This window comes from Sphingobacterium sp., from assembly GCF_032065005.1.
Taxonomy (GTDB): domain Bacteria; phylum Bacteroidota; class Bacteroidia; order Sphingobacteriales; family Sphingobacteriaceae; genus Sphingobacterium.
The window spans coordinates 173,015-230,685 of sequence record NZ_DAMBMM010000004.1; the positions used below are offsets into that span (position 1 = coordinate 173,015).

Below are 57,671 nucleotides of genomic sequence, written 5' to 3' on the forward strand. Positions count from 1 at the left end.
GTATGTCTGCCTGGCTGAGGACCGCAAGAAAATCAGTTTGATGAAGATGTTTGCGGTTCGTCAAATTGGCGAAACCGTCGGTCAGTATAATCCAACGAGCATAGTCGGAGGCGATTTACTGAAAGCTGAAATGCTCAAACCTTATGGAATCTCCACCGAAGTAGCTTTAAGTTCTGTTGCGACGTCCAGGATCACAGTGGTACTTTCACAGATCCTCTTGTTCCTGATTGCCTGCCTATGGCTGAGTGGCATGGAAGCTGGGCAAGCTGCATTGAAGAGCATAGGAGTTGCTTTCTATGTCTTTATTTCATTCTTGATCCTGTTGAACTTAGTTTTTTTCTATTGGCTCATCTTTAGCAGATCCTCTTCAAAACCTGAGAACAGTGAAGATATCGATGGTTTTTGGAAAAAACTCAGATCAAAGGTCTTACAATTGATATTCAATATCCGAAAGTCCTATCGGTTTAACCCAAGGTTATTTTGGTACTCTTACCTCTTGGCTGGTATCCATTGGATTATCGGCAGCTTGGAATTCTATCTCATCCTTCTTTTTTTAGGCTTTGATGTAGAGCCTATGCATGGTTTGCTGCTGGATATGGGCGTCATTGTATTTAAAAGTGCGGGAGCCTTTGTTCCCGGACAATTGGGAGTGGAAGAGCTTGGAAACAAGATGATGCTGCAGATCATAGGCATCAGTGCCTCTAGTATCTGGATATCGGCCTCCATCCTTCGCCGCGCAAGACAGCTTTTCTGGATAGCTGTCGGGTTTATTTTATACCTATTTGTCAAAAAGGACAGTACACAATCATCTACGCTGAAAAATGGAAATATTATTTGTTAGTCATAAATATCCACCTGCAACAGGAGGAATGGAAAAACAAAGTTTTGAACTGATCAACGCCCTTAGCAAGCATCCACAGGTTCAGGTCCATATGCTGGTTTACCGAAAAGGGGAAGAGAGCCTGTTGAAGTTTTTCTGGAACCTCAATAGCAATATCCTAAGGACATTGGAACTCCATCCCAATATTCAACTGATCCATTTTAATGACGGACTCATTGCATCGCTTGCGCTCTTTCATTCCGGCTATAAACATTTGAAAAGAGTGGTTACCTTGCATGGGCTGGATGTGGTGTTCCCTTTGAGATACTTTCAGAAGAGAATCCTGCCACGTTTCAATGAATATGACCACATCATTACCGTTAGCTCAGCCACTGCAAAAGCTGCCATCCGTCGTGGCATTTCCGAAGATAAAATAACCGTCATCAAAAATGGCGTTGACCATGATATTGCCAAATCTAGACCGGTTCCATTGGAGCAGATCAAACATTATTACCCACAGATTGATCTCAACAAGAAATACATGGTTACCCTGGGCCGTCCCGTTAAACGAAAAGGCTTCGCTTGGTTATTGAGGGAAGTTGTCCCTCAAATGCCTTCCGACTTTCAGCTGCTGATGATTGGCCCTTTCAATCAAAAAGCTAGTTTTACGGAAAAAATCCTTCGTATACTTCCTAAAAAAACATATCACTTGGTTACTCTTTTTTTGGGATACCCTTCAGATGAAAGCGAGATCCGAAAGCTTTTGCAAGACCCCATCGTCAACTCTCGGGTAAAACATCTTGGCAAGGTTCCTTTTCTGCATCTTCAATCGCTTTTAGGGCATGCATCGGCTTTTTTGATGCCCAACATTCAGGTATCTGGTGATATGGAAGGTTTTGGATTGGTCTGCTTAGAAGCTTCATTGGCTGGCACCCTGGTCCTTGCTTCTTCTCTGGAAGGAATAACCGACGCTATTCAACATCAGAAAAATGGGATCCTTCTGCCTTCCAATGATTCAGACCGCTGGATCGACCAATTAAATGCAGTCCTAGATAATACAGAAGGATATCAGGCCTTGGCAAAATCGTATCAAACCTTTACTTTAGAGCACTACGGTTGGGAAATCATGGCTTCATCTTATCTGCAGACCTTTCGACAGTTGACCTATAAGAAATCTTCCTTAAAGCTGCTGCAATCCAAGGAATGTTAAAAATGGGGGCTCCGATCCTTTGTATTAATTTCTTTTAAGGATATCGCCCGTTTGATTGCCTCATCGCCATATCGAGCTCGCATGGCATCCATGGCTTGGTATAAGCGCACAGCCTCTTCAGTGTCTTCAAATAGATTGATCTGTTGTGATCCCTGTACCAGATGGCTGAACCGAACCCCGATCAACCGAACCAGCATCCGGCGGTCGTAGAGCTTAGCAAAAAGTTCTTTGACCTTCTTCAGCAATACGGTATCAGAGGCGGTATAGGAAATCACCATCTGTTTACTGACGGTATCAAAATTGGCATACCTCAATTTCACCGTAACACAACCGGTCAATCGTTCCTGCTTGCGCAATTGAAAAGTCAACCGTTCTGTCATCCGGATCAATTCACTGTTCAGGAACTGCATGTTGATGGTATCTTGCACAAAGGTTTCTTCCGTCCCGATGCTCTTTTGTTCAGAATAGGGAATAATGGGTGAAGGATCAATGCCATTGGCTTTTCTGGAAAGGTCAATCCCGTTTTTCCCTAAAAGGTTATGCATCATTGGAAGGGGGATCTCACTCAATATCTTGATCGTTTTGACGCCCATCTGCAGCAGGAGCATGCTGGTCTTATCCCCTATCCCCGGCATCCGTTGGATTTTCAGAGGAGCCAGGTAATCTTTTTCTAGGCCATGCAATATCTCCTTGCGTCCATCGGGTTTCGCATCATCGGTCGCCACTTTGCTGATCAGCTTATTGGATGCTAAAGCATAACTAATTGGCAGACCACTCTCCTTTTGGATCTTCCCTTTCAGCTCTATCATAAACTGGCTACAACCGAAAAAACGGTCAACTCCGGTCAGATCCACATAAAACTCATCCACACTCGCCTTTTCCATTACCGGAACAGTCTCCCGAACCACATCGGTCACCACCCTCGAATAATAGCTATAACTGTCCATATCGCCCCGTACCACAATAGCATGCGGACATAAACGCAAAGCCAGTTTCATCGGCATCGCACTATGGACTCCAAATTTCCGGGTCTCATAACTGCAGGCCGAAACTACCGCACGGTCACTCATCCCTCCCACAATCAAAGGTTTACCAATGAACTTACTGTTCTTCAGACGTTCTACGCTTACAAAAAACGTATCCAAGTCCAAATGAGCCACAAAACGCTTATTATCAACCAAATTCATAGTAATTCCGAATATGAAACAACTCAAAATTACTAAAAATATTAGTAAAATAAACTTTTATTTATTTATTCAACCGTTCGATTTCTTTCAATAAAAGCGGGAAAGCGGGATAGGCCATTCCATGATCATACCCATCCAATTCTAATAATTTAACTTGAGTGTGGCCTACTATCTTAAACATCCTGGCCAAGTAGGCATTCTCTTCATATCGACCGACCATCTCAAGCTCCCGGTCCCCTGTGATCAAGGTCATCGGCACATCGTTTTTCCGGACCCAAAAGAGAGGTGCAAATTCATCAACAACAGGCTGATTAATATGGATCCCTTTTTCGGCACGGGCCGTAAAATGACTGATGCATTGAGCACTGAAGGGAACTACAGCAAATAGATCGTCCGCATTGATACCTTCATCAGCTAAATAGCGGGAATTTAATGCAAGCATCAGGTTCAAATACCCTCCAGCAGAATGGCCGGAAAGAACAATCTTTTTGTTGCTGCCACCAAATTCGGCAATATGATCGAAAGTCCAGTGAACCGCTTTTGCAGCATCCTTGATGATATCTTCAACCTTGACATTGGGCGACAGTCGATAACCGACCCCAACTACAGCAACACCTTTTTCTTTCAGGTAAGCCGGGATCTCTTTTCTTCCTTCCGTCAATCCACCACCGTGGAACCACACGATGGTAGCAAAATCTTTCTTATCCTTCGGGTAGTACACATCCACTTGACAGCGTTCCTTGCTATACGGATCCGCATTGGAAGGCACATAAGAAATATTCTCCTTTAAGCCATAATTTGCACTTTGGGCAAAAAGAAAATTCAGGAAGGAACAAAATAACAAGAGGGTCAAAAGTCTTTTCATCTGATAGGGTTTTGATAGATTGTAGAATAATCCTAAAAATAAGACAAATAAAATGAATTTTGTATTTTTACGAGGTTTGCGGAAATCAATCCTGTAAACCCATCAAAATCTTACGAAAATTTCATGAGTGACGAAATCAACGATATAGAAGAGAATAACGACTCAAACCCAAATCAAGACCAACAAAGCAATACCATCCCCTTGTCGGGACTATATGAAAATTGGTTTCTGGATTACGCTTCTTATGTCATATTGGACCGCGCGGTACCTCATATCAATGATGGTTTCAAGCCCGTTCAACGTCGTATCCTCCATTCCCTGAAGGAAATGGACGATGGACGGTACAATAAAGCGGCAAATGTCATCGGTAATACCATGAAGTACCACCCACATGGGGATGCTTCCATTGGGGATGCGATGGTTCAAATAGGACAAAAAGATTTACTGATCGATTGTCAGGGTAACTGGGGAGATCCGATTACCGGAGACTCTGCTGCAGCCCCTCGTTATATCGAAGGCCGACTGTCTAAGTTTGCCAATGAAGTGGTCTTCAATCCTGATACCACCGATTGGCAATTGAGTTATGATGGGCGGAATAAAGAACCGATCACCCTACCTGTTAAATTTCCATTGTTATTGGCTCAAGGAGCAGAAGGAATTGCCGTAGGTTTGGCGACCAAGATCATGCCGCATAACTTTATTGAGCTGATCGATGGATCCATCCAAGTTTTAAAAGGTGAAAGACCGGCAATCTATCCGGACTTCCCAACTGGAGGGATGGCCGATGTAACGGGATATAATGAAGGACAGCGTGGTGGAAAAATCCGTGTCCGCGCGAAGATCGAGGAGCGGGACAAGAAAACATTGGCCATCACCGAAATCCCATTCGGCACTACAACCGGCTCATTGATCGATAGTATCGTTTCGGCCAATGAAAAGGGAAAAATCAAGATCAAGAAAATTGAGGACAATACCGCTGAGTTCGTTGAGATCATTGTGCATCTTGCCCCTGGTATTTCTCCAGATGTAACCATTGATGCATTGTATGCTTTCACCGGCTGCGAAACTTCCATTTCACCAAATACCTGTGTGATCAAGAACAACAAGCCTCATTTTATGAGCGTCAATGATATCTTGATCGAAAATACGAAGCAGACCAAGAACTTGTTGAAACAAGAACTTGAAATCAGGCTGCATGAACTCCAGGAAAAGATTTTCTTTAGCTCCTTGCTGAAGATATTTATCCAAGAAGGCATGTATAAGCATTCTGATTATGAAAATGCTGGCGATTTCGACACCGTGGTAGCCGTGTTGAACCAATTATTTGAGCCATTCTTTGATCAGTTCTACCGTACGATCACACCTGAAGATTTCAAGAGGTTGATCGACAAGCCCATGAGTAGCATCACGCGCTTTGACGTCAAAAAGGCAGATGAGCAAATGAAAGCCCTTGAGGATGAAATCAAAGAGGTTAAAAAGAACTTAAGAAATCTTACAGAATACACCATTAAGTGGTTTGAATATATCCGTGGAAAATACAGTAAAGGAAGAGAAAGGAAGACTGAACTTCGTGTATTTGATAAGGTAGAAGCAACCCAGGTTGCCCTAGCCAATGCAAAACTTTATGTGAACCGCGAAGAAGGATTTATTGGAACCAATATGCGTAAGGATGAATTGGTTTCGGATTGTTCGGATATCGATGATATCATCGTTTTCCGCGCAGACGGTAAATATTCTGTTGTCAAAGTACAGGACAAGGTGTTCGTGGGTAAAGATATTATCCATGTTGCAGTCTTCAAAAAAGGCGATGACCGGACCGTATATAACGCCATTTATAAAGATGGGGCTACCGGTACCAGTTACATCAAGCGGTTCTCCGTGACAGCAGTCACAAGGGATAAGGATTATGATATAGGTAAAGCTAGTAAAGGCACTAAGATCCTTTACTTCACAGCCAATCCAAATGGAGAAGCCGAAATCGTAAATATCCAGCTCAAACCTCATTCAAAACTGCGTAAGCTGAACTTTGATATGGATTTTGCTGAGATCGCAATCAAGGGACGTGCTTCCCAAGGAAACATTGTCAGCAAATACCCCGTTAAAAAGGTTGCCTTTAAAAGCGCAGGGGTGTCAACTCTTGCCGGAAGAAAGATCTGGTATGACGATATCCTAAAACGCTTGAATGCCGATAATCGAGGTAAGTTCTTGGGCGAATTCGATGGTGATGACAAAATCTTAATGGTTGTCAACGATGGAACTTATGAGTTGAGCAACTTTGACCTGAACAATCACTTCGACGAGAAAATGATCCGTCTGGAGAAATTCATTCCTGAACAAATCTATACGGCCATCCATCAGGACAGTAAATCTGGAACCTACTTTGTCAAGAGATTCAACTTTGATGATAATCCAGTAGGAAAACGAGTTCGTTTCATTCCTGAGGAAAGCAAATTGGTTCTGTTGACCAACAATGATACTCCAGTCGTTTCCTTGGATATCCTGAAAGGAAAATCTCAGACCCACGAACATCTAGAACAGGAATTAAATGAAATCGTAGATGTAAAAGGAATGAAAGCGCAAGGTAATAGGTTATCTTTCCATACGGTACAAAAGATTAAGCTTCTTTCTGAAGAGAAAGACCTTTCAACCTTACAAGAAACTGAGGTAGGTGAGATTGCAGTAACTGAAACACCGAATGTGGTTGAGAAGGAGGTCAAGGCTGAAAAAACAACAGTAGAACCAGAAAAGCCTAAAGAAACAAAATCTGCTGAACCAGACGATATCCCTTTTGAAATCACCAACCCTGATGATATCCAAATCGACACCAATGGGCAGCTGGGATTGTTTGGAGGCAACGAAGAAGAAGAAAATTAAGATAAAAGGGGACTTGGTCCCCTTTTTTATTTATGAATTACAAAATTTTTGGCCATCTCGTAATCGCAATATTTACTATTTTGGAAACAATGAAAAAAGGAGCCATAGTATCCTATGAACTCCTTTAAAAAAACAAGTAGTAATTATGTGATATTTATGATATCCAGTAAAAAAATTTAGAATAAGCTGAGGCTGAATTCCATGCTAATCCCTGATAATATTTAGCAAATTCATTCTCAGATTGCACAGGAATATAACAGGAAAGCCCAGAAAAAGAATTAATTGCTGTTCCTAAAAATTGAGGGGTTGCAACCTTAAAGAGGACAGTTCGATCGATTTGACTCTTAATCATGGCTACATGTTCCTTCGAATAATTTTTCTCGCAGAAATCCAAAAGATCAAATGCAGGTACGGTAGAAACCATATTCGGATCAAGATCCAACCTCTGCACATCATTCCTGGAAACTTGCCTATATTTTCCAGTTTGGATAACACTTTCCATGGTCTTAGCCAAATTGGCCATCTCTTTCATATTTATTAAGGAATAACTAGCTGAACGGAACAATTCCTTCTGGTTATTGTAAAAATCAAAGTAAAGCTGTGCTGCTTTTACGAGTCCTTTTTCCACATTCTTATCAAAAAAATGTCCAATGATCTTGTCATATGGCAGACCAACACTGATGACCTCTGTTGGGGAAGCTAATACATAGGGAACAATATCTTTTAATTCATACAGAACCTCCACAGAACCCATGGAGCAGGCATCAAAAATCAAATATTCTAAATTCCTTGGCAAAGCTCTTTTTAGGTCCATTACATCCATGGTCTCCCCATTATCGTCTCCAAATGATTTGACTTTTGCCATTTTCGAGTTCCCAGGATACCAATTGGTAGCATGGGACCATAGTATGGCCGCATAACTTTCTGCCTTTCCGAGTTGCTCCATATCTTCAAATATCATTCTCATGATATTTGGATCGGAGGAATTGTGTTCAGGATAATCTTTTAAAACCTTACTGACAATCTGTGGGGTATCATCATGAACGATTTCGTAAATCTTGGGATTTTGGCCAAAGACCTTGGCATAAACCAATAATTTCCCTCCAAAATCTGCATAGCCTGCCTCCATCTGATTGATATTTGCGTAAGCTTCCGGTGCTAAGTTGTTGTTTGCTGACATATAGACCATAACAGTCTTGGAAACTATTTTCCTTCCTTCAAGGTCCGTTTTGCTACATGAGGCGAATAAAACACTAATTAACAGGACAAATCCTATTGTTATACTATCCTGAAAACATTTTCTCCTGTTGTTCATTTTTTCAATCAATCTAACTCTTTTAACAAATAAATTAATACGGGAAAGTGATCGGAATAACCATTCTGGAATAGATTCCCAGAAAAGGTCCTTAGGGGATAACCTTTGTACCGACCGTCCTTTGTGATTAGATAATCGGGATTATAGATTTCAGATTTCCAGAATTTTAAACTGCTCCGATCATCTCCCAATAATGGCTCTGAAATAATAATCTGATCAAAAAGGCTCCATTTGGCAAGATATCCCAATGTTCCAATACCTTGTGTATAATGCTTATACATAGTATTGTACAACTCCCCAGGCCTTACATTTTCACTATGCCGTTTTGCCCCTAAAACCTCCTTTACGCTGATATCAACAGGATCGTCATTGAGGTCACCCATGATGATGATCTTTGCATTAGGTTTTTTCTGGTAAATGGAATCCACTGCGTTTCTGACTATACCAGCAGCATGCTCGCGCAATTCAGAGGATTTAGAACCAAACCTGGAAGGCCAATGATTAATGAATACGTGGACCATCTCGTTGGCAATTACTCCCTTGACCATTAAAATATCGCGCGTAACATAATCCGGCTTACTTTTCAGATGGTAAGGTAATATCTGGGCATGAACTAAACGAAAAAGCTTGGGATTGTAGAGCATCGCCACATCGATTCCTCGACGGTCTGGAGATTCGTAATGCACAACTTCATAACCATTTTCTTTAATAGCACTCTGTTTGATGAGGTCATTTATTACCCTCCTGTTCTCAATTTCAGATAGTCCAATAATTACAGGCCCAGATTTACCATATTTCCTTCCTATACTGCTCAACACAGAGGCAATTTTCTCCTGCTTCTTCCAGTATTTGTCCTCGGTCCAATTCATCCCGCCTTTTGGTGTAAATTCCTCATCTTGGATACTAGTATCCCTTTGTGTATCAAATAAGTTTTCCACGTTATAGAATGCAATGGGATATACAGAATATTTCCTGTGCTGACTGATGCTGTTCAACCATATTGCTGCAAAAAGAAATAACAGAAGGTATTTTTTATTTTGAATATTAAACATGCCTGCTATTTCAATTGAGGAATAATGATTTCTTGCTTGCCGCCTTTTCCTGAATCCGCTCCTACCAATTCAATATTATCTAATCTAAAACCAATTTTGTTGTTAGCAGAGTTGGAAACAAACTCAATCCTTAGATTATTGGCTGGCGGAATCTTAGGGATACTGATTGTAAACCACTTATTGTTGTCCCCTGCAGCATTCGATATGGGCTTACTTGGGACAGGCATCAATTGTCCATTGACCTTGACCTGGATTTGGTTAAGGTCTGCTGACGCCGATGCATCAAACAGGTTTGCTGTCAGTTGATAGCTTAAGGTCACTTCGCCTTTTCCTTGGGAATTGATTCCGGAAATCTCCACCGTAGCATCTCTATTGGCTGGCAGCCAGATGTGGGCACCATTTCCTCCCGATATACTTCTAACATCGGCAATACTCGCATCTTCTTTATATTGAACCGGGGGCTTCATATCAAAATCTTTAAAATCATTGATTTTTGGGCGATTCCCCGAAGGATAGGTTCCCTGTCCAAAGGTTTCTTTGAAAAAACTGCCGGCAGTAGGTTTGACTTCTTCCGGATCTTCCCCATCAAAATTCAGAACATCGGCCTTTGTCCGCAACAATAGCTGCCAGGTACCATTGAACCTTCCTAATATCCCAATAAGGCTACCTGTCCCCCTAGGCAACAGATCCTGGGAAAAATTCGAATAATTACTTGTCCGAACTACCAGGACTTTCCCATCCTGATCCCTTATTTCCTCATTGCTGGTGGCATTTTTTTCCGAAAAGGTCCTTTTTCCGCCATTGACAAAACGTATGTCCCTAACTTCCACGATTTGATGGACCAGATCGTCCGTCAATTTATCAAATGATATTACTTTATATTTTACATTTGCTGGGTTTGGCCATGAATTCATCTTGACCTTCTCCTGAAAACTCTGCCAGGAAATCCTATTGGCATTGGTCGTCCCCAAACCTATCTGCAATTCACCACCATACTTTAATATATATAAGTCCTTAAGGTTCACATAAACCTCCTGACCTACCTGATAGGTCACATAGACCGAATTTTGTTCAACACCTAAATAAATGCCTGCCGTCCCATCCTGAACATAGATTTGCTTGTAGATGTTGCCAGATTCATCATTTGCAGTCACAATCCCTTTAATGATTAATTCCTCCTCCAAAAATACCGGATCCTTAATGTCCTTATATCGCTCCTTTAACTGTTTTATACTGATGTTATCCGGCTTACCCTTATAGACCGGTTCAATCAAAGGTGGTGGGGTATACTCGCGTTCACATGCCAGGAAAAGCATGCTGAACAAGAAAAAATAGATTAACCTAATATTTTTCATCTAATAACTTTATTAAAACCTATAACTTGTATTAAAAAACACATTGAAACCCTGCATATAGAAATATCGAGAATTGAACCTATCTGGATATACTAAATCCAACCTGCCCTGTTCATAACCGCCAGTCCCAACATTCTTTTGGTTCAGCAAGTTCATAATTGACAGATTAAAGTTCAAGGCACGTCGGTTCCGAAGGTAGATCAACTTCCCAACCGAGGCATCCAAGGTAAAATTTCCCCTTAGCCTCTCTTGGCTTGTCAATTTCCTATATGATTCATAACTATCTTGATAGGGGTTCACCGTGGAATATACGGAAGCCATTCTCCTCAAAGCAGCAGAGGACATGTAGTTCCAGCTGACAAGATTCCCACTCATCTCCAGGAACCAGTAATCGTAGAAATACCTGGCAGCAAAGATTCCTGCTGCCTGTGGCGTTCCAGAGACAAAGAGGTTCTTCATGTAAACTTTCTCCTCCAAATTCACCATAAGGCCATTTTCTGAGTTCATGGTCCCCATGGGATTGTTGCTGTAATAATATTCAGCTAGGGTACCAATAAAATCGAAATTCCAGTTTTGGTTCAGACTGTAGGTTACACTTGCCTCAATTCCTCGATGTTTCCGATCAACTCCACTTAGGTTGTGAAAGACAAAGGTCCGCTGGGAATCATGGTAATAATTCATCCGTTCCAAATGATCATAGAAATTAGTCTGGAAGAGTGACAGCCGCCCAGATAGATGCGGCAAGGAAAAAACATAATTGATATCATTATGGAGGATCCTGCTACTAGATAGTCCTTTAACGACTCGGTCTGTAACCCGCGGCATCACATATGATCGATCGGGAGCTGGTGGCTCCGTGATATAGGCAGAATTGGCAGAAAGGAAATTCCGGCCATCAAACTTATAGGTTAGGCCAGCTTTTACCGTAAAATCCACAAAGTCATATTTAGGACCTTTCCCATACGAATGGTCAGGGAACCGGCCGTTCCTCATATTTCCAACCCGACGAAAATCGGTATAGCTGATTTTTGTACCGTAATAAAACTCTAAATTTCTGGATTGAAAACCATTGCTTAACCATGCATTCACAGCCTGAATATCTATATCGTAATCATAGCCGAAAATATCGCCCTCATAAACCTTTCGGTTAGGAAAAAGAAGGTCATTTTGCTTGACATTTTCATTACCCGGATTCTCCCGTTCGGCAAACTTGTCTAGATCTACGACATGGTCGGCTCCCAGCAGATCATCTATGGTCTTATACTGGTAAGATCTCGTCTTCCTAGCCTCAATACCTGCTGTTAGATTAAAATTGTTTTGGTAAAGCTTATTGAATGTTAGGTTCACTGTCCCTTCCATCAGGTCAGAATGCCTGCGTTCCAAAGTATACAAAGCAGCACCGTTCGTTTTTCTAATATTCTCTGGATTCAGATTCTGACGGTACATTTCTTCCCAGTTCAACTGGGTGACCTTAGGATCCCTAGATTTCCAAAGCTGTGTATACTGTTCGATAGTTCTCATGTCAAGTCTGGGTGTAAACCTTGAAAAATTGGAGGGCAAATATCGGTAGTAATCAGGTCGTGGATCCATGGCGTTATACCAGTTCAATGCCGAATTACTGTATCGCCCATAGTGTAAAATACCTCCAGAAGTCAAGCTGCTCCTGTCATCAATTTTCCAGCGATGGGAAATGACTATGGTCGGATCATAGGCATGGACCATTCTTGAATTACGGATCTTGCCATTTTGATAGCCCCAATTTGGATTGTAAAGGTTATCTCCTACCAAGTCATATACCTCTTGAAAAGAAGATCCTTGCTGACCTCGGACCACTGGTGAACCGAAGCTGAGCACAGAAAGTGAATGATTGCCGCCCTGCCATTGTTTTTCTATCGACAATGCATAAGACAGGTTTCTATAAGATGTCCCTGGAATAAATCCCTTATCCGAAAACCTACCGCCAATAGCTCCCGTAAATGCCCAACCTTTTTCATTCAGCCCAGTTGAATAACTGAACATGGAGCGTGCATAATAGTTCCTATTAGTATAGGACAGCGTGAGCTTCCCCCCCTTTGCATAGGAGCTTGCTCGCATATTGATATTTTCAGAACCTCCAATGGTTCCGAATGTGTATGTTCCTATTTGATTGTAGTTGACCACATCCCCATTTCGGGTCAGGTCATTTAATGCTCCGATTGAAGCATAATTAAAAACACGGCGGTATTGGTCGTTCGCCAAAATACCGTTGATATAGATCTGTTCGTAATGTGGGTCGTATCCTCGAACCCTAAAACGGTAAGGAAAGAGTTTAAACCCAACCTTATTCAGGTAAAGGTCATTGGAAAGAATAACAGATGCCTGAATATCTTGTGAACTCATGTCCCCTTCCGAGGAAATGATATCATCATCTATTACACCCAGAACGGTCTGCACATCGATCTGATTTTCAGCAACCAATTCTATATCCTCTAACCGCATGAAACTAGAATCCTTTATTTCAAATTCCATTTCATAATTTCTAAATCCAGCTGACTGAATGATTAATTTTTCAGGTCCGGATTTCAAGTTGACAAAGACAAACTCCCCTTCCTCATTGCTGCTGCTGTTCATCTTGTTCTGTTCTAGGTAAACCGAAACACCCACCAATGGGATCTTCGTTCGGCTGTGGACCACCTTACCTGATAGTTGAATTCCTTCCTGTCCCAACACGGCCACACAAAAGCAAGTCAACAAAAAGATTATGGAAAAAATCCTTTGCATATTCTTTAATATTCGAAAGGTTTCATCAAACAAGGAAGGGGAATTTTATCCCCCAACCTCGCTTAAAATGATTATTTTGTTCCTACTAATTTGATATTATCGATACGATAACCTCCCTCATTTAATGCTGCAACCGCATCAAATTCAATAGTGATCGGAGCTGCAGGAATACCTGTGTTAATAGTTTGCATTGAGAAGGAATTTTGTCCACCCAATACGCCAGGTTGTTGCAATTCTTGACCATTGATTTTGACTTTCACATTCTCCACCTTTTGTCCAGGGCGATTTGAAGCCATTGAATAGGTCAGTCTTAAATTAGTAAAGCCTGTTGTATTAATGTTTTGGATCTTTAAGCCTGTTGTTCTATTTGCTGGCAACCAAACATGTGCATCCATAGTCGTTGTTCTACGGATGTCGGCATATTCTGCTGTATACAGATCTGAATAACTTGCAGTCTTATTATAAAATCCTGTATACTGAGCTATTCTAAACCTTTTTGATCTATCGTCTATCGAGATATCACCAAAAGTTTCTTCATAAATAGTCTGTTCAACACCAGGATTGGGAGGATTAACCGTTCCACCATCTTTGCCAATAGTATGTGTTCCACCAGTAACTGAGGTCCAATCTGTAATAATCGCATTTCCAGTTACTGCAACTAATCCACCTACCTGAAGAGTGATATTATAGGTGTATTTCTTGCCGTTTTCATAGTTAAGGTTTGCTGGTAAAGTCCATTTATAATTATCAGACCCAACAGTAAACACCACTTCTTTAGCACTATAATCGCCTGGAATTAAAATAGCTTCAACAAATTGATCCGCATTTTGAGCAGTAACCTTTGCGTCGACATTTGCATTGGTAGAACCAGCTGAAATAGCTCCTGACGGAAGATCCATACTCGAAACGGTAGGTACGTTATTATACGCAGTTCTTAAACCTGTTAAATTGTTCACACCAGTTCCAGCCTTAACAATCAACTCGATTTTTGCCAATTTATGCGTAAATTCCAAACTTGCAGGTCCTGAGTTTTTGTCCAAATTCTTAGCATTGTCTGAATACATGACATCGATCTTCGCTAAATTGCTCTGATCCGAAACATTAAAATCTAATCTTGTCCCTGACAAATCAGCTGAATAAGGATAGTAAGCAATAAAATCTACCTGTCCTGTTTCAGGATAATTGATGATATCACCTCCGGTTGCCGTAAAGTTCCCGTTTCCGTTGGTTGAGTATTTTTTGTTTGCAGCCAGGATATTGGACAATCCAGTTCCCTGCTTCATAAATACACCAATTTCATCATTTGCATCCCATGCATTTCCATTTGCTTTTGTTGCAGTTGTACCTAGAATCCTAGAAGTGAACTTAACTTCCGATGGATTGGTCTTCTCCAACTTCCTGTAATCATCTTTTTTACAAGAAGATACCAAGGCGATAAACGCCAGGGTTGCAGCTAATAATTGTTTTGTTTTCATTGTAATTTATTTATTTGATTTATAGTAAGTCTTATCTCCAGATCGCATTATTGATCATGCTTTTTGTTCCTTCGGGAAGCCCCGGAAAAAAGCGATGTCCAGTCCTCTTTTCCAGTTCAGCCACAGTCATGCGATAACTGTTAAAGTGGGCACTAGCTGGTGTAACCTTATTTTCCATAAAAAATCCAATCGTATAATATTCCTTTCCCCTTTTTACAGCTAAGGCCTTATAGTAATACTTGGGTTTTGCAACGTCTTTATTTCCATTATCCTTCACATATTCTATGGGAGCATTGCCATCCCTTATTCCTGCACCTGTTACCACATACATTGTGTCCACCCCTGAATTCCTGGTCCAGGAACGGATCTGATTTTCCAACCTGGCCCACACTCCCTGATTCAAGGAACTGGTCTGAGCCGTCATATTGGTATAATAAAATGTCGTGGAGTTTTCGGCATAATTCTTTGTCCTATCAGCACTCGGAATCTGATGACCTCGGTCTATCCCTCCGATTCCAAAACCTCTTGATAACAAAGGTTGATTAAAGCTGGAAAAGTTTGGGTCATAGGCCCAATTGTCCGTACGGGACTGCCCCCCTAAATAGTCTCCACTCAATGGATAGGCCACCCAGTGAGCAATCCTGTTCTTCTTGTCGTAAAGCATTGAAAAATTTCGTTTGGAACGATCAGGAGTCATCTTAAAATTATATTCAAGGTCTGCTGAGTTTGAAATGATAGGCAATTCCATATAGGAAACAGATGGATTCGGATCCACCGTTCCATCATCGGTCAAATTGATACTATACTGGTATCTATTTCCCCGCACATAATCTATTGCCAACTTGCCAATTTCCCAGGTATAACTATTCCCTTTATTGCTAATGAAGACCATTTTGGATTGATCACTCAATCTTCCCGGAAAAATCACCCATTCAATTACCGTTTCCTGTCCTGCAGATAGGACCTTACCCTCCACTTCCTTGAATACCTGACGGGGAATTAACTGAGACTGATCTATTTGAAAAACAGCTTCCGTCTGTAAAGGGCTTATTTTTGCAGTAACCGCATTGATACCCGATCCTTTTACTCGAACCTGAATCTTGGCCATCAGTCTTTCGAAATTCAATTGTACTGGTCCCTGCTGATAGCCCATGGAATTAGCACTGTGCCCAATCATATAATCAATAGGAGCTTGTATCTGCTGATTGGATATATTCAATTCCCTCTGCAGATCAGATCTTCGTTGAAAAGGATAAAATGCAACAAACTTAACTTGCTTGTCTTTTGGAAAATCTAAGGCATCTGCCGATGTTTTGGGCGAGAAATTCCCGTTCCTTTGCGTTATAAACTGCTTATTGAACCCAGAAGGCACCACATTACCTGCTGTAAGAGACTGACCCTGATACATAAAAATTGAAATGGAATCCTGATCATCCCATTGCGTACCTGACATACGGGTCTGAACTTGGCCAGTAATCTTACTGGTAAACAAAACCGATTGATCTTGCTTAACTTGGATATTACTGAAGTCCTTCCGACAAGAACCCAAAAACAACAGCATAACTGCGAGAACAAAGAATAATCTCTTAATCATTAACTTAATATTTATTATATAAAAACCAATTATTTCGTATCATAATAAGTTTAGTTCAAAATAAAGACTCGGTTAGAGTTTTTAATTTTGAATTCACTAACAAATTTACCTTTGAATTAATATAGTTTAATTAAAAAGATATTAAGAATGTATTACCAATGCGCTTATGGTTAAACTCTATGTTAAGCAACATGATAAAAACCAATGAATTGGAAGATTGAACAAGCTTTTCCAAGCCTTTATTCAGAGGGCACAAAAAAAGGCAGAAACAAATAATGCTTCTGCCTTCCAGCTTTTATAAAAATTTCTTATTTCCGTTGGTAATGGAACTTACCTTTTTCTATCAAATCTTGTTGTTTTTCATCACAGATGGCAAAAGTAAATCCATCTTGCAAAGCGTAGGAACCAAATTCTCCATTCTTATTTAAGGCTAAAAATCCTACCTGAATATCTTTGGCAATCTCCGGTTTTTTCTTGACGATCCTCATGACCGCTTCCTTGCAGGCATCTTCAGGGGAATAACCTTGACGCATTAATTCCACCACTAAAAAACTACCTACATTCCTGATCACTTCCTCTCCTACACCGGTCGAAGTAGCGCCTCCAACCTCATTATCTACATACAGTCCTGCTCCGATAATTGGACTGTCGCCTACTCGGCCATGCATTTTAAAAGCCATGCCACTGGTGGTGCAAGCTCCAGAAAGATTACCGTCTGCATCTAGGGCCAACATGCCTATGGTATCATGGTTATATTTGTTTCCCGGCAGTCTTTCCGTGGCGAATGATTTATTTTCAATGTTCATGACCGGTTTGTAGTTCTTTTCCTTTAACCATTCTTTCCAAGCTTCCTCAGAACTAGGAGTCAATAAATTCTCAGCCTGGAATCCATTCTCCAATGCAAATTGTCTTGCCCCGGCGCCAACCAACATCACATGTGGCGTTTTTTCCATCACCAATCTCGCGACCGAGATTGGATGGGCAATATCTTCCATCGCCGCGACTGAACCACAATTACCATGCTCGTCCATAATACATGCATCCAAGGTCACATGTCCATCACGGTCCGGATAACCGCCTTTGCCCACTGTTACATTCTTCAGATCGGCCTCGGGGATTTTCACACCTGCTTCGACCGCATCAAGGGCCCGACCATTTTTCTTCAGGATTTCCCAAGCAGCTTGATTGGCTGCAACACCAAAATCCCAAGTGGAAATCACAATAGGCTTACGAACCGATTTCGTGGCTTTCTCTGTCGCTTGACAGGAAATAGCAGAAGCTACTGTACCTATACTGGCAGCCCCTATGATACCTTGTTTTATAAATTTTCTTCTTGAATGCATAGTATTTACAATATTAGGAATACAATTTACAAAGAACAAGGATTAAACGATTGTAAATTATGCGTTATTTCCAGTTAATTATTTGGAAAAAACGTAAAAATACGCTTAATTACAGGCAATTTTTCGCATATTTATGCGGTTTTACCAAGATAACAATTATTAAAGACTAGAATGATGATACGTATCACAGCGCTATTCTGCACATTTTTCTGTTTGAACAATATTTCTTTCGCACAAACAGACTCTACGATCTATAAAAAAGTAGATCAGATCGTTCAAGATGCCAAACAACAATTTGCTCCGGATAAACGAACCAAAATCGTTGCCCTTACGGAAGCTAATGCGATCAATAATCAGTATGTCATTGAGTCGAGTGTTGCTGAAGCCAGCGACTTCATCAAGGCTCAAACAGCTAATATTCCCGCAACAATCCGAATCAATGCCCTTCCGGATTCTACGGTAGGTCAAAAAGTCCATGGGGTTGTCAATCTATCGGTGGCAAACTTTAGAACAAAACCAGGAAATGCCTCTGAAATGGCAACACAGGCCATTCTTGGAACAGAGGTTGACCTGTTGCAAAAAGTAGATGGAGAATATAGAGCTAGAACCCCTGAAGGCTATATTTCATATGTACCTGCCTCCTCTATTGCAGCAATGGATCATGCCGATTTAGAAAAATGGAGAAAGCTTCCCAAATTAATCTACACAGCTGAATTTGGAAAATCACTCTCTCAAGCTGACCCAAAAAGTGTCCGGGTTTCTGACCTGGTTTATGGAAATATCCTAGGTTTATTAGCTGAAGAAGGAAATTATTATAAAGTAACCTATCCTGACCATCGTATTGCCTTTATCCCAAAAGATGAAGCATTAACTTTCGACAAATGGTTAGGCTCAAGAGAACTGACAGCAGACAATGTGATCAGCAGTGCCAAAACCATGATGGGCCTACCTTATCTTTGGGGCGGTACATCTGTTAAAGGTGTAGATTGCAGTGGTTTTACCAAAACTGCTTATTACATGAATGGCTACATCATCCCGAGAGATGCATCTCAGCAGGTATTAGCTGGCCAAAACATTGACATCCTAGATAAAGATGGGCATTTCGATGCTAAAAAAGCACTTAAAAACTTGAAACCAGCTGATTTATTGTTCTTTGCTTCTGGCAAAAACAGCAATCCAAATGCGCGTGTTACCCACGTCGCCTTATATATTGGAAATGGGGAATTCATACATTCGGCAGGAACCGTTCGTATCAACTCCATGTTGAAAGATGCCGCAAACTATGATGACTTCCAGACCAGGACCGTCGTTGCAGCAAAAAGATATATAGGCGTGAAAGATCAGCAAGTGCAAAAAATACAGGAAAACCCTTACTATAACCAAAAATAACCATGAACAGCAACGAGTGGCAAAGCAAAAAAATGGGAAAATTCACCCTGCGTTTCAAGCCTTATACACTTGAACTACGCCATGTATTTACCGTAGCTTCTTTTAGTCGATCAACAACCCCTGTTGTCCTGACTGAACTCGAATATGATGGTATTATTGGCTATGGCGAGGCAAGCATGCCTCCATACCTTGGGGAATCCCAGGAATCGGTCATGAATTTTTTGAACAAGATCGATCTTTCAAGCTTCAACTCCCCATTCCAGACCGAAGAGATCCTACGATACATCGATCAGGTCGATGCAAAGAATACCGCTGCTAAAGCTGCTGTCGATATCGCATTACACGATGTTTTAGGCAAAATAATGGGCCAGCCGTTTTATAAAATCTGGGGATTAAACCCTGATCTTATTCCGCCAACATCCTATACCATTGGAATTGACACGGAGGAAATGATCCGCAAAAAAGTAGCTGAGGCTGAGCAATTCAAGATCTTGAAAGTAAAACTTGGTCTGGACACAGACAAAATGATCATTGATACGATCCGTTCAGTAACGGATGTTCCTTTATGTGCGGATGTTAATCAAGGCTGGAAAAACAAAGAGGAAGCTTTGGAAATGTCCCATTGGTTAAATGAAAGAAACGTTGTTTTCCTGGAACAACCGATGCCAAAGGAAATGATCGATGAAAATGCTTGGCTAACTGAACGTTCTCCAATCCCTACGATTGCGGACGAAGGTTGCCAGCGCCTTGCCGATGTGCCGGCTCTAAAAGATGTTTATACAGGCATCAACATCAAATTGATGAAGTGTACAGGGATGCGTGAAGCTAAGAGAATGGCTGAATTGGCCCGCTCTTTAGATATGAAAGTGATGTTGGGCTGTATGACTGAAACCTCCTGTGCCATTACCGCAGCAGCTCAATTAGCTCCATTAGTGGATTGGGCAGATTTGGATGGGGCCTTATTGATTGCAAATGATATCTACGACGGTATGCAGGTAAAAGATGGTTTATGCCACTTACCTGACCGACCTGGAATTGGAATATTGAAAATATAAATTGGACAAAAAAACCAAAAAACACATTACCTAGAAAAACAGATTACCTAAGAATAACAAATTACCAAAATTATGAAACATCACTTGCTCACAACTTTGTGCGTAGTGGCTTGCACGTCTATGCAGGTCGTTAATGCGCAACAAATCGCTGTGGCTGGGAAAGTTTCTGGATCAGATGGCACTCCGCTTGTTGGAGTAACTGTATCTGTGAAAGGAACAACAATCAGTACCAGTACCAACGAGAATGGCTTGTTTTCGCTCAATGCAGATCACAATGCCATCTTGGTTGTATCTTATATAGGATACACAAGCCAAGAAATCCCACTGAACGGAAGAAAAGCCATCAACATCACCTTAAATCAGGATGACCAAGCCATCGATGAAGTTATGGTTGTTGCTTATGGTACTGCCAAGAAAAGCTCCTTTACAGGATCCGCAGCAACCGTAAATTATGAAAAAGAGGCAAAGGACATTCCCGTTACCTCATTTGAACAAGCTTTAACGGGTCGCGTACCGGGTGTTCAGATCAATACGACTTCAGGCCAGGCTGGATCAACCTCCAGTATCCGGGTCAGGGGAATCGGTTCCATGAACGCTTCCAACGAACCATTATATGTAGTAGATGGAGTACCGGTAGTTTCTGGAAATGTGGGCCAAATGAGTGGGGCTCTTTCCGGAAGTAGCAACAACATCATGGCCACCATTAATCCAAATGACATCGAATCCATTTCAATTCTGAAAGATGCCGCAGCAGCTTCTTTATATGGTTCGCGTGCAGCAAATGGGGTAGTGATCATTACGACCAAATCAGGAAAGGCAGGAAAACCGAAAATCGATTTCCGTACCTCCTACGCCGTAACACCAAATTGGGCGACTGACAACTACAAACCTGGGAATCCTCAAGAACAGATCCAGTACTTCTACCAAATCTTCCACGATTACAGAACCTCCAACGGATACACCCAAGAACAGGCAAATCAATATGCCTTAAACCGTATGGATACAAGATTCGGCATCCATGGCTATGAATTCTCTAGCGAAGGAACCGGCTTGTATGATAAAATTATCATCAAGGGAAAAACCGACGGAGTTGAAAATAGAGACGGTCAATATTTTGATTGGAATGACGCTCTTTTCCGCACTGGAAAATATCAGACAAATGACCTTGCGGTTAGTGGTGCTAGCGATAAAACTAAATATTATTCCTCTTTGTCTTATACTACCGACAAAGGTAGAGCCTATACCAATGAGTTTGAAAGAATCGGCGGCCGATTGAATTTTTCCCAAAAACTTTCTGAAAAAGTTGAATTTGCCACCAACTTCAATTTAAACCATAACAACAAGGAAGGTTACAACGACACACGTAACACAGGGACAAACTATATGTACCTTGCAAACAACCTCTTGTTCCCTTTCTATTGGCCTACAGATTATAAAACAGGCAAAGAATACACAACACGCTATAATTCTTTAGGTTACAACCCATTGTACTATGATAAACAATGGGAGAATAATTCAAAGACTCTTCGCATTGTTGCTGCTCCATCGTTGACCGTAAAATTCCTTCCGGAGTTGACCGGTAAAACCATCTTCTCCTACGATAATGCCGAAGTAAAGGATCATTTATATTATAGCCCACTGCATTACCACACTACTTATGGTGCTACTGCTAACGGAACTGTATTTGAATACAGCACAAATTACAAGAAGTTGATTTCTTCTTCAACTTTGAATTATAACAAAACCTTTGCTACGGAACATACCCTAGATTTATTGGTAGGATTTGAAGCTGAAAAGAATGAAACGAACTATCAATTCGCAAGTGGCTCCAACCTTCCTTCCAGCTCGCTGCATACCGTAGCTACTGCCGGTATCAAAGATGCGGACGCATACATGTGGGGAAATAATATGATGTCGGTATTCTCTAGAGCTGAATACAATTTTAAAAACACTTATTTCCTTTCAGGATCCTTGAGAAGGGACGGTAACTCCAGATTAGGACCTGATACCCGTTGGGGTAATTTCTGGTCTTTGTCAGCGGCTTGGAACTTAAAAAATGAGAGCTTCATTTCAGACATCGAAGAAATCAATCTCCTAAAACTAAAAGCTTCCTATGGTACCAATGGTACTCTTCCTACCTCGAATTTCGGCTGGAGATCCTTGGCTTCGTATGGATATAACTACATGGATCAACCAGGTGGAATCTTGACTACCATTGCAGACAAGGATTTAAAATGGGAAAAGAGCCATACATTCAACGTAGGTGCTGAATTCGGTTTATTCAACAATAGATTATATGGTACTGTTGAATATTTCAATAGAGATTCGAAAGACCTATTGCAGGATGTAAACATCTCTCTAGTAACCGGATTTAACTCTACTCTTCTGAATGTTGGGGAAATCAACAATAAAGGGCTTGAAATTTCAGTAGGTGGAGACCTGATCAAGAAAGAGGATTTCCGTTGGTCTGCTAATGTCAATACTTCTTTCCTGAAATCAAAAGTTTCAAAACTTTATGGAGGTAAGGATATCACTTGGTGGGACCCAACAGGTGGAGATTCAAGAGTGCAATTTATGTATAAAGAAGGGGAAGATGTGTACTCGTACTACATGGCTGAATGGGCAGGTGTAGATCCGAGCAATGGTAAACCAATGTGGTATACCAATGACGGTACAGAAGGAGAATTCTTGCACAACGGACGTGGTGCTACCAATAAGGTAAGTGATGCAAAACAAGTCATCGTTGGCTCTCCGATCCCTAAAGCCTACGGAGGTTTCAATACCGATATTGAATACAAAGGTTTCTCATTGGGATTAAACTTCACTTATAAAATCGGTGGAAAATTATTTGATGCGGGCTCAAGAGATGTTGCAGAAGATGGTTATTACTGGGAAAGGATCCGTTCATATTACGCCATACAGAACGTATGGACACCAGACAACACCGATGCACTTTATCCTTTTGTCAGCGGAAATGACCCAGAAGATGGTATCACACGCTCAACACGTCACCTATACGATGCCTCATTCCTACGCTTGAAAAACGTGAATGTATCTTATCGTTTGCCAAGTGCAGTAGTCAACAAAATTGGATTTAGCAATGCTAGGATCTTCTTCAATGGTACTAATTTATTAACCGCTTCTAAATTTAAATGGGCTGACCCTGAGGTTAACCAGTTTGGAACAAGAGGTTGGGAAACTCCTTTCGGAAAAACCTACACCTTCGGATTAGAAGTTAGTCTATAACCTTCAATTATTATCATCATGAAAAAGAATTCATTATATATCATAGCACTTGCAAGTTTATCGTTGTTTTCTTGTAAGGATTTCTTGGATGTAAAACCAACCAACTCCACCGATTCCAGTGTAACCATTCAAACGGTTGCCGATGCGAAGGTGATGATCAATGGTTTGACAAGACAGATTGTAAAATCAAGCTTATTTGGCCGAAACTTAATGCTCTACGGAGATGCAAAAGGGGGTGATCTAACCATTGTTTCCCAAGGCCGCGGGCTGGATGCATTATATGTATTCAACCATTCCATCAATAACAACAATTATTCTGATTTCTGGGCAGATGGATATAATGCCATTATGCAAGCAAACAATATTATCAAAAGTATCGATGACCTCCAAGCAGCCGGAACTGAACTGGACTTCAATAACTTTGAAGGTCAAGCTTTAACCATTCGTGCCTTATTGCATTTTGAGCTAGTGAAGCTTTATGGAAAAACATATACCCAAGATCCAAATGCATTAGGGGTTCCTATTGTTACCGAAGCATTAAGTACCTCTGCCCAACCCTTGCGTAATAAAGTTTCTGAAGTGTATGGTCAGATCGTAAAGGACCTAACTGCGGCGGCAGAGTTGCTTCCTAAAACGAAGGCGAATGGCTACATAAATTACTACGCTAATAGAGTTATCCTTTCAAGGGTCTACATGACCATGGGAGATTTTGACAAAGCATTGGCTGCAGCTGAAGAAGTCATTGACTCCAAGGTTTATTCCTTATACTCCAACAGCGAATGGGTGCCTTCTTGGGCAAATCAATTTGGCAAAGAGTCGATTTTTGAAATCACCCTAGCTAAAGATCAAGGAGATTTAGGTTCCGCATCCTTAGGTTTCTATTATTTGAAGAATAAGGATAACAATGCACTTGGTAATTTCACAGCTTCAGACTATTTCTTATCACGTTTAGGACAAGATGAGGAAGATGTACGTTGGGGAATTTTCACCAAAGATGAATTGGACCGTCAAGCAGCTTGCTATAAGTATGTGGGCTCAGTTGAAAAAGATGGCGATGGCAAGGATACTTATACCGCTGTCAATATTAAAGTAGCCCGTTTATCTGAAGTCTATTTAAATGCGGCCGAATCAGCTTTGAAAAAACCATCTCCTGACAAAGTTAAAGCAGCAAACTACCTGAACGAAATCCGCAAGCGTGCTCCTGAATTGGCGCCGGCAACGGCTGCAACTGTTACAGAAGCCATGATCTTGGATGAAAAGAGCAAGGAACTTTACGGCGAAGGTCAACGTTATTGGGATATGATCCGCACAAATAAAACGATCACCTTCAATGATGAACATGTTGGAGTTACCATGTCACATAGACAAAAATCCATCAACAGGACTTTCTTCAAAACCATTCTCCCTATTCCACAAGTGGAAATCAATGCAAACCCAGGTCTTGAAGCACAGCAAAACCCAGGTTATTAAACTTAATTATAATATTACAACATCAGGCGGTCAGATTGACCGCCTTTTTTTGACCCAAAATGAATGAGCAATGTCATTAAGCATAGTATTTTTATTGATATTAAGGAACAAAGCATCACGGAGAAATGTGAACTTTCAAAATTTAAGACAACTAATATTGAATTGACGTACAGACTCTTCACTGATCGTTCAGAATCAAAATGTGCTAAAGAGGGATTCAGAGTGAAACGAAGAATCTATTTCTTTTTTTTAGGAGGATTGGGTCATTCCGAAATCGTAAGATGAGGAAACCATTTCAATTGTTTGTGGATGTTCCGAGACCCTTCGGCGGTGCCCTCAGGGTGACACAAAAAAGGTATAGAAAAATATTTCACCCACGCTGTGGGTTGGCCAAAGAACAAATCACCCTTCTACAAAGATTTCACCCACGCTGTGGGTTTTAAAATTCTAAAAGCATTCATCTCTCCTTCCGAAGGAAGTTCCTTTTGCCCCCGGCTCATTTCCAATGGCGGAAAAATGGAAAGAATGCCGTTGCCCTGTGCGATGGGATTGGCCTTGGAATGCTTTCTCTAGATCATCCTCCCAAAAGGGATGATCTTGAGAAAGATATTCCCGACATCAAGGCATTCTTTTCATGTGTAGTGGATGGTGCGAAAAGCCATCTTAAATGAGCCGAAGCGGTTTGGTTACTTTTCCGCGAAAAAAGTAACGGAAGGACCTATCAAGCAAAAGGGATCGGAGGGATTATCTCTTTTTCAGCCCTTTACAAAAAAAATCCTATCCTCTTTCCACATCCCATAAATATTCATTATTTACTTCTCTTTTTTAGCAAAATCTTCACAAAAACGCAAGGTTTTTAACAAATTCCTCAAATTTTCACAAATAGAGTAACTTAACAATAATATCCTTTGCATTTTTTTGCAATTTTTTCATTGTTTTTAACATGAATCCGTTATATTCGTTTATCTAATAACCAATAACTCTAAAGATGAATTTACCAACTTGCTTATCAATTGCGGTTGCATCATTATGTTCCATACAGATGCTCTCCGCGCAACAATTGTCCATAGCTGGAAAGGTGACCAACGCCGAAGGTGAACCCATTGTTGGAGCCTCCATTTTTGTAAAAGGCACACAGCAGGGTACTTCCAGTAATGAGAGCGGATTGTTTACTTTGAATGCACCAAGCAGCGGAACGCTGTTAATCCGTGCTGTAGGATACGCTCCTTTGGAAGTCCCTATCAGCGGAAGAACGAACATTTCCATTCAACTTCAACATGATGACAGTGAAATCGATGAAGTTGTAGTGACAGCTTTAGGTATCCAAAGAAGTGAAAAATCGCTAGGATATGGTGCCCAAAGCGTGAACAGTGCCACTTTAAACTCCAACAAACAACCCAACTTGGTCAATGCATTACAAGGTAAAATAGCCGGTGCGACCATCAGCTCGACCGGTGGTGCCCCTGGTCAAGGTGCAAATATCCAAATCCGTGGTATCAACTCCATCGACCCTACCCGTGATAACCAACCACTTTTCGTAATCGACGGTATCCTAATGGATAACTCGACTTCTACACAAGGTGGTGCTGAAGTACGTGGTATGAGTAACCGTTCAGTGGATATCAACCCTGATGACATTGAAACCATCAATATCCTTAAAGGTGGAGCGGCAACCGCACTGTATGGACTTCGTGGTGCAAATGGTGTTGTCATCATTACCACTAAGAGCGGCAAAGCTGGCTCTTTGAAAATTGATTATCAAGGAACAGTTGGTTTTGAAAATGTCAACAAATTCCCTAAAATGCAGGACACCTATACCCAAGGATGGAAAGGTGTTTATGATAAAGATGATTTCTGGCCTGCTTGGGGACCTACCGTAGCTGAAGCTATTAAAGTAGACCCTACGCATCCAACCACACTATACAAACCTTTTGAAGAAGCCTTCGAAACCGGAAACCAATTCCGGAACTCCCTAAGTTTCTCCGGAGGATCTGAAAAATTCAGTTTCTTGACTTCTGTATCCCAATTGAAACATAATGGGGTACTACCGGCAACAGATTTCAAAAATTACCAAGCTCGATTGAACACCAATTTCACCTTAAGTGAAAAATTAAAAGGTGGTTCTTCCCTTGCAGTGACCAACTCTGGAGGTTACCGTGGAAACGCCAACCGTTATGCCGAGCAATTGATCTATTGGACCCCAAGATACAATGTGAGGGATTACCTTATGGAAAATGGCACCATGAAATCTTATGGTGAAACCGACAACCCGATCTATGTCGCTCATACCAACAGATTTAAAGACGATGTATTGCGCGTAATCGGAGGTTTTGACTTAACCTATTCCCCAGCAAAATGGGTGGACTTGATGTACCGCGTAGGTATTGATGCCTATAGGGATAATCGCGAAGGAACAGCTATCGGATATCAAGGACTTGCTGATGAAAGATTGGTCTATGATAATGGTGTTGAAGGTGCTGATGGTCGCGGATTTTATAATGTCTACAACAATAATTTCAGGGCATTGACCAGTACCTTCATCGCAACCTTCAAACATGATTTCAATGATGACCTAAACGCTACATTACGTGTTGGGCAGGATGTTTACGACCGATTCATTAAAAGAACAGCCACCGAAGGTGGAGATTTAACGGTATATAACTGGTTTGATCTAGGCAATGCCAACATCATCAAAGCGGCCACATACAATGAAAAATATAGATTGATGGGCTTCTTCGGTGAGTTGAACTTAGCTTACAAAGATTATCTATTCTTAACCTTGACAGGCAGAAATGACATCACCTCTACCTTGAGCAAGAATAACCGTTCTTTCTTCTACCCTTCTGCAACATTAAGCTATGTGCTTTCAGACCAATTCAGTATGCCTGAAGCTATTAACTTTGCCAAATTGCGCTTGTCGTATGCACAGATCGGTAAAGATGCTGCACCTTATTCAACAAGTGCTGGTTTCGCTCCTTATACCAACCTGCCAACAGGTTATATTGGTTTTACAAGACCTTCCTTATTGGGTGACCCGCAATTAAAACCTGAATTTACTGACACCTATGAGGTGGGGATGGAAATGAAGTTCTTACAATCTCGATTAGGATTAGATGTCAACTTCTATAACTCAGTGAGTAAGGACCAAATTATCCAAGTCCCTGTATCTTCAACAACAGGATTCGTTACTGCTTCGATTAACGCAGGTAGTATCCGTAACAGAGGTCTGGAGATCACTTTAAATACCACACCTGTTAAGAAAGACAACTTCTCATGGAATTCAGACATCAATTTTTCATTCAACAGGAACAAGATCCTGTACATCCGCGAGGATTTAGATGATGAAATTGTAGTTTCTTCTGAATATGGCTACTTGAACTCAACCGTTTCCATGCGTATCCGCCCAGGAGAGTCCTATGGTACACTTTATGGAAGAACTTACAAGCGTTATTATACTCCTGATGAGATCGCTCAGGGCTTGGACAAAACCCGTGAATACGATGAGAGCCGTCCATTATTGATCGGTGCCAATGGTTTCCCTGTATTGGAATCGACCTCAGTTCCTAAGAAATTAGGCAATGTTCAACCAAGCTGGGTAGGCGGTTGGAACAACACCTTCAATTACAAGAGCCTATCTTTAAATGTATTGGTCGATGCACGTGTGGGTCAATACCGTTACAACCAATTAGGAAACTTTATGGCTGCATTCGGCGAGGCTGATTATACAGAAGACCGTAATGACTACAAAGTATTTGATGGTGTATTGGCTGACGGCTCAAAGAATACAAAAGAGGTATGGTTAGGCCAAGGAAAAGACCCTAAAAATGGTGTGGATTATGGAAATGGTTATTACAGAGATAACTTCCGTGGAAACTCCCAATTCTTTGTGGAAGACGCTTCATGGTTAAGATTACGTTCTGTATCCATTGGCTATAGCTTACCACAACAATGGTTAGAAAACAAGTTTGTTAAGAACGCTAGAGTTTCTTTGATTGGAAACAACCTTGCCCTTTGGACAAAGTATTCAGGATATGACCCTGAAAACTCAACCACGGCAAGTGGATCGAATATCGAAGGCTTTGCAGGGATGACTTACCCTGCTGTCAGAAGCTTCTTATTCAGCTTAAATGTTGGCTTTTAATTCTTAAGATCATGAACAAATTCATCAAAATAGGTAAAATTTCCTTACTGGCCCTAGCCCTGTTCTCCTTGAACAGTTGCAAGGACTATTTCGAAATGACCGATAACCCTAACTTGGTTCAAACTCCGCCTTTGAACGCCCTATTGACTACAGCTACACATAAGGCTGCATTCAACAACTATAGGATTGCATATTTCAACAATCAGTACTCGCAATATTTCGCGAGCCCCTCTGGTGGTTCGGATACAGATACTTACCAGATCACCAATAATTCATCAACGTGGAACAACCTTTTTTATTCTTTAGCCGATCTGTATGACTTTATGGTCAAATCGGAAGAAGCTGGAGCTTCTCATCACCTTGCTGTCGCACAAGCTTTGACAGCGTATCAATTGGCCTTGGTCGCTGATACTTGGGGCTCTGTTCCTTTCAGCAAGGCCTTTGGAAAAGAAGAAACCCTTACCGTTCCTTTTGACTCCGAAGAAGACTTATATAAAGCGCAGGTAGACCTCATCAATAAAGCTTTGGAGAATTTCAAAAAAACGGATGCTACCCAGGAGCTGAGTGCCAAGGATGATCTTTTATGTGGCGCTGACCTAAACAAATGGATCAAACTGACCAACGGATTAAAAGCCCGTGTCCTGAACAAGATAAGCAAGAAAGCTGCATACAATCCGAAACAGGTTTTGGCAGCTGCCCAAGCTTCTTTGCAATCCAATGCTGAAGATATCGGTATGTCCACCTTTGATGGTGTAAATCCATGGGCATCCATCTCGATCAGCAACCTTTTGAACAACTTGGATGGCTGGTTAGGAAGTAATTTCATTGATCAAATGAATGGTAAAACTTACGGAATCGTAGACCCAAGAATTTCCAAGATCACAGAAAAAACAGTTCATGGCGTTTATGTAGGTACAATAAGCGGTCAAGGTAACGTAGGTGCTGCCAATACAGTTCGTGATGAATGTTATATCAGCTCCAAATCTCCGGTAAGCAGTGAAACATCTCCATTGATGATCCTGACTTATGCTGAAGTAAAATTCATTGAAGCAGAAGCCGCTTTTAGAGACAATAACAAACCTGTAGCATATGCAGCCTTCCTCGCCGGTGTCAAAGCCAGTATGGATAAATTAGGGGTGCCAGCTGAAGATGCCACAAAATACATTACGGCAATCTCCGTAGGACAGGCAAACCTAACGCTATTGGACATATTCCGCGAAAAATACATCGTTACCTACCTCAATGCTGAAGCATGGAACGATGTACGCCGCTTCGATTACAAGTACAAAGACTTCAAACTACCAATCGGTGCCGTATTAGGTGGCAAATTTATCCGCCGAGTAGCTTACCCCGCAGATGAAATCACCGAAAACGGATCCAATGTACCAGCTGAAGTACCATTGAGTACCGAGCTTTGGTGGGATAAACCGTAAGGGAGGATTAAGATATGAGATTTGAGTATTGAGATATCAACTCTACGAGGTATTGAGATATTAACTCTACGAGGTATTGAGATATGAGATTTGAGTATTGAGATATTAACTCTACAAGGTATTGAGATATGAGATTTGAGTATTGAGATATTAACTCTACAAAAAAGGGGACCAAAATTGGTCCCCTTTTATAATTTCTATAATATCTATCTTATCTCACATCTCACATCTTACATCTATAGCACCCTTTCTATCTCAAATCTCAGATCTCACATCTCATATCTAAAGCACCCTTTCTATCTCAAATCTCAGATCTCACATCTCATATCTAAAGTACCCTTTCTATCTCAAATCTGAGATCTCACATCTCATATCTAAAGCACCCTATTCTTCAATAGCCCAACCTCACTTAATGGTTTGGACAGGTCTATGAGGTATCCATTGAGAACGGCGTATTTTAGGGTTCCGTTGGAATCACCGATATAGAAGTTGGCGGTTCCACCAAGGTCGATAAAAGGCGTTGCTGCAAAGGCTTGGGTTCCAAAAATATGGATCGGCAAATTATGTAGCATACTGGCCTGTTCGGGTTTTAAGGTCGTCACCTGAACGCCCATATATCCTTTTTTCAAAAGGTCATAGGCAATTTCCGGGGTAATGGACTCTAAACTTGGAACTGGTTTTTCGGCTATCTTACCTTGGATAAATTTAAGGCCATTTCCATCCACTTCATCATATCCAAAAGATTCAGGAAGGTCTCCTATATCCTCAACCCTGCCCCGCACAAAGAAATCCCTGCCATCAGTGGTTTCCCCGCGTCTGATAGCGATATCACTTTTCAATGGAATAGAATCTGATCCGAATTCCAAACCACGAATGACGATATCATGCATATTGCTAGCGTTGAATGGAATATCTTCATAACCCTTGGCATCGTAATTTTCATAGGTTCCCTGGGCTATTTCCATCAATGCATTGAGAATGATCACGAAATTCAACTTCCGGATTTCTTGTTTCTCAGGGTCACCTTTTAAGCCTCCCGACTCAATTAATACGGTACTTGCACCCCAAGATTGGAAGTTATCTCCAAATCCTCGCGGGGTATAGGTATCATCATATTTCGCAACCGCGTCCGGAATATATTGCTGCAGGACTTTATTCATTCCCACAATGATCTGCATCGCTCCTTCGCGAACCTCATTGATCTCACGCTCTGTATTATAGGCGGGAGCCAATAAGGAAATGGTCACTGGATTTTTCGTGCCGGGAACATTGTAATAAATATTCTGATCATGCAGATTGAAACCATAGCGAGGTTGTATTTCCTTAGCACGAGCTTTCAACAGGGCCCCTTCAACCGTCTGTCCAGCTCTGGCATCTCTATTGAGGTCAATGCTCTGCGCATTCCTACGAAGATATCGCTCTGCACCATCAGGGTTCAACATGGGTATGAAGTGAATATTCAATTTATCTTTCAGCAAGGTCCTGACGCTATCAAAACCATCATCCTTACCTTCCAAGAAATTAAACAGGTCAAACAAAGCCATGGTAGCTGTAGGTTCATCACCGTGCATCTGGGACCAGAGCATTACTTTTTTGTCACCATTTCCATATTCCAGCTCATTGATCGAACGACCTTCAACCGATTTACCAATTTCAGAGATCTTAAAAACATTGCTTTTCTTATGCAGTTGCAACAGGGAGTCAATGTCTTTATGTTTAAATCGTCTGGAAAAAAGTGCGGATTCTTTATAGGTTGAATGAATCTTATTCATTTGTGCAGTATCCAGGTTATAACCTGGAATATTACCATTAGAGGATCCTGAAAATGGATTACTGCAAGTCGTTGCGGCCAAAAGGCCTAAGGAAATGACAAAAAATTTCATACTATACTAACGCTTTCTCTAAAATTTCTATTGTACCCTTATTGGCATCTATTCTAGCTCTAACTCCAACGGGCAGCAAGAACTGATCATTGATATGTCCAATTACCGCACCAGAATAGGATGGTATATTCAATGGCTTTATAAAATCCCTTAGGATCTGGTCAAGATTTAAGGAACCATAACCACCTGAGGGAGAACAATCGGTACATTTGCCAAAAACAAATCCTTTGATTTGTGAAAGAATACCAGCATTCATCAACTGGCAGAACATACGGTCCACCTTTTCTGGAGACTCGTTGATTTCTTCCAAAAACAGGATACTATCTTTGAAATCTGGTAAAAATTCAGATCCACAAAGACCAGAAATCAGGGTTAAATTGCCACCTAATAACTTTCCTTCTGCAACTCCAGGGTTAATGGTCGTTATCCTATCCTTATATTGAATGATATCATCGCCTTTTTTCGCAGGATTGCTATAGCTTACCAATTTGTTGTCCACAAATTGATCCGTAAAGGTCTTTGCTACAAAGTTACTCCATGTACTCGTCCCTACAGGACCATGGAAAGTAACCATGCCAATTTTAGCTTGGAAAGCCATAATCAATGCCGTGATATCACTATAGCCCAATAAGGCTTTAGGATTCTTAGCAACCATATCATAATCTATACGTTTCAACAAACGCGAAGCACCAGCTCCGCCACGGATACATAAAATGCCAGCCACGGATTTATCCGCAAACATATTATGCAGGTCCTCCAATCGTTGATCATCCGTACCAGCTAAATTGCCATAACGCTCCCGGATATATTTCCCTTCTTTTACCTTAAAACCAAAATATTCCAGAACCTCTCTTGTCTGGGTGATGGAATCTTCCCCAGTCACGGCACTCGCAGGAGCAATGATACCAATAGTGTCTCCGGCTTTTAAGACCTTCCCTTTCAGCAACGGCTGGATCTGATTAGCTACAGCCATGGCCTCTGATTTTCCAAACAAAGGAATGGCGGCTAAACCGATTCCCAATGATTTAATAAATGAACGTTTATCCATAGGTTAACGATTGAAAAGTAAACGATGTCCTGAACCCACCTCTTGAATCTTGCCATCGGTATAGGCCAATAATCCAGAAACAATAGTATGTTCAATGGTCGATGTAAATGTATGGTTTTCAAAAGGAGACCATCCGCATTTGGATAAAATATTCTCCTTAGTTACCGTATGTGGTTTGTTTAAGTCAACCAAAACTAAGTCTGCCCAATATCCTTCGCGGATATAGCCACGCTGTTCAATTTGGAACAAAATTGCTGTATTATGGGCCGTTTTCTGTACCATTTGCTCCAAGGTCATCTTTCCTTGTTTTACCAGATCCAATAGCGCCTGTAAGGCATGCTGTACCAATGGGCCACCAGATGGTGCCTGTAAATAGGGTTGAGATTTTTCCTCAAAAGTATGAGGAGCATGGTCTGTTGCAATAACATCAATATGTCCATCCAATACGGCCTCAAGAATAGCATCACGGTCAGCTGCTGTTTTGACTGCGGGATTCCATTTTATGAAATTCCCCTTAGTCTTGTAATCAGCATCCGAAAACCAAAGATGATGGATACAGGCTTCTGCAGTTATCCGTTTTTGCTCCAGAGGGATATTGTTTTCAAATAATGCTGTCTCCTTAGCCGTTGAAATATGCAGGATATGAAGTCTGGTATTGTTCTTTTTTGCTAATTCAACAGCCTTGGATGATGAAAGATAACAAGCCTCGGCAGAACGGATCAAGGGATGCATTTCAATGCTAACGTCTTCGCCATATTGCTCTTTGAACTTGGCCAAGTTCGCTTGAATGGTAGCCTCATCCTCACAATGTGTCGCAATTAAAGTTGGCGCTTGGCTGAAGATGGCTTCCAAAGCTTTTTCATTGTCAACCAACATGTTTCCCGTGGAAGACCCCATAAAAACCTTGATGCCACAGACGTCTCTTGGATTGGTTTTCAGTACTTCGTCCAAATTATCATTTGCAGCCCCCATAAAGAAGGAATAGTTCGCTAGGGAATTGTCCTGCGCTATATCATATTTATCCTGAAGTAACTTTTGGGTCAAGGTATTGGGAACGGTATTTGGCATCTCCATAAAGGATGTAGTACCGCCAGCTACCGCTGCTCTACTTTCTGTAAAGATATTCGCTTTATGGGTCAGACCCGGTTCACGAAAGTGAACTTGATCATCGATCAATCCTGGAAAAAGATGTAATCCTTCAGCGTTTATGGTTTGGTCGGCATTGGTTTCAATCGTGTCGGCTATTTTTTCTATTCTGCCATTTTTAATAAAAAGATCCTGCACCTTAATGCTGCCTTCATTCACAACATGGGCATTCTTTATCAATATTGTAGACATGTAATTTATCTTTAAAGGTTATGCTAAGCAAATATACTAATTTCAAGGAGCCTACAGGAGTATAAGCACGATTTAAAAGCTGTTTTTACTGTCGTTTTCTGGGGGATTTCCACGGTCAAATGTCCCCAGCGGAACATAGAATTGCTCCAACTCTTCCTTTCGGTTTATCTTTCGACAACCACCATTCTCCAAAAGCAGCAACTCGGTCGCAATATCTAATACGTTCATATAATCATGGTCAGAAATCAGGAAACCTTTGATTTTGGATTTTTCAACCAATACCGCCTGGATTTTCTCCTTCAGAATGGGCGATATGCCAGAAAATGGCTCATCCAATAAAATAAATGTTGCTTTCTGTTCGATTAATAGCATGATTTCCAAATAGCGTAACTCTCCTCCTGCCAGGTCCGCAATCTTATTGTTCAGGATAGGCAAGATCAACTCATCGCTTTCAACTTTCGCCCGGCTCTCTTTATCGGATAGCATAAATTCAATGGCTTTCTTTACTCGAAAGGAAGTGGGCAAAAAGCTGTCTTGGGGAAGATAACAAACTTCCCTGGTTGGGAAAGCCTGACTCACTTTATGGCCATTTACCCTGATATATGCATTGTGGGCTCTCAAGGATCCAAAAATAATTTTCATGAGCGTCGATTTCCCAGTTCCATTGCGACCTAATAGCCCGATAATATCGCCGACTTTCAATCCCAAATAGCCTCCAGTCAGCAACTGATTGTTACCGGTATAACTGAACTGCACCGAGTCCACAAATAATTCTTTATCCTTTATATCCATAATGCATGATGATGAGGAGGAGGAAGGAAACCAAAAGATTGGCAAGGAAAGTATAGATTAGCAGATGCTTGCGGGATAATCCCAGATTATAAAATAGGTATTTGGTGTTGCCTTCAAAAAATCGAACCAACGCTGCTGAACATAGGTAGCCAACGGTCATAAACACAAAGGGAAAATAGCCAAAATATTGAATGCTCATGGCAAGACTCAACACCAGGTTGATGAATAGAATTGGCTTATAAAATTGCCAGAGGTGTTTGAGTTCTATTGGCATAATTAAATCTACTAAGAAATTAACCAAGTCCAAAATAAATAATCTATTAATCAACAGCTTGTTGAAAGTAATTTATGCTTAAGCTAAAAGCTTTGCAGCTAGGAGTTGTTTGAAAAAAACATAATCAATATGCCACATTTAGCAAATCACTCCATTTTCTTAAAAGGAGGCAAGTCTTTCCACCATTTCATCAAAGCTTTGCTATATTTTTTCACGAGTTGTTTTCTTTCATCAGCAAGATTTACACTTTCGTTGGGGTCGGATTTCAAGTTGTACAGCTCGGGGCTACTACCATCTAGGTTCATCATAAATTTCCAATCCTTATCTCGGATTGCCAGGGCTGGGCTACGGTTTATTTTCTTGGGAAAACTGAATACGGTAGAATCATTCCTTCCATATTCCCAGATAAGCGGTTTGTTTCGGGTAATGGGATTTCCAAGGATAGCACTGCTTAGATCTTGACCATCAATCCCCTTAGTATTCTTCAAAGCAGCTTCTGCAAGCTTCGCAAGACTTGGCAGCAGGTCTAGCGCTGAAATGACGGTATGATCATCGATTTGTCCTGCTTTAATCCTTGCTGGCCACCTCATCAATAAAGGCATCCGGATTCCGCCCTCATATAAGGAGAGTTTACTCCCCCGTAGGCCCGCTGAACGGTCCTGCCTGAAATTGGGTAAAGGACCATTATCACTGATAAAGATGACCAAGGTATTTTCATCCATGCCAAGTTTCTTCAAGCCCACCATTAATCTTCCGATTTCTCGATCATATTCTTTGAGGACAAACTTAAAGCTTCTCTCCTCCTGGGGTTTCCAATCAAACTTTCCAGTTTCATCATCACCGGCAATCCAAGGGGTATGAACATCGTCTGTCCAGACATTGATAAAGCAGGGTTCATTCCGGTTCTTTTGCAAGAAATCAAGGGTTCTGTCCACAAAGTATTTTGTTCGGTTCCACCTTTTCACGCTGTCCTGGTCCGACCATATCCAATCCGAAGCGGTGATTGCAGGGTCGGGATCAGGGCTTTCATAAGTTCCTGCCCAAGCGTCAAAACCGTATTGGTCGAAGTTTGGTGCATCGGTTACGTCGCGCCCACCACCGAGATGCCATTTACCAAAGTGAGCCGTTTTATAGCCCTTAGCTTTTAGCATATCGGCCATGGTAAGAATATCAGGGTCAAGGAAGTCTACCTGTTCTTTTTTCCTATTGTCTTCACGGGTGTTCAGGAAGGTTGTAAAATGGAGCTTCGCAGGGCGCTGGCCGGTCAGTAGACCTGCGCGAGATGGGGAACAGATAGGAGACGCACTATAATAGTTGTTGAATCGGATCCCTTCTTTACCCAATCTATCGAGATTGGGCGTTTCATATCGTTGATGGTATGAACTTAAATCACCTATACCTAGATCATCTGCAAGGATCAAGATAATATTAGGTTGTTTATGGTTTTGCGCAATGCTATACTGGACAAATAAAGACAGTAAAGCAAAAATGGCAGGTTTTAAGGCGTTCTTCATGGCAATAGGTTATGTATCCTGGATAAACATTTACCCAATTAACGGCACAAAGCCCAAAAAGTTTGAAAAAGAACGCCTTAACCTGCTAACACTCAATTAACCGAAGTCGGTAAATACAGGTACATGAATACATAGTACATGGCCCAGCCCATAAAAACGATAATGATAATCCATACCCACCAAGGAATCCCCTGAGGAGTTTCACTTCCATCAATCATAAAGGTTTCAGAATTTCCTTTCCCATAGGCGTTGATCATGATGGGCACCAAGTCATCAATCACGGCGTTTTCCTTAATTCCGGTAATTTCGATTGCCGGACCGTTTCGGACTTCAAAAGGAATGATCCTGACCCCTTCTTTTCCTTCAGGGTCTTTGCTGACAATTCGAAGTTGGTGTTTTCCGTCGACTAGTTTTCGGGTATCCAGTTCAAAATTAACGGGGCTGTATGTTTCAGCTATAGGGATATTTTCATCATCGATGAAAATAAATATTTTACTTCTTTGGCTCATAGTTATCAGAATTTAGAATAAACCTTTTGATATGGTCAGACTGTTTTTCCCCTGGTTTGATGATCATTTTCAAGAACATTCCCAAAGCGATCAATGAAATCAGGATGATGGCGATGACCATGATGTATTCTAGGTTGCTTTTTGGAGCTGTACCATGTACCCAGCCTCTCAAAATTTTAGGTTGGTTCCTTTCACATACCGGGCAAGCCATTAAAAAGGTTATGCAAGTACTAAAAAGCAGTGTCAATTGAAATTTTTTCATGATTATTTGGATTGAGTCTTTACGAAGTCTACGATTTGCTTGATATCTTCAGCTTTCACTTTTTCACCATTATTACCCCAGCTGCTCCTTTCATAATTGATAATGGCGGCAACTTCTTTTTCAGTAAACCCAGCGTTTACCCCTACTGCTGCCATCACGCCATAATCAGGCCTGCTATCATAACCGTTCATGATGATATCGATATATAGTTCCAGATCATCGCCGGTTACAACAGGACTGCCCTTTAGGGGAGGAAAAGCTCCAGGTAGCCCATTGCCATCTGCTTGGTGGCATGCTTGACAATGTGCTACATATAGGGCCTCGCCATCCAATTCTTCTTCAGCTGCTCCTTGGCCAGCGGCGGCCTGCGCTTTTCTTTTATATAGAAACTCTGGAACATCAGCTTCCAGTTTAACTTGTTTCAAGGACTGCAAATAGGCTATCAACTGCATAGCCTCTTTGCTTGCTACGACTTTTTTTCCATTACTGGGTGCAAAATCTTCGGGAATATTGACCACAACATCTTCCTTGTCTGGTATGGCTTTATATTCAAACAAGAAAGGATAAGCAGGCATAATGGATTCCTTGACCACTATACGAGGATTGTAAAGGTGGACCAAATTCCATTCTTTGCTAGGTTGACGATTTCCTACATCGGTCAGGTCTGGCCCAGTTCGCTCTGTCCCCATCAATGTTGCGGTATTTCTCCAAACATCCAGTCTTTCATTATGTGCATAATCAGCTGCTACACTTGGTCGCTGACCGAAAACCTTATCCATATCTACATTTCTGACCTGTTGGGTATGGCAAGCCACACAGCCGTTGGCAATAAATATAGACTTGCCGGCAGCAGCATCGGGAGAGAGCGGTTCGGATTGAGGCAGAGGTGCATTTATCAACTGGTTGTTCAATGCGGGAAGAATGGCAACAAAAATCGTTAATACAATAAAGAAGATTGCTGCAGTAATAAATAGTTTTTTATGATCGTCGAAAAACTCCATGATCGTTTATTTTATTTTTGAACTTTAATAGTTGATTGGTTTTCAAATTGGCTGGTAATTTCTTCAGCTAAGTCTAATTCTTTTACATCAGCCATCATCTTATATAAGTTATAGGCGAAAATGAGGTGAGAAAGCCACATCAGACTACCTCCGATGGCTCTCCATAACCAATAAGGCGCCATAAAGGCCACCCCATCGATAAATGGCTTGCCTTCTAACCACATGATTCCTTTCAGGGTGGATCCATACATCAATGGCACGGTATACATCAACATTCCGATGAAGGCGAACCAGAAATGGGCCCCTATACTGATTTGGGGTGCCTCACGTCCGGTAAATCGCGGCACGATGGTATATATGGATGCCCACAGGAAAAAGCTGATAATGCCGTACATGGTCAAATGCGAGTGGGCAACGGTAAAGTCAGTAAAGTGCCAGATCAAGTTGGTCTCGCGGAAGGCTTCGGCGGTACCTTGCATCGATCCAGTGAAGTAAAAGATGATGCCGACCAAGAAAAAGGGAAGGATATAACTATCGCCCAATTTGTACCATGATCCTTTAAAGGTCATGAGGAAGTTGGTCGTCCCGGCAATAACGGGAATGGCCATTCCGGCACTTCCGACAATAGCTACAGTCTGCAACCACCAAGGAATGGAGCTGAACACAAAGTGATGGCTTCCAATCAGGGTATAAAACAATATCTGCGTCCAAAAAGCGAGAATCCCTAAACTATAGGAATAGATTGGCCTATTGAGTTGCTGAGGAAGGAAATAGTACACGAGGCCTAGACAAAAAAGCATAAACCACATACCGACACCTTGGTGCATGTAATAGCCCTGGATGATTGTCTCTCCAAGACCATTCTGCCAAAAAGGTAAATAGGCTGCTAGGCTAATCACAATAGTAAAGATTACCGCAGCGACTATATACCAGTTTGATATATAAATTTCCCGAGTTGTCCTTTTTGCAATGGTTTTATAATAATTGATTAGTGTCAAAACCAATGCAATTCCAAACAGCAGCATAATAGGCCAGATATATTCCCTATACTCGCCTCCGCTATTGTTAATTCCTGCCATCAGGGAAATGGTTCCCACAAACACACAGACATTGATCAAAACAAGACTGTACCAACCTAGTTTTAAGCTATATAGTTTGGTGTTACTGACCCGTGGGACTACATAATAACCTAAACCGATCATGGCTAGGGATGCCCATCCCCAGAAGACGGCATTGGTATGGACTGGCCTTAACCTCCCGAAGCTAAGCCAGCTAAAACTCTCCATGTCTGGAGCGACGAATTTAAAACCGAGGTATTCCCCGATGGTGGTTCCAAAAACCAACCAAACAGTTGCCGATATCAAATACCAGTTGACCATCTTGGATAGGTCCACATCAAAGTTGGTCCTATCGGTTGATCTTTTCTTCTTGGAAACGATCGGGATTCCATGGTTTTCATTGATGGACAATAGCCCTTTGGGATCCACTGCTTGATTGGAACCGGACAGTACGTCGGGTTTCAATCTATAATCAGCAGCTTCCTGAAAGGCTAAAAGTTCTTTTTCAACCTCAGCTAAAGGCCTGTTTTCCAATTCTTGGACAATTACTTTCGCTTCCTCTTTTTGAGCGTTAATGTTCAACTTAGATAACCTCCGATTGATTCTGACGAACAATAAAACTAGAATGAAAATGGTCGGTATCAAGAGCAACACTAAAGTGATAATAACGCCTGCCTTAGACCAGATGGATTCACTGGTACCATCAATGGATACAGTCTGTGCTAAGGATTCCAAGGGAAACAAGGATGTTCCAAGGAGGAAAAAGGCCAGTAACCAAGATTTCAGCTCCTGCCTGCTCTTTTGCTTGATTATACGCGCAATTTGGCTGGAGTTCATTTTCTTGAGTGAGTTTTTCCATAGATTAACATTCAGCTTGGATCTCTCTTTTAAGAGAAAGGTGCTGACCTGTTTAATGCGATCAATCAAGAGGAGAACCACAATAAGGATGGAAAGGAATACTAGCAGTAGAAAACCTATCCAAAACTCAACTGGACTGATCTTAGAATGGAAAAAAATGGATTGTGTGAGTAAATCTTGGACCGATTTACCGTCCGAAAGGATTAAATTAAGAGTTAAAATAGAATTCATGTTAAATTCGATATGATCTTTGAATTTAGATTAAGCCATATTCTTAAATAAAATGAATTTGAAGAATTCGCGATTTGATGAAAAGGTTAGTTTTCAGGAAGTCGTAAAAGTATTGCTGGAATGCAACCTACCCTCGCTTGGATTTATTTGAACAATTCAATGACTTAATTGAACAAAGTTAAGACTTGAATTAATAAAAGACAAATTTATCTTTTATTAATTGCAAAGAAATTTAAACCTCTCTGTTTATAAATGATTTACAAAAATTACAATCCTATTTTCAGAAAGATTAAGTGGAATTTATTGCTTTGGCTGGGCAAGTTCTCGCCGTATCCTACTCAAGGATTGCGGAGTGATTTTAAGGTAGGAAGCGATATATTGTTGCGGAACCTGTAAAGCTAGTTGAGGATATCGTTTTACAAATTCAAGATACTTGGTTTTGGAATTGCCAAAATTTAAAAAGTCGTTGTCTTTAATCTTATTCAGCAACGTGGCTTCCGTAATGGTTTTGAGGAAAATAAAGAAATTGGGGATCTGTTGGCATAATCTTTCCACAACTCTCTTATGAATAGCATAGATTTCTGTTTCGACGACTGCTTGGAAAGCTTCACTCGACGCAATACTGGAATAGTAACTTTCCAGATCGACAAAGAATTGATTCTCCCTAAAGAAATACTTGGTAATTTCATTCCCATCTTGATCAGGCTTAAAGATCCTGACGATACCGGATTCAATAAATGCAATTTCGTGAGCAATCTGTCCTATTTCCAAAAAATAATCAGATGCTGCTAACTGTTTTTGCTTGAAGTTGGAGGCAATGACCTCGATATCCGCATCAGAGAGTATTGCCCCAAATCTTAATATGGATTTTAACCTTTGCATTTACTTAACGATTCCTAGTTCTATAACACTATTTGCACAATCTAAAATGGCCTTCTCCAAAGAATGTACTTTCCAACCTAATTCCCTTTTGGCTTTGGAAGCATCTACCTTTCTCCTTAAACCCAAATCCAATAATACAGGTTTTAAGGCAGGTTCAAAAATAGACATTATTCTAGCCAAAAAATTAGGGAGGTTGGCGGTTCTGATTTTCCTTTCGGGAAAATGGGTTTTTAAGACTTCAGCCAGCTCCCTCATAGACATGTGACCTTCGGTTGCCATATATCTATTTCCAGCAGCATTTTCCAGTTCCATCGCATCTACCAATAATTTGGCGACGGAACGCACATCAACTATTTCAAATCCTATTTTTGGCATGGCAGGCATGCTACCCGATAAGATCTTAACGATAATATTGGCGGAGGTACCATAATCTTCCTCCAATACAGGTCCTAACATGGCACCTGGTAGGATGCTGACTAATTCCATTCCATTTCCTTCTTCTTTGATAAACTTCCATGCAGCTTTTTCAGCAATGGTCTTGCTCCTCATATACGGAGCAGTATCCTGTTTATTGCTTTCATCGGTCCAGTGCTCCTCAGTAAAAACCCTGTCCAATTCATCTATTTGTTTTCCATATACCACTGTGGAAATCGAAGATACCAAAACCACTCTTTTTACATGGTTATGCTTGGCTGCATGAAGAACATTCAATGTCCCCTCTTTTGCTGGGAGGATTAATTCATGCTCATTCTTCGGTAATTCTCGAGGGAATGGAGAGGCTGCATGGATGACATAGTCCTGATTTTCGCAAGCGGTTAACCATGCTCTTTTATCCAGCAGGTCTGCCTGTACAAAAGATAGGTTACTTATATTCTGGGTATGATTGGCAATTACTTGCTTAATAGCATCTGCACGTTTCATGTCCCGTAGAGACCCTGTCACCTGATATCCTCGGTTGAGCAATTCTATAGCAGTATGGGAACCCAAGAAACCGGTCACCCCTGTCAACAATACTTTTGATTTGTTCATGACTTTGAATTTTGATTAATACAAAGTACCTGAACATTGAGAAGCCCTCAATTACCAATTGGTAAAAAATGAAAACAGATTAAATAGCTTGACCAAAGGTGATTAAGTTATTATCAGGATCAAGGATAGCGAATTCTTTTTGCCCCCAAGGTTTTTCCGTTAAGCTTCCATTGGGATGAATATTGACGCCACGGTCTATCAATTCTTGGTAAAGTCCTTCGATATGGTTTACGCGGATATAAACCTGACCATAATTTTCTTCGGGTACAAGGTCCAAAAAAATAAAGAAATGAAGTTCAGCATCATCTTTTTTCAAGATCATATAGCTTTCAAAATTCTCAAATCCTATTTCTTGAAAACCTAATTGTTGCACGTAAAAGTCTTTGGTTACGGTCTTTACGCGCATGGGTAATTTGGGGCAGGCAGCTGTTAACATAATCGAATTATTTAATTGTTAAAATAAGTATAATTTTTGGAGTAAAGTAGGTCGTATTATCTCTTTTTATCCTCCATTAGTTGTTAATAACCATCCAAATTCCATACCATATCAGTTAACATTTTTACATCAATCGATAATATTTATTCACTACAAAATGCATTGGCTGTAAAAACTGAGAGGAAATAAAAATATTTCAAAAAAAGGGAAACCTTATAAAGGTTTAATTATCAATCAAATAATACAACACATCTTTGATATTGACCTATATTCAATAAGATTTAACATAAAAAGACAAAATATATCCAAAATATGTTCGTTTTTGTATCAATTGTATCATTACCGTTACAATGATATCACATATTTAAACTTATATTATGTATAAAACACTAACCCATCTATTTTTATGGCTATTTGCTATACAATTATCTTATGGACAGGAGCGAACAGTAAAAGGAAACGTTGTTGACGAACAGACAAAGTCTCCTATAGTCGGCGCAACAGTCCGTTTAGACGCCAGTAAAAAGGCCACTCAAACCGATGATTCCGGAGCTTTCAACTTAGAAATTCCTGCAGGCGCTGTAAACCTGACCGTCAGTGTATTAGGCTATAATACAGTGAAACAGGCAGTAACAGCAACAGACTCCGTGATTTCCATTTCCATGACCGCACAGACCGCAAGGATTGATGATGTCGTTGTCACGGCTCTGGGTGTTCAACGGAAATCAAAAAGTTTAACATACTCGACTCAAACGGTTAAGGGAGAAGATCTGACCAAAGTCAAGGATGCCAACCCCATGAATAACTTGACAGGGAAGGTCTCTGGGATGCAGATCAACCGAAGTTCATCGGGTATTGGAGGTTCGGTCAATATCGTCCTTCGCGGTTTTAAATCCAACCGGAACAACCAGCCTCTATATGTAATCGACGGTTTGCCGATTACCAATACAGGTGGATCGGGTTCGGAAGGAGCTTTTGGTGGCGGACCAGATCGTGGAGATATCCTGAGTACCCTGAATGCAGATGATATTCTGAGCATCAACGTCCTGAAAGGGGCCTCTGCCTCTGCCCTTTACGGTAGCCAAGGCGCAAACGGGGCCATCATGATCACCACCAAAAAAGGAGCTGAAGGTAATCTGAAAATCGATGTATCATCAAGCATTACCGCTGACCAAGCTTTTTACCTTCCGAAGTTACAGTACCGCTACGGACAGACAACAGAGGGATCCGAAGAGAGCTGGGGTGAGAAAGGTTCATTCCAAGACCCTGTAGATGGATTCTATAATACTGGAACAACTTTGATCAATACCGTTTCCCTGAGCGGAGGAACTGAAAGGATGCAGAACTATTTCTCTTATGGCAATACCACAAACAAAGGTATCCTGCCAACCAATTCGTTTAATCAGCATTCAGCAACCTTTAGAAATTCCACTAATTTTTTCGATAATAAACTAAGCTTTGACGGTAGTATGATGTACTCCAGACAGGACATCCACAACCGTCCAACATCTGGCTTGTACTTTAGCCCGATTGCAGGTCTTTATCTGTTCCCAAGGGGTCTGGATTTTGATAAATACAAAAACAATTATGAGTACCTATCCCCTACGCGAAATCTATACTTACAGGATTGGTGGAATATCAATGCTGATGCAGGTTTGACGGGCACCCACCATTCACAGAATCCATTTTGGGTATTGAACCGCAACCCAACATTCCAATTACGCGACAATATCATTGCCCAAGGGCAATTGAAATATACCATCAACGATTGGTTATCAGTGAGTGCCCGAGGAACTCTGAACAAGCGATGGGATAAATGGGAAAGACATGTCTATGCCGGTACGCAAGGTGTTCTTTCTGGAGAAAAAATAGAAGGTGTTTTAGATGATAATGGTCGCTATACCCGTGACCAGACTGAAAGTACCGCTTTGTATGGTGATTTACTCTTCATCGGTAACAAAACATTTGCCGAGGATTGGGACCTGAACTTTACAGCTGGTACTTCGATCAATGATACTAGATCCACAGGTTGGAACCTAGATCAGTTAAAACTAGCTGTAGCCAATAAGTTTTTATTGAGCAATATTTACAGGGATGCGCCCATCAATGTATTAAATGAATCCATCAGCAGGCGTCAGTTGCAATCGATATTCGCGTCTACCAACTTGGGCTATAAGGACAGGATATTCTTGGATTTAACGGCACGTAACGATTGGGCTTCTACCCTTGCCAATACTCCGCAAGAGAAAAAAGGATATTTCTATTGGTCAGCAGGTTTATCGGCAGTACTGTCGGACATGATCAAAATGCCAAGTTTTATTACCTACAGTAAACTAAGGTTGACCATGGCGGAAGTAGGAAATGATGTCGGAATTTACAGTACTATCCCGACAAACACCCTGGCAACCGGTATTTTGAACGCTAATGTTTCAGGTCCATACCAAGGATTACCATTGCGTCCGGAGATCAGCAGAAGTTATGAAGTGGGCTATGAGGGAAGGTTTTGGAACGACCGCATCAATTTTGATTTGGCCCTTTACAAAACAAACACAAAGGATCAATATTTTTCATACGAAGCCCCAGTTGGACAGGTGTTCACGACCGTTTTCCTAAATGCCGGAAATGTACAGAACAAGGGTATTGAAGCAGCCTTGGGTATTGATGCGATCAAGAAGGATAATTTCAACTGGAATACTTCTGTGAACTTCACAGCAAACCGCAACAAGATCTTGGAATTGGCTCCAAAACTAGGCGAACGCTATTCCGTAGGCGGTAATTTCAATGTGCTTCGTTTAAATGGATCATTCGGAGATTTCTGGGCAAGGACTTTCTTGCGTGATGAGAATGGGGTGATGGTGGTTGATGATACCGGAAGGCCACAAATTGGACCTGAAGGATATATTGGAAATAATAATCCTAAATCCATAGTAGGCTGGAACAATACCATCAATTACGGAAAATTCGGTTTAAGCTTTACGATAGATGCCCGATTTGGAGGTCAGGTCATTTCAGTGACCGATGGTTATTTGAACTCCTTCGGTGTCAGTGAGGTAAGTGCTGCAGCAAGGGATGCAGGCGGTTTGGATATCCCGGCTGTTAAACTCGATGGCACCCCTTGGTCAGGTAAAATCCCAGCGCAGGCCTACTATAGCGCGGTGGGAAACAGAGATGGGATTATTGAAGGCCAAGTGTATGATGCCACAAATATCCGGATGCGTGAGATTTCATTGAGTTATGGTCTTCCAATCAAATGGAAAGGTGTAAAGAGCGCATCCATATCATTGACGGGCAGGAACCTGTTTTTCTTCCGTAATGATGCACCATACGATCCCGAGCTCAACACCACAACAGGTGTTGGAGCACAAGGCTATGATAGCTTTGCCTTACCTGCTACCCGCAGCTATGGATTAAACCTTAAAGTATCCTTTTAATAACCAAAAGAAAAGAAATGAAGACATTAAAATCATATTATAAACTGTCAGGAATATTATTGAGCAGCCTTTTCCTGACGATGAGCTGCACCAAAGACTTTACGGAATTAAACACGAACCCTGCTGGGGTAACGGATGAAGAAGCCATGGGAGACTTTGCCTTGGTCGCTTCATTCCTTGCACAAGGACAACGAGCTATTCTTTCCGAAAATGTAGGTGAGTATCAAGTTTCAAACAACTTGACCAGCGATGCCTATGGCGGCTATTTCGGTGCTGAGGCTCCCTTTGTAGGTAATGCAAACAACCTGACCTATAGCTTAGTCCCAGGTTGGTATTCTTCCCTATGGGTTGACCGGTATATCCGAGCGATGAATCCCTTATCCAGAGTAGAGCTACTGACCAGGAACGACGAAAAAATGAAAGACATTTTTGCCTTTGCCAAAATTTTGAAAGTGTCTGCCATGCATCGTACATCCGATAAGGTTGGACCTATCATCTATAGTAAATACAATGCGCCAGATGAGAATGATCAGATCCAGTATGACAATCAGCAGGATGCCTATAAAAACTTTTTTAAAGATCTGGATACCGCTACGACAATACTAAAAACGTACAAAGGCAAAGAGGTGTCTGCGGCCATGAAAAAGTCTGACTTGGCTTACACAGATAATAATTACGATCGCTGGTTGCGAATAGCCAATACCCTACGATTAAGACTTGCGCTCCGTATCGCATTCAAGGATGCTGCATTGGCTAAAACTGAAGGTGAAAAAGCCTTGAACCCTGAAAACGGAGGTTTATTGGAAGCCACAGCAGATAACTGCTTTATCAAATTAAGTACGGACCATCCATTGAACATCATAACCACGACATGGAGCGATACACGGATGCATGCCAGCATAGAAACATTTCTGGGCGGTTATAAAGACCCGCGTCTAGGAAAATTGTTCCAGACCGCTACAGACCCAGCGGTCAAAGGACAATTTAAAGGGATCCGTACCGGAATTGACATAGATGCAAAGAGCCGATATGATAACTATTCAAAATTACAGCCATTATCGAATAAGATGCAATTAATGGTATCATCCGAGAGTTGGTTCTTAAAGGCTGAAGCAGCCTTGAGAGGCTGGAGCAATGCAGGTAATGCCAAAACTAACTATGAAACTGGGATTGAAAGATCATTTGAAATGTACGGTTTGGGCGCGCAGGCAACAGCTTACAAAAACAATGCTACCGATAAACCAATGCCTTACATCGATCCAAAAGCAATCAAGGCCGGACAGAACGATATCAAGGCTGGTTCTCCATATTTAAGCACAATTACCATTGCTTGGAATGAAGGCGATAGCAAGGACAGGAAATTGGAAAGGATCATCACCCAGAAATGGATTTCCATGTTCCCTGACGGAGATGAAGCATGGGCAGAGTACCGCCGTTCGGGATATCCAATTTTGTTCCCAGTGGTGGTCAACTACAGCAACAATACGATCCCTACAGTTCCAGGAATAAGAAGAATGCCGTATCCGGAAAGGGAATACAACAGCAATAGCGCAGCGGTGAACGAAGCCGTGAAAATGCTGGGAGGACCAGACAATGGTGGAACTCGGTTATGGTGGGATGTAGAAAACAAGAAATTATAGTTAAATGATTCAGTGGTAATTTTATGAGCGGAGGGGATAATTCCTTCTCCGCTTTTTTATGTCCGTTCATTATCGAACAAATAATGTCCGAAAATGAACAACTTAAGGACTAATCAAATCACAATTAATTGATTATAACCCAATTGATGCAATGGCAATAAAATTGCAAGCTGTTTTCCATATCTATAGAACACAACTGCATCTGCTAAAACCTTAACAATGAATTGGAGCTATATAAAAATTGCTTGGCGAAATATCAGTAAGAAAAAACTTCAGAACATTATCAATTTAATCGGATTGATCTGTGGCATTACTTTCATCATGATCGTCGGTGCCTATATCTGGGATGCAAAGCAGGTGAATGCTCATCTAAAAAACAAGGATCAGCAATATCTATTGCAGAGTTCATATAAAAAGGATGGTTTAGGATTAGACATCACCACTGTGGGTGCACTTCCGAAAGCACTGGCTGAGGAGTATCCTCAACTTGTTAAGAATTACTACAGACTCGACGGCCTGACTTGTATTGTATCAAATGGTACAGATAAGTTTGAAGAAGGGGCAAGTTTGGGCGACCCCAGCTTATTAGCCATGTTTGGCTTTGAGCTCCATGCAGGAGATATTAATACGGCTTTAAAAGACCCTTTTTCATTGGTCATTACGGAAGCAGCCGCCATGAAATACTTCGGCCGAACCGATGCGCTTGGTGAACAATTATCCATTAGAAACTTCAATGGTGAAAAGCATGATTTTATGGTAACCGGGATAATCAAACCAAGTTATCAAAACTCGGTCCTTGAATTAACCCCTGCCCTGCGCAGTGATTTCTTTCTCCCTATTGCTTCTGAGAAATACTTTGGTCGGGACATTGATAATTGGGAGAATCCTTACATCGTTGGTTTCTTGGAATTACAGAAAGATATTGCTCCTGAGCAACTAAAGTCAGCGATAAAAAGCTTAGTCAGCAAACATACTGACAAGGCTTTTGCAGACAATTATAGTCCGGATCTAAAACCATTGAAGTCCTATTATTTGGAAAGCAATGATGGAGCTATTCAAAAAATGATTGATATCCTGCTTTACATTGCTGGGTTCATCCTTTTGATGGCAATCATTAATTTCATCAATTTTAATCTCGGCCAAAATATAGGTCGATTAAAAGAAATTGGCATCAGGAAAATCATGGGAGCCCAATCCAATCAAATAGCATCCCTATTGCTTACAGAATATGTAATTCTCCTGTGTTTGATTTTATTGATCTGCCTCCCATTGTATATCCTAGCCAAACCACTTTTCGAAAATATTTTCATGCGCAGGCTACCGCAATTAACGGAATTGCCCTATTATTTCTACCTGGGTATTTTCTTGTTTTCCATATTGATCGGATTAATTTCTGGCCTATATCCTGCTATCAAACTTTCAAGAAACAGCTTGTTAAATTCAGTAAAGCTTCAGTTTGACAAAGTAAAAAACAAACACAGCATTCGAAAAGCTTTGCTGTTCCTTCAGTTTACTACAGCAATAGTCATTTTGACTTCCACCATAATCATCGCCAGACAGATCCACTTATTTGTCAATAGCGATTTGGGATATAATAAAGAATATATCCTCACGGTCCAGACGACTCGAGATTGGAGCCCTGAAGGTGTTCGGAAAACCCAAACTATCCAGCAGGAATTGGAAAAGCTGAATGAAATTGAAGAGATCAGCTTATCCTATGAAACCCCAAATAATATAGTTGGGAAGGCAGAAATTGCATTGATGGACAAGTCTGATGAACCAATCAATTCTCAAATGATTATTTCAGATTCCAAATTTGCTGACACCTATCAAATCCCGATGCTGGCAGGTCAATTCTTTAGCTCCAACCTGGTAGATACCATGGCCCCTCAAGAGGTAGTAATCAATCGAAAAGCAATGAATGTATTAGGATTTGAGCATGCTGATGATTTAATCGGTAGGAATTTAAAAATCAATGGATCAGCTGACCCGATTAAAGTCGTTGGGATTACTGAAAACTTCATTCCCAATTCCATGCATAATCCGAATACTGCAATTATCTGGCTGAATGTTGCCCAGAATAATTTTTATCGCTATTTCAATATCCGGATGAAACCAGGCTCCATTTCAAATTCCATTCAAAATATTGAGAAGAAATGGCATTTCCTTATGCCCGATGCTCCATTTGAATACCATTTCATGGAAGAGAATATTCGGAAAATGTATGAAACCGAACTGCAGTTGTACAGAGCTTCCATTTCAGCTACGGTTATTACTTTAATTATCGTCTGCTTAGGCATCATCGGTTTGGTCTCCTTATCAATCAGTGCCAGAAGTAAGGAAGTAGGCATGCGAAAAATATTGGGTGCAAAACTATCTGATCTGCTGGTCTTATTTTCAAAAGAGTATTACCTGTTGTTTATAGCTTCTGTCCTGACGGCAGTGCCGATTAGTTTCTTTCTGATGAGGAAATGGTTAAACAATTACGAATTTAGGATACAGATTTCTGCCTGGAACTACCTATTACCAATCCTTCTGCTCCTGGCATTATTAGCTGGATTGATCCTCTTCATCTTATATAGAAACGGGAGAGGTAATCCTATCCATAGGTTAAAGGAAGATTAAGCTATTGATTAATAAAAAAGCCGGCTTGAACCGGCTTTTTTCATATTCCTATACCTTCGGGAGTTGATACCCATTATTGTATTTGGCGGATAAATAGCCATTCGCTTCTTCATCCGTAAATTTCGCCTTATCCTTATCCCAATAGAGCTTCTTGCCAGTTCTGTAGGCAATATTCCCCATTTGGGACAAGATAGCAATATGAGCTCCGGCTTCTACAGGAGCATGGAGGATGCTCTTATCCTTGGTTCGGATTGCGGTCACAAAGTTCTCCATATGTTTCTCCAAACCATTATCTTTTGAAGGTTGATGTGGAACAGCTTCCATCCTACCCTTTTCCGGAATGACTTCCCAGCCACCTCTATTCACCACCAAGGTACCATTGTTCCCAATAAACGAAACGCCATGGTCTTTTCCATAAGGGCCCAAGTCAATACCTGTCGCTTGTTCCCATTGCAGGTAAAAGTCGTCAAATGCGAATACAGTAGTTAGGGAGTCCGGTGTTTCAGCAGCATCATCTGGATAAGCAAACTTACCGCCGGTTGCCATGATGGAGTTAGGATTAGACACTTTCATACCGATCAAGGCAAAGTCCAACATATGCACACCCCAATCGGTCATCAGGCCACCTGCATAATCCCAGAACCATCTGAAATCAAAATGGAAGCGATTTGGATTGAATGGCCGCTTTGTTGCCGGTCCTAACCATTTATCATAATGCACTCCAGCTGGAGGAGCAGAATCTGGCTTTACAGGGATACTCTTCATCCAACCCTGATAAGCCCAAGCCTTGACAGACCTAATCTTTCCTAATTTTCCACTGTGCACAAAGTCCATCGCATCTCTAAAGTGCTGCTGACTACGTTGCCATTGACCAACCTGTACAATCTTATCGTACTTTTTGTCCGCTTCCAACATCACTTCACATTCTTTGATGGAATTCCCCAAAGGCTTCTCCACATACACATGCTTTCCTGCCTTTACTGCATCGACCATCATCACGCAATGCCAATGGTCTGGCGTTCCAACGATCACAGCATCTACATTAGGATCTTTCAATAGATCCTTATATTCAATATATTTTTTGACCTTGATGTTTTTTTGTTCCAGTTCCGAGGCTCTTTTGTTCAGCACATTTTCATCGACATCACATAAAGCTGTACAGGTCACATTATCTATTTTTAATATCGCATTCAGATTCGACCAACCCATGCCGTTTGTACCGATTAGGCCTATACGCATAGGGGTATTCTGATTAGCGAAAGCTTCCGTTCTAAAAAGCAAAGTCGAGGCGGCGAGCACGCCGGCACTCTTGAGAAAATCTTTTCTTTTCATTTATTGTTGTTGTTTTAGGTTTTAAAAAATTAGGTGTGTAATAAAAGTATTATTTACATTTCATCAAGATACAAAAAATCTGAAAAATTTAAGGTTATTTGATTTCAAAGAATTGACTGTTAGTAGTTAAGGATATTTTAGTATATTGTTATAAGCAAAAAAATGTACCCTATGGAAGAAAGTATCCCTTTTAAGCCGATAAACTTGCTTATTGTCGAGGATCAACAGATTATCGTGGATGGGTTGATCATGATCCTGAGCGGACACCCGAAATTCGGCGAAATCAATGCTTGCACAGATACCAAGGAGCTTTTGCATGCCATCGATACCTACAAACCCGATGTTATCTTAATGGACTTCAACATGCCCCATATGGATGGTATCCAGTGTATTGAAGCGGTACTGGAAAGCAATCCAGACCAGAAAATACTGATGCTGACTGGCTATGATGACACCGAACTTATTCGTGAAGCGTTACGAAAAGGAGCTTTAGGCTATGTTTTGAAAAACATAGCAAAAGATGAATTGATCAAAGCGATTGTTGCCGTAAATGAAAGGAAGAGACATCTGGACCAACAGGTACAGAATAAGGTCGTTGAAGCTTTTTTAATGAATGAGGAGCATAATAAAGTCGAGCAAACCTCAAATAAAGATGCTTTCAATCTATCGAATCGCGAAATTGAAATCTTGAAATTGATCGCTGAGGGTAAGCCGAGCAGCAAGATAGCCGATCAACTCTTCATCAGTGCCAATACCGTCGATACCCACCGAAAAAATATCATGGCAAAATGCGGGGTCAAGAAAATAACAGAACTGATCACCTTTGCCAATAAGAATCAACTGCTTTAGCTTTTAAGGGGCAGCGTAATTGAAAAAAACGAACCTGCATCCAATTTACTGTCTACTTCAAACTTTCCTCCAATTAACTGAGATCGGGTCAATATACTCTTAAGACCTAACCCTATCGTATTTTCAGGTTCGTAAATAAATCCCTTCCCATTATCCTCCAGACTGATGATCAACTCCGAATCATTATCGATCAACTGAATATTGATTTCCGATGGCTGGGCATGCTTCACCATGTTGTTTATCAACTCTTGGATGATCCTATAGATATGGACTTCCATGGTCGCGGACAGGTTCTTGGAATCATATTGCTGGTAAAGGTTGAACTTGATATTCGGGTAGCTCGATTTTATATGGTTGACCAGTTCCTGAATGGCGGATTTCAAGCCCAATTTACTGAGCGAAATAGGCATCAAATTATGCGAAATAGTCCGGATATCAGCGTTTACCCGATCGACATCCTGCATCAATTTTTGGATCTCCTCAGCAGCCTTTGGACTATCCAGATGATCCTCAAGATGGGTCAACTTCATCCGGATGGCCGATAACTGGACTCCAGAGCTGTCGTGCAGTTCTTGGGCTATCCGCTTCCGCTCCTGTTCCACGGTCGCCATCAAGAGCTTGGTGTCTTCTTCCTGCTTCTTGCCCAATTCCATCAACATCGCATTATGTTGCTCATACATCTTTTTCAACCGCAGCATCATCAAGGTAAATACAATCAGGACCTCCCAGACCATAGACCAAAGCATCATGTTCTGAACGTGAATGGTCCATAGAAAAAATGGCACCTTGGAGATCACATCGAGCTCCAAATTGAAATAATACTGCCCAAGTTGCCTGATACTTGTGGTCAGGATTGTATAGGCATGAGGTGCAAAGGCAATCATAAACCAGATCGTTTCGGTCTTGTTCCTTTGTCTGGTCAATAAAATAACCAATATGTACAAAATGATTCCACAGGTAATGGAGAACATAACCGTATTCAACTTTTGGATCAAGGAAAATATGGAATGCGGGATCCATTGGTACATCATCGCAATGATGGTCAGCAGTAAAGAACATAGAACAAAAACCCAAAGTACCTTGTCCAATCTCTTGACAAAACGACGGGTGACAAAATATTCCCGAAAGAAGCTGACCCCAAAGATCAAATACAGGTTGGTGAAGATATAACTGGAGATATTTTGAACAGATGGATAATCTCCCCACAAGTACTTATAGGAAAGCCCTAAATCAGAATAGATATAGCTGGCTCCAAAAAATATATAAAAGAAAAAAGCCCATTGCTTTCTTTCTTTGGTCAATACCAAGGTAATGCCCAGGATAAAAAGGAACGCTGTGGTAATGAAAAAGAAATAGGAAATGGTCGTGGTTTCTTTTAGGTAATAGGCCTCCCGTTCATGTTTGTCCCAGAGCAATAAATTGAAATTGATGGCCGAATAGTCGGAATGGACCTTCACAAAGTAACTTCCAATTTCCAGTGGTTGCAATTCTATGGAGAAGATCAGGTTTTGATGCTTTACCGTCCGATTAGCAAAGGGATAACTGGAACCAAGGATCTTGACCAGTACAAAGCGATCTCCAACTTTTTTATACAAGGTCAGGGAATTAAGATTGGGATTGGTAAACTCTAAATATAGGTTTCTGGCAACAGAATCCTGATTAGCCAGATTGACCCGCACCCATAGGTTACCATCTACTTTTCCAAAATTATAGATGGGCTCCTGAAAGGGTTGAAATTGCTTCTCAGCAGGAAGGCTATCGCTTGCAGTGTTATCGTAATAGTAGGCTGTAGATGTGGAAATATTGAGGTGCTCGGTCGTATCAGGCAACAAAATGGTCTGCGCTTCCAATCGACTGGAAAACAAACTGAGGAGCAGTACAACTGCCAGTGTCCATATCAAACCATGCAGCTTCATTATCCTAATTTACAGTTTAATCCTGTAGAAAACCTAGCTAAAGCACTATAAAATAAGGCTATCCGACCGAATATCACCTTTCAGGTTAGTGAAATACACCAAAAAAGGGATTTGGTTAAAATCCTCTTTTTGGATGTTTTATGCGGTTAAAATTTGTCGTCACTTTGAGTTAACAAATCAGAAAGGAGAAATGATATGAAAACCTTAAAAATAAAATCACTCTTATTCGGCCTTGCTTTGATCGGCCTAAATTATCTTCAAAGTTCTTGTAGCCGTTATTACTATCAGCCCAATGCAGTGAATGCTCCCATGATGAAAGAAAAAGGAGATTTAAAAATTGGGATATCAGGAACCACAAGCTCTGAGGACCTGAACGGTACCAATACCAGTTCATCCATTATCAATCTGCAAACAGCCTATTCCCCTATCAAACATCTGGGTGTGATGGTCAATTACTCCAATTACAATTACAACTTTAATGAGGAAGATCCATCAATAGGAAATGTGGATGCCCATGCAGGGCTATTTGAAGGTGGCATCGGTGGTTATTACCCCATTATTGCCCGTGAAAACGGATTTGGCCTGATTGCCGATACTTATGTTGGATACGGCGGAGGTAAACTGAGCAGTGATGTGAACATGAATTTTAACAGGACCTTTATCCAACCCGGAATAAACCTTACTTTCCCATATTTTGATGTAGGTTTAGCGACTCGGATTTCCGGCATCAAATACAGTAATTTTGACGCCAATGGCATGACCCCTGAATATATCACCGAACATAAATTGGACAATATCACAGATAAAAGACATTATTTCTTTGAACCGGCATTTACCCTAAGGGCAGGATATAAATTTGTCAAGGCAGAATTGCAGGTCGTGGGAAGTACCCCAATGAGTGAGATTGATTGGGAAAGCAAAGGAACGGTTGTCACCTTCGGGATCCATTTCTCCTTGATGGATGCCATAAAATTTGTAAAAGATAGATAGTGGATTATTGCAAAAAGAACGGAGCAAAAATTTGCTCCGTTCTTTTTATTTAAGCACCCACTTTAAGGGTTTCTTTATCTTTTCATACTCCTGTTCCACAGCCTTATTCCATTCTTCAGCTGAAGTTATCTTTCCAGCTCGATTCCAAACCGCAGCATTGTAATACACAAAATCTTGATCGTTCCTAGCCTTGCTTAATAGCAAGAATTGCTCAGGCCTTCCGGAATCTAAAATGACCTTTTGCTTTGGGATGATGACAGCTATCCCAGTCTGTCCATTATTTGCAATTTCGGGCTCCCAATAGGCCATAGTTTGATTTTTTTGCCCAACTGTAACTTTCGGCTGACCTTCTTTCCGTTTAGCAACCCCGATTGCAATTGCAGTAATACTGGCTTTATTATTTTCAACCTGCAACACTATTTTATTAAAATTACTGCCCGCATCCAAGCTTATTATCTTATTCAATTTCACTTCCTGCCCTTCCAACTCCTCTGGATCATACTCCAATTTGAAGCTGGTCCTTAAGGGTCCGTTATCCAATATCTGGTATCGACGATAATGCTTTGTAAACTTCAACCCCTTATTTGATAGGAGCGCTACATCCCCTGCCCCAAGCGTTTGCCCAACGGTATAATAATCCATTCCTTCCCCGTTATCTTGATGGTAGTTCTCTACCTTATACCATTTATTTACGATCAATTTATCGGTTCGCTTCGCCCAATAGTCCATCCCTTGACCATCATCTTTTCTGCCTTCCAATGCCTTTCCATATAAGCGGAAAGCCACGACATCATTTTCCCAAGCAAAATCGTCGAAACGTTCCGGAATATAGCGAGCAAAGGTTTTTGGCTCTATCCTAGTTTCAGGATCTTTGTCTAGCTTATATTTTATGGTAGCCTGGGCTGGAAGTTCCACTTGGATCAATACATTTACAGGCATGTCAGTACCCAATTTTTCCAATTGATAGGGAATAAGTTGATTGTTTCCATCGCGAATACTAAAGACCGTATCGACCTTAAAATGCTCCTTAAATTTTTGAAAAGGAATGGAAATCAGTTCTTTTCTAGGATGCTTACTTGGATTTTTTACCACTATATATTGGGCATGACTAAATGCCAAACAGTTTACTATGATTAGGCAGGTCAATAGGATTCTCTTCATAGCTACTAATTTCAGAAAATGAATCTAT

The 57,671-nt window shown here is 41.1% G+C and carries 39 protein-coding genes (1 of these 39 cut by a window edge); 14 read left to right on the forward strand and 25 right to left on the reverse strand.

Annotated features, from left to right (window positions below):
* Together RT138_RS08205 and RT138_RS08210 are read left to right on the forward strand one after the other, a co-directional pair.
* Nucleotides 1–841 carry the 3' portion of a lysylphosphatidylglycerol synthase transmembrane domain-containing protein gene (locus tag RT138_RS08205; RefSeq protein ID WP_313190276.1) on the forward strand. It extends 194 nt beyond the left edge of the window, so 841 of the gene's 1,035 nt are visible here — the last part of the coding sequence; its start codon lies off the left edge, out of view; its stop codon occupies nucleotides 839–841.
* Nucleotides 822–2,030 carry a glycosyltransferase family 4 protein gene (locus tag RT138_RS08210; protein WP_313190277.1) on the forward strand — a complete coding sequence of 403 codons (1,209 nt, stop codon included), beginning with the start codon at nucleotides 822–824 and terminating at the stop codon, nucleotides 2,028–2,030. Before RT138_RS08205 ends, RT138_RS08210 begins: the two co-directional genes overlap by 20 nt.
* Here RT138_RS08210 and dinB read toward each other — a convergent pair.
* Nucleotides 2,027–3,217, reverse strand: coding sequence for a DNA polymerase IV (gene dinB / locus RT138_RS08215; RefSeq protein ID WP_313190278.1), 1,191 nt, complete (start codon nucleotides 3,215–3,217; stop codon nucleotides 2,027–2,029). The two genes, RT138_RS08210 and dinB, sit on opposite strands and share 4 nt — an antisense overlap.
* A 61-nt stretch (nucleotides 3,218–3,278) precedes the next feature.
* Complete coding sequence (locus RT138_RS08220; RefSeq protein ID WP_313190279.1) at nucleotides 3,279–4,082, reverse strand: alpha/beta hydrolase; 804 nt, start codon at nucleotides 4,080–4,082, stop codon at nucleotides 3,279–3,281.
* Nucleotides 4,083–4,205: 123 nt separating this feature from the next.
* On the opposite strand from RT138_RS08220, the gene RT138_RS08225 reads away from it, so the two are divergent.
* Nucleotides 4,206–6,956: a DNA gyrase/topoisomerase IV subunit A gene (locus tag RT138_RS08225; protein ID WP_313190280.1), complete on the forward strand. Its 2,751-nt coding sequence runs from the start codon at nucleotides 4,206–4,208 to the stop codon at nucleotides 6,954–6,956.
* Nucleotides 6,957–7,110: 154 nt separating this feature from the next.
* Here the strand turns inward: RT138_RS08225 and RT138_RS08230 are convergent, their stop codons facing one another.
* From RT138_RS08230 to RT138_RS08260, 7 genes are all read right to left on the reverse strand, one after another.
* A complete protein-coding gene (locus tag RT138_RS08230) occupies nucleotides 7,111–8,136 on the reverse strand; it encodes a clostripain-related cysteine peptidase (RefSeq protein ID WP_313190281.1) in 1,026 nt (341 codons plus the stop codon).
* Between the two features lie 143 nt (nucleotides 8,137–8,279).
* Nucleotides 8,280–9,323, reverse strand: a complete 1,044-nt coding sequence (locus tag RT138_RS08235; RefSeq protein ID WP_313190282.1) for an endonuclease/exonuclease/phosphatase family protein — start codon at nucleotides 9,321–9,323, stop codon at nucleotides 8,280–8,282.
* 5 nt (nucleotides 9,324–9,328) lie between these two features.
* Entirely contained in the window at nucleotides 9,329–10,678 is a 1,350-nt protein-coding gene (locus RT138_RS08240; protein ID WP_313190283.1) for a DUF5689 domain-containing protein, read from the reverse strand.
* A gap of 12 nt (nucleotides 10,679–10,690) precedes the next feature.
* Nucleotides 10,691–13,438 carry a carboxypeptidase-like regulatory domain-containing protein gene (locus tag RT138_RS08245; RefSeq protein WP_313190284.1) on the reverse strand — a complete coding sequence of 916 codons (2,748 nt, stop codon included), beginning with the start codon at nucleotides 13,436–13,438 and terminating at the stop codon, nucleotides 10,691–10,693.
* Nucleotides 13,439–13,509: 71 nt separating this feature from the next.
* The gene (locus tag RT138_RS08250) at nucleotides 13,510–14,913 is read right to left on the reverse strand and encodes a fimbrillin family protein (RefSeq protein ID WP_313190285.1); all 1,404 of its coding nucleotides are present in this window, start codon (nucleotides 14,911–14,913) and stop codon (nucleotides 13,510–13,512) included.
* Nucleotides 14,914–14,944: 31 nt separating this feature from the next.
* On the reverse strand, nucleotides 14,945–16,507 hold the full coding sequence (locus RT138_RS08255; RefSeq protein WP_313190286.1) for a DNA/RNA non-specific endonuclease: 1,563 nt from the start codon (nucleotides 16,505–16,507) through the stop codon (nucleotides 14,945–14,947).
* Nucleotides 16,508–16,815: 308 nt separating this feature from the next.
* Nucleotides 16,816–17,850 (reverse strand): N(4)-(beta-N-acetylglucosaminyl)-L-asparaginase, encoded by a 1,035-nt coding sequence (locus RT138_RS08260; protein ID WP_313190287.1) that lies wholly within the window; start codon nucleotides 17,848–17,850, stop codon nucleotides 16,816–16,818.
* Nucleotides 17,851–18,021: 171 nt separating this feature from the next.
* On the opposite strand from RT138_RS08260, the gene RT138_RS08265 reads away from it, so the two are divergent.
* The 6 genes from RT138_RS08265 to RT138_RS08290 all read left to right on the forward strand — a co-directional run bounded on the left by RT138_RS08265 (nucleotide 18,022) and on the right by RT138_RS08290 (nucleotide 30,584).
* Nucleotides 18,022–19,239 (forward strand): C40 family peptidase, encoded by a 1,218-nt coding sequence (locus tag RT138_RS08265; RefSeq protein ID WP_313190288.1) that lies wholly within the window; start codon nucleotides 18,022–18,024, stop codon nucleotides 19,237–19,239.
* 32 nt (nucleotides 19,240–19,271) lie between these two features.
* Nucleotides 19,272–20,294, forward strand: coding sequence for a dipeptide epimerase (locus tag RT138_RS08270; protein WP_313190289.1), 1,023 nt, complete (start codon nucleotides 19,272–19,274; stop codon nucleotides 20,292–20,294).
* Between the two features lie 72 nt (nucleotides 20,295–20,366).
* Nucleotides 20,367–23,540: a TonB-dependent receptor gene (locus tag RT138_RS08275; protein ID WP_313190290.1), complete on the forward strand. Its 3,174-nt coding sequence runs from the start codon at nucleotides 20,367–20,369 to the stop codon at nucleotides 23,538–23,540.
* An 18-nt stretch (nucleotides 23,541–23,558) separates the two neighbouring features.
* Nucleotides 23,559–25,010: a RagB/SusD family nutrient uptake outer membrane protein gene (locus RT138_RS08280; RefSeq protein WP_313190291.1), complete on the forward strand. Its 1,452-nt coding sequence runs from the start codon at nucleotides 23,559–23,561 to the stop codon at nucleotides 25,008–25,010.
* Between the two features lie 988 nt (nucleotides 25,011–25,998).
* Nucleotides 25,999–29,151: a SusC/RagA family TonB-linked outer membrane protein gene (locus tag RT138_RS08285; protein WP_313190292.1), complete on the forward strand. Its 3,153-nt coding sequence runs from the start codon at nucleotides 25,999–26,001 to the stop codon at nucleotides 29,149–29,151.
* Between the two features lie 11 nt (nucleotides 29,152–29,162).
* Nucleotides 29,163–30,584: a SusD/RagB family nutrient-binding outer membrane lipoprotein gene (locus tag RT138_RS08290; protein ID WP_313190293.1), complete on the forward strand. Its 1,422-nt coding sequence runs from the start codon at nucleotides 29,163–29,165 to the stop codon at nucleotides 30,582–30,584.
* Between the two features lie 374 nt (nucleotides 30,585–30,958).
* On the opposite strand, the gene RT138_RS08295 is transcribed toward RT138_RS08290, so the two are convergent.
* From RT138_RS08295 to RT138_RS08355, 13 genes are all read right to left on the reverse strand, one after another.
* Nucleotides 30,959–32,467, reverse strand: coding sequence for a M14 family zinc carboxypeptidase (locus tag RT138_RS08295; RefSeq protein ID WP_313190294.1), 1,509 nt, complete (start codon nucleotides 32,465–32,467; stop codon nucleotides 30,959–30,961).
* Between the two features lies 1 nt (nucleotide 32,468).
* Complete coding sequence (locus tag RT138_RS08300) at nucleotides 32,469–33,515, reverse strand: LD-carboxypeptidase (RefSeq protein WP_313190295.1); 1,047 nt, start codon at nucleotides 33,513–33,515, stop codon at nucleotides 32,469–32,471.
* 3 nt (nucleotides 33,516–33,518) lie between these two features.
* Nucleotides 33,519–34,853 carry a dihydroorotase gene (locus tag RT138_RS08305; RefSeq protein WP_313190296.1) on the reverse strand — a complete coding sequence of 445 codons (1,335 nt, stop codon included), beginning with the start codon at nucleotides 34,851–34,853 and terminating at the stop codon, nucleotides 33,519–33,521.
* A 72-nt stretch (nucleotides 34,854–34,925) separates the two neighbouring features.
* The gene (locus RT138_RS08310; protein ID WP_313190297.1) at nucleotides 34,926–35,645 is read right to left on the reverse strand and encodes an ATP-binding cassette domain-containing protein; all 720 of its coding nucleotides are present in this window, start codon (nucleotides 35,643–35,645) and stop codon (nucleotides 34,926–34,928) included.
* Nucleotides 35,629–35,919 (reverse strand): hypothetical protein, encoded by a 291-nt coding sequence (locus RT138_RS08315; RefSeq protein ID WP_313190298.1) that lies wholly within the window; start codon nucleotides 35,917–35,919, stop codon nucleotides 35,629–35,631. Before RT138_RS08315 ends, RT138_RS08310 begins: the two co-directional genes overlap by 17 nt.
* Before the next feature lie 146 nt (nucleotides 35,920–36,065).
* Complete coding sequence (locus RT138_RS08320) at nucleotides 36,066–37,433, reverse strand: sulfatase-like hydrolase/transferase (RefSeq protein WP_313190299.1); 1,368 nt, start codon at nucleotides 37,431–37,433, stop codon at nucleotides 36,066–36,068.
* Nucleotides 37,434–37,525: 92 nt separating this feature from the next.
* Complete coding sequence (locus RT138_RS08325) at nucleotides 37,526–37,942, reverse strand: cytochrome C (RefSeq protein ID WP_313190300.1); 417 nt, start codon at nucleotides 37,940–37,942, stop codon at nucleotides 37,526–37,528.
* Nucleotides 37,926–38,153: a hypothetical protein gene (locus RT138_RS08330; protein ID WP_313190301.1), complete on the reverse strand. Its 228-nt coding sequence runs from the start codon at nucleotides 38,151–38,153 to the stop codon at nucleotides 37,926–37,928. The genes RT138_RS08325 and RT138_RS08330 overlap by 17 nt, the downstream gene beginning before the upstream one ends.
* Before the next feature lie 53 nt (nucleotides 38,154–38,206).
* The gene (locus RT138_RS08335; RefSeq protein ID WP_313190302.1) at nucleotides 38,207–39,205 is read right to left on the reverse strand and encodes a cbb3-type cytochrome c oxidase subunit II; all 999 of its coding nucleotides are present in this window, start codon (nucleotides 39,203–39,205) and stop codon (nucleotides 38,207–38,209) included.
* Between the two features lie 11 nt (nucleotides 39,206–39,216).
* On the reverse strand, nucleotides 39,217–41,352 hold the full coding sequence (locus tag RT138_RS08340; RefSeq protein ID WP_313190303.1) for a cbb3-type cytochrome c oxidase subunit I: 2,136 nt from the start codon (nucleotides 41,350–41,352) through the stop codon (nucleotides 39,217–39,219).
* 300 nt (nucleotides 41,353–41,652) lie between these two features.
* On the reverse strand, nucleotides 41,653–42,234 hold the full coding sequence (locus tag RT138_RS08345; RefSeq protein ID WP_313190304.1) for a Crp/Fnr family transcriptional regulator: 582 nt from the start codon (nucleotides 42,232–42,234) through the stop codon (nucleotides 41,653–41,655).
* Nucleotides 42,235–43,263 (reverse strand): aldehyde reductase, encoded by a 1,029-nt coding sequence (locus RT138_RS08350; protein WP_313190305.1) that lies wholly within the window; start codon nucleotides 43,261–43,263, stop codon nucleotides 42,235–42,237.
* 79 nt (nucleotides 43,264–43,342) lie between these two features.
* Nucleotides 43,343–43,699, reverse strand: coding sequence for a VOC family protein (locus tag RT138_RS08355; protein WP_313190306.1), 357 nt, complete (start codon nucleotides 43,697–43,699; stop codon nucleotides 43,343–43,345).
* A gap of 377 nt (nucleotides 43,700–44,076) precedes the next feature.
* On the opposite strand from RT138_RS08355, the gene RT138_RS08360 reads away from it, so the two are divergent.
* The 3 genes from RT138_RS08360 to RT138_RS08370 all read left to right on the forward strand — a co-directional run bounded on the left by RT138_RS08360 (nucleotide 44,077) and on the right by RT138_RS08370 (nucleotide 51,395).
* Entirely contained in the window at nucleotides 44,077–47,130 is a 3,054-nt protein-coding gene (locus RT138_RS08360) for a SusC/RagA family TonB-linked outer membrane protein (RefSeq protein ID WP_313190307.1), read from the forward strand.
* Between the two features lie 17 nt (nucleotides 47,131–47,147).
* Nucleotides 47,148–48,770, forward strand: a complete 1,623-nt coding sequence (locus RT138_RS08365; protein ID WP_313190308.1) for a SusD/RagB family nutrient-binding outer membrane lipoprotein — start codon at nucleotides 47,148–47,150, stop codon at nucleotides 48,768–48,770.
* 219 nt (nucleotides 48,771–48,989) lie between these two features.
* Nucleotides 48,990–51,395 (forward strand): ABC transporter permease, encoded by a 2,406-nt coding sequence (locus RT138_RS08370; protein WP_313190309.1) that lies wholly within the window; start codon nucleotides 48,990–48,992, stop codon nucleotides 51,393–51,395.
* A gap of 48 nt (nucleotides 51,396–51,443) precedes the next feature.
* Here RT138_RS08370 and RT138_RS08375 read toward each other — a convergent pair whose 3' ends face one another.
* A complete protein-coding gene (locus RT138_RS08375) occupies nucleotides 51,444–52,727 on the reverse strand; it encodes a Gfo/Idh/MocA family oxidoreductase (protein WP_313190310.1) in 1,284 nt (427 codons plus the stop codon).
* A 171-nt stretch (nucleotides 52,728–52,898) separates the two neighbouring features.
* On the opposite strand from RT138_RS08375, the gene RT138_RS08380 reads away from it, so the two are divergent.
* Nucleotides 52,899–53,576 (forward strand): response regulator transcription factor, encoded by a 678-nt coding sequence (locus RT138_RS08380; RefSeq protein ID WP_313190311.1) that lies wholly within the window; start codon nucleotides 52,899–52,901, stop codon nucleotides 53,574–53,576.
* Here the strand turns inward: RT138_RS08380 and RT138_RS08385 are convergent.
* Nucleotides 53,573–55,492, reverse strand: a complete 1,920-nt coding sequence (locus RT138_RS08385; protein ID WP_313190312.1) for a 7TM-DISM domain-containing protein — start codon at nucleotides 55,490–55,492, stop codon at nucleotides 53,573–53,575. The two genes, RT138_RS08380 and RT138_RS08385, sit on opposite strands and share 4 nt — an antisense overlap.
* A gap of 195 nt (nucleotides 55,493–55,687) precedes the next feature.
* Between RT138_RS08385 and RT138_RS08390 the strand changes: the two genes are divergently transcribed.
* On the forward strand, nucleotides 55,688–56,482 hold the full coding sequence (locus RT138_RS08390) for a hypothetical protein (protein WP_313190313.1): 795 nt from the start codon (nucleotides 55,688–55,690) through the stop codon (nucleotides 56,480–56,482).
* Nucleotides 56,483–56,527: 45 nt separating this feature from the next.
* On the opposite strand, the gene RT138_RS08395 is transcribed toward RT138_RS08390, so the two are convergent.
* Nucleotides 56,528–57,643, reverse strand: coding sequence for a DUF4861 family protein (locus RT138_RS08395; RefSeq protein ID WP_313190314.1), 1,116 nt, complete (start codon nucleotides 57,641–57,643; stop codon nucleotides 56,528–56,530).
* Between the last annotated feature and the right edge of the window lie 28 nt (nucleotides 57,644–57,671).

What these genes read in the sequence shown, in the direction of transcription:
- RT138_RS08210 (WP_313190277.1), top strand. Translation starts at nt 822, where the DNA reads ATGGAAATATTATTTGTTAGTCATAAATATCCACCTGCAACAGGAGGA.
- dinB (WP_313190278.1), bottom strand. Translation starts at nt 3,217, where the DNA reads ATGAATTTGGTTGATAATAAGCGTTTTGTGGCTCATTTGGACTTGGAT.
- RT138_RS08220 (WP_313190279.1), bottom strand. Translation starts at nt 4,082, where the DNA reads ATGAAAAGACTTTTGACCCTCTTGTTATTTTGTTCCTTCCTGAATTTT.
- RT138_RS08225 (WP_313190280.1), top strand. Translation starts at nt 4,206, where the DNA reads ATGAGTGACGAAATCAACGATATAGAAGAGAATAACGACTCAAACCCA.
- RT138_RS08230 (WP_313190281.1), bottom strand. Translation starts at nt 8,136, where the DNA reads ATGTCAGCAAACAACAACTTAGCACCGGAAGCTTACGCAAATATCAAT.
- RT138_RS08235 (WP_313190282.1), bottom strand. Translation starts at nt 9,323, where the DNA reads ATGTTTAATATTCAAAATAAAAAATACCTTCTGTTATTTCTTTTTGCA.
- RT138_RS08240 (WP_313190283.1), bottom strand. Translation starts at nt 10,678, where the DNA reads ATGAAAAATATTAGGTTAATCTATTTTTTCTTGTTCAGCATGCTTTTC.
- RT138_RS08245 (WP_313190284.1), bottom strand. Translation starts at nt 13,438, where the DNA reads ATGCAAAGGATTTTTTCCATAATCTTTTTGTTGACTTGCTTTTGTGTG.
- RT138_RS08250 (WP_313190285.1), bottom strand. Translation starts at nt 14,913, where the DNA reads ATGAAAACAAAACAATTATTAGCTGCAACCCTGGCGTTTATCGCCTTG.
- RT138_RS08255 (WP_313190286.1), bottom strand. Translation starts at nt 16,507, where the DNA reads ATGATTAAGAGATTATTCTTTGTTCTCGCAGTTATGCTGTTGTTTTTG.
- RT138_RS08260 (WP_313190287.1), bottom strand. Translation starts at nt 17,850, where the DNA reads ATGCATTCAAGAAGAAAATTTATAAAACAAGGTATCATAGGGGCTGCC.
- RT138_RS08265 (WP_313190288.1), top strand. Translation starts at nt 18,022, where the DNA reads ATGATGATACGTATCACAGCGCTATTCTGCACATTTTTCTGTTTGAAC.
- RT138_RS08270 (WP_313190289.1), top strand. Translation starts at nt 19,272, where the DNA reads ATGGGAAAATTCACCCTGCGTTTCAAGCCTTATACACTTGAACTACGC.
- RT138_RS08275 (WP_313190290.1), top strand. Translation starts at nt 20,367, where the DNA reads ATGAAACATCACTTGCTCACAACTTTGTGCGTAGTGGCTTGCACGTCT.
- RT138_RS08280 (WP_313190291.1), top strand. Translation starts at nt 23,559, where the DNA reads ATGAAAAAGAATTCATTATATATCATAGCACTTGCAAGTTTATCGTTG.
- RT138_RS08285 (WP_313190292.1), top strand. Translation starts at nt 25,999, where the DNA reads ATGAATTTACCAACTTGCTTATCAATTGCGGTTGCATCATTATGTTCC.
- RT138_RS08290 (WP_313190293.1), top strand. Translation starts at nt 29,163, where the DNA reads ATGAACAAATTCATCAAAATAGGTAAAATTTCCTTACTGGCCCTAGCC.
- RT138_RS08295 (WP_313190294.1), bottom strand. Translation starts at nt 32,467, where the DNA reads ATGAAATTTTTTGTCATTTCCTTAGGCCTTTTGGCCGCAACGACTTGC.
- RT138_RS08300 (WP_313190295.1), bottom strand. Translation starts at nt 33,515, where the DNA reads ATGGATAAACGTTCATTTATTAAATCATTGGGAATCGGTTTAGCCGCC.
- RT138_RS08305 (WP_313190296.1), bottom strand. Translation starts at nt 34,853, where the DNA reads ATGTCTACAATATTGATAAAGAATGCCCATGTTGTGAATGAAGGCAGC.
- RT138_RS08310 (WP_313190297.1), bottom strand. Translation starts at nt 35,645, where the DNA reads ATGGATATAAAGGATAAAGAATTATTTGTGGACTCGGTGCAGTTCAGT.
- RT138_RS08315 (WP_313190298.1), bottom strand. Translation starts at nt 35,919, where the DNA reads ATGCCAATAGAACTCAAACACCTCTGGCAATTTTATAAGCCAATTCTA.
- RT138_RS08320 (WP_313190299.1), bottom strand. Translation starts at nt 37,433, where the DNA reads ATGAAGAACGCCTTAAAACCTGCCATTTTTGCTTTACTGTCTTTATTT.
- RT138_RS08325 (WP_313190300.1), bottom strand. Translation starts at nt 37,942, where the DNA reads ATGAGCCAAAGAAGTAAAATATTTATTTTCATCGATGATGAAAATATC.
- RT138_RS08330 (WP_313190301.1), bottom strand. Translation starts at nt 38,153, where the DNA reads ATGGCTTGCCCGGTATGTGAAAGGAACCAACCTAAAATTTTGAGAGGC.
- RT138_RS08335 (WP_313190302.1), bottom strand. Translation starts at nt 39,205, where the DNA reads ATGGAGTTTTTCGACGATCATAAAAAACTATTTATTACTGCAGCAATC.
- RT138_RS08340 (WP_313190303.1), bottom strand. Translation starts at nt 41,352, where the DNA reads ATGAATTCTATTTTAACTCTTAATTTAATCCTTTCGGACGGTAAATCG.
- RT138_RS08345 (WP_313190304.1), bottom strand. Translation starts at nt 42,234, where the DNA reads ATGCAAAGGTTAAAATCCATATTAAGATTTGGGGCAATACTCTCTGAT.
- RT138_RS08350 (WP_313190305.1), bottom strand. Translation starts at nt 43,263, where the DNA reads ATGAACAAATCAAAAGTATTGTTGACAGGGGTGACCGGTTTCTTGGGT.
- RT138_RS08355 (WP_313190306.1), bottom strand. Translation starts at nt 43,699, where the DNA reads ATGTTAACAGCTGCCTGCCCCAAATTACCCATGCGCGTAAAGACCGTA.
- RT138_RS08360 (WP_313190307.1), top strand. Translation starts at nt 44,077, where the DNA reads ATGTATAAAACACTAACCCATCTATTTTTATGGCTATTTGCTATACAA.
- RT138_RS08365 (WP_313190308.1), top strand. Translation starts at nt 47,148, where the DNA reads ATGAAGACATTAAAATCATATTATAAACTGTCAGGAATATTATTGAGC.
- RT138_RS08370 (WP_313190309.1), top strand. Translation starts at nt 48,990, where the DNA reads ATGAATTGGAGCTATATAAAAATTGCTTGGCGAAATATCAGTAAGAAA.
- RT138_RS08375 (WP_313190310.1), bottom strand. Translation starts at nt 52,727, where the DNA reads ATGAAAAGAAAAGATTTTCTCAAGAGTGCCGGCGTGCTCGCCGCCTCG.
- RT138_RS08380 (WP_313190311.1), top strand. Translation starts at nt 52,899, where the DNA reads ATGGAAGAAAGTATCCCTTTTAAGCCGATAAACTTGCTTATTGTCGAG.
- RT138_RS08385 (WP_313190312.1), bottom strand. Translation starts at nt 55,492, where the DNA reads ATGAAGCTGCATGGTTTGATATGGACACTGGCAGTTGTACTGCTCCTC.
- RT138_RS08390 (WP_313190313.1), top strand. Translation starts at nt 55,688, where the DNA reads ATGAAAACCTTAAAAATAAAATCACTCTTATTCGGCCTTGCTTTGATC.
- RT138_RS08395 (WP_313190314.1), bottom strand. Translation starts at nt 57,643, where the DNA reads ATGAAGAGAATCCTATTGACCTGCCTAATCATAGTAAACTGTTTGGCA.